At 61.0% G+C, this 55,456-nt stretch carries 56 protein-coding genes and 2 pseudogenes (2 of these 58 cut by a window edge); 32 read left to right on the forward strand and 26 right to left on the reverse strand.

Going from position 1 to position 55,456, the window contains the following annotated elements; all coding sequences use genetic code 11:
* Positions 1 to 570, forward strand: partial view of a DUF1349 domain-containing protein gene (locus QA644_RS12130; protein ID WP_283068663.1) — the 3' portion only. 12 nt of this gene lie to the left of the window's left edge; 570 of the gene's 582 nt are visible here — the last part of the coding sequence; its start codon lies off the left edge, out of view; it ends in the stop codon at positions 568 to 570.
* Between the two features lie 378 nt (positions 571 to 948).
* Here the strand turns inward: QA644_RS12130 and QA644_RS12135 are convergent, their stop codons facing one another.
* The 4 genes from QA644_RS12135 to QA644_RS12150 all read right to left on the reverse strand — a co-directional run bounded on the left by QA644_RS12135 (position 949) and on the right by QA644_RS12150 (position 3,276).
* The gene (locus tag QA644_RS12135) at positions 949 to 1,290 is read right to left on the reverse strand and encodes a tRNA-binding protein (protein ID WP_022714231.1); all 342 of its coding nucleotides are present in this window, start codon (positions 1,288 to 1,290) and stop codon (positions 949 to 951) included.
* 9 nt (positions 1,291 to 1,299) lie between these two features.
* Positions 1,300 to 2,118 carry a pyrroline-5-carboxylate reductase gene (gene proC, locus QA644_RS12140; RefSeq protein WP_283068666.1) on the reverse strand — a complete coding sequence of 273 codons (819 nt, stop codon included), beginning with the start codon at positions 2,116 to 2,118 and terminating at the stop codon, positions 1,300 to 1,302.
* 1 nt (position 2,119) lies between these two features.
* Positions 2,120 to 2,620 (reverse strand): YbjN domain-containing protein, encoded by a 501-nt coding sequence (locus tag QA644_RS12145; RefSeq protein WP_022714229.1) that lies wholly within the window; start codon positions 2,618 to 2,620, stop codon positions 2,120 to 2,122.
* Positions 2,621 to 3,015: 395 nt separating this feature from the next.
* Positions 3,016 to 3,276 carry an accessory factor UbiK family protein gene (locus tag QA644_RS12150; protein ID WP_022714228.1) on the reverse strand — a complete coding sequence of 87 codons (261 nt, stop codon included), beginning with the start codon at positions 3,274 to 3,276 and terminating at the stop codon, positions 3,016 to 3,018.
* Between the two features lie 193 nt (positions 3,277 to 3,469).
* On the opposite strand from QA644_RS12150, the gene lgt reads away from it, so the two are divergent.
* The 7 genes from lgt to QA644_RS12185 all read left to right on the forward strand — a co-directional run bounded on the left by lgt (position 3,470) and on the right by QA644_RS12185 (position 10,044).
* Positions 3,470 to 4,318 (forward strand): prolipoprotein diacylglyceryl transferase, encoded by an 849-nt coding sequence (lgt, locus tag QA644_RS12155; protein ID WP_283068670.1) that lies wholly within the window; start codon positions 3,470 to 3,472, stop codon positions 4,316 to 4,318.
* A gap of 21 nt (positions 4,319 to 4,339) precedes the next feature.
* On the forward strand, positions 4,340 to 5,440 hold the full coding sequence (locus tag QA644_RS12160) for a class I SAM-dependent methyltransferase (RefSeq protein WP_283068671.1): 1,101 nt from the start codon (positions 4,340 to 4,342) through the stop codon (positions 5,438 to 5,440).
* Positions 5,441 to 5,539: 99 nt separating this feature from the next.
* Entirely contained in the window at positions 5,540 to 6,334 is a 795-nt protein-coding gene (pgeF, locus tag QA644_RS12165; RefSeq protein WP_239598044.1) for a peptidoglycan editing factor PgeF, read from the forward strand.
* Between the two features lie 4 nt (positions 6,335 to 6,338).
* Positions 6,339 to 7,490, forward strand: coding sequence for a Xaa-Pro peptidase family protein (locus QA644_RS12170; RefSeq protein WP_074069034.1), 1,152 nt, complete (start codon positions 6,339 to 6,341; stop codon positions 7,488 to 7,490).
* A 98-nt stretch (positions 7,491 to 7,588) separates the two neighbouring features.
* On the forward strand, positions 7,589 to 8,410 hold the full coding sequence (locus QA644_RS12175; RefSeq protein ID WP_194727575.1) for a hypothetical protein: 822 nt from the start codon (positions 7,589 to 7,591) through the stop codon (positions 8,408 to 8,410).
* A gap of 105 nt (positions 8,411 to 8,515) precedes the next feature.
* Positions 8,516 to 9,448, forward strand: a complete 933-nt coding sequence (locus QA644_RS12180) for a ribose-phosphate pyrophosphokinase (protein WP_022714222.1) — start codon at positions 8,516 to 8,518, stop codon at positions 9,446 to 9,448.
* A 119-nt stretch (positions 9,449 to 9,567) separates the two neighbouring features.
* Positions 9,568 to 10,044, forward strand: coding sequence for a Kazal-type serine protease inhibitor (locus QA644_RS12185; RefSeq protein ID WP_239599490.1), 477 nt, complete (start codon positions 9,568 to 9,570; stop codon positions 10,042 to 10,044).
* Between the two features lie 93 nt (positions 10,045 to 10,137).
* Here QA644_RS12185 and QA644_RS12190 read toward each other — a convergent pair whose 3' ends face one another.
* Positions 10,138 to 10,614, reverse strand: a complete 477-nt coding sequence (locus tag QA644_RS12190) for a 2'-5' RNA ligase family protein (RefSeq protein ID WP_335727754.1) — start codon at positions 10,612 to 10,614, stop codon at positions 10,138 to 10,140.
* 127 nt (positions 10,615 to 10,741) lie between these two features.
* The gene (locus QA644_RS12195; RefSeq protein WP_283068677.1) at positions 10,742 to 12,211 is read right to left on the reverse strand and encodes a hypothetical protein; all 1,470 of its coding nucleotides are present in this window, start codon (positions 12,209 to 12,211) and stop codon (positions 10,742 to 10,744) included.
* A 374-nt stretch (positions 12,212 to 12,585) separates the two neighbouring features.
* Here QA644_RS12195 and QA644_RS12200 point away from each other — a divergent pair, with 374 nt between their 5' ends.
* The 5 genes and pseudogenes from QA644_RS12200 (at position 12,586) to QA644_RS12220 (ending at position 17,751) form a co-directional block, all read left to right on the forward strand.
* Positions 12,586 to 13,200 carry a 50S ribosomal protein L25/general stress protein Ctc gene (locus tag QA644_RS12200; RefSeq protein WP_074069038.1) on the forward strand — a complete coding sequence of 205 codons (615 nt, stop codon included), beginning with the start codon at positions 12,586 to 12,588 and terminating at the stop codon, positions 13,198 to 13,200.
* 185 nt (positions 13,201 to 13,385) lie between these two features.
* Positions 13,386 to 15,743, forward strand: coding sequence for an EAL domain-containing protein (locus QA644_RS12205; protein ID WP_194727579.1), 2,358 nt, complete (start codon positions 13,386 to 13,388; stop codon positions 15,741 to 15,743).
* A gap of 24 nt (positions 15,744 to 15,767) precedes the next feature.
* Complete coding sequence (locus QA644_RS12210; protein ID WP_239598036.1) at positions 15,768 to 16,487, forward strand: ABC transporter substrate-binding protein; 720 nt, start codon at positions 15,768 to 15,770, stop codon at positions 16,485 to 16,487.
* 85 nt (positions 16,488 to 16,572) lie between these two features.
* The gene (pth, locus tag QA644_RS12215) at positions 16,573 to 17,289 is read left to right on the forward strand and encodes an aminoacyl-tRNA hydrolase (RefSeq protein ID WP_283068678.1); all 717 of its coding nucleotides are present in this window, start codon (positions 16,573 to 16,575) and stop codon (positions 17,287 to 17,289) included.
* Positions 17,290 to 17,294: 5 nt separating this feature from the next.
* Positions 17,295 to 17,751: pseudogene (locus tag QA644_RS12220) on the forward strand (GNAT family N-acetyltransferase).
* On the opposite strand, the gene QA644_RS12225 reads toward QA644_RS12220, so the two are convergent.
* Together QA644_RS12225 and clpS are read right to left on the reverse strand one after the other, a co-directional pair.
* The gene (locus QA644_RS12225; protein ID WP_283068679.1) at positions 17,752 to 18,135 is read right to left on the reverse strand and encodes a hypothetical protein; all 384 of its coding nucleotides are present in this window, start codon (positions 18,133 to 18,135) and stop codon (positions 17,752 to 17,754) included.
* Positions 18,136 to 18,208: 73 nt separating this feature from the next.
* Positions 18,209 to 18,520: an ATP-dependent Clp protease adapter ClpS gene (gene clpS / locus QA644_RS12230; protein ID WP_283068680.1), complete on the reverse strand. Its 312-nt coding sequence runs from the start codon at positions 18,518 to 18,520 to the stop codon at positions 18,209 to 18,211.
* Positions 18,521 to 18,887: 367 nt separating this feature from the next.
* Between clpS and ychF the strand changes: the two genes are divergently transcribed.
* From ychF to QA644_RS12245, 3 genes are read left to right on the forward strand one after another with little or no spacing between them, the layout of a single operon-like run.
* A complete protein-coding gene (ychF, locus tag QA644_RS12235; protein WP_194730163.1) occupies positions 18,888 to 19,991 on the forward strand; it encodes a redox-regulated ATPase YchF in 1,104 nt (367 codons plus the stop codon).
* 32 nt (positions 19,992 to 20,023) lie between these two features.
* Complete coding sequence (locus tag QA644_RS12240; RefSeq protein ID WP_074069045.1) at positions 20,024 to 20,485, forward strand: MaoC family dehydratase; 462 nt, start codon at positions 20,024 to 20,026, stop codon at positions 20,483 to 20,485.
* Positions 20,482 to 20,949, forward strand: a complete 468-nt coding sequence (locus QA644_RS12245; protein ID WP_283068681.1) for a MaoC family dehydratase — start codon at positions 20,482 to 20,484, stop codon at positions 20,947 to 20,949. The genes QA644_RS12240 and QA644_RS12245 overlap by 4 nt, the downstream gene beginning before the upstream one ends.
* Positions 20,950 to 20,958: 9 nt before the next feature.
* On the opposite strand, the gene QA644_RS12250 is transcribed toward QA644_RS12245, so the two are convergent.
* The 5 genes from QA644_RS12250 to QA644_RS12270 all read right to left on the reverse strand — a co-directional run bounded on the left by QA644_RS12250 (position 20,959) and on the right by QA644_RS12270 (position 26,520).
* Positions 20,959 to 21,501, reverse strand: a complete 543-nt coding sequence (locus tag QA644_RS12250; RefSeq protein WP_028739503.1) for an adenine phosphoribosyltransferase — start codon at positions 21,499 to 21,501, stop codon at positions 20,959 to 20,961.
* Positions 21,502 to 21,618: 117 nt separating this feature from the next.
* Positions 21,619 to 22,503 carry a cytochrome c1 gene (locus QA644_RS12255; protein WP_283068685.1) on the reverse strand — a complete coding sequence of 295 codons (885 nt, stop codon included), beginning with the start codon at positions 22,501 to 22,503 and terminating at the stop codon, positions 21,619 to 21,621.
* A 21-nt stretch (positions 22,504 to 22,524) separates the two neighbouring features.
* Positions 22,525 to 23,796, reverse strand: coding sequence for a cytochrome b N-terminal domain-containing protein (locus tag QA644_RS12260; RefSeq protein ID WP_239598032.1), 1,272 nt, complete (start codon positions 23,794 to 23,796; stop codon positions 22,525 to 22,527).
* Positions 23,797 to 23,810: 14 nt separating this feature from the next.
* Positions 23,811 to 24,389: a ubiquinol-cytochrome c reductase iron-sulfur subunit gene (gene petA, locus QA644_RS12265; RefSeq protein ID WP_194727587.1), complete on the reverse strand. Its 579-nt coding sequence runs from the start codon at positions 24,387 to 24,389 to the stop codon at positions 23,811 to 23,813.
* A gap of 241 nt (positions 24,390 to 24,630) precedes the next feature.
* Entirely contained in the window at positions 24,631 to 26,520 is a 1,890-nt protein-coding gene (locus QA644_RS12270; RefSeq protein WP_239599487.1) for an ABC transporter ATP-binding protein, read from the reverse strand.
* Between the two features lie 163 nt (positions 26,521 to 26,683).
* Here QA644_RS12270 and QA644_RS12275 point away from each other — a divergent pair, with 163 nt between their 5' ends.
* The gene (locus QA644_RS12275) at positions 26,684 to 26,908 is read left to right on the forward strand and encodes a CopG family transcriptional regulator (protein ID WP_283068688.1); all 225 of its coding nucleotides are present in this window, start codon (positions 26,684 to 26,686) and stop codon (positions 26,906 to 26,908) included.
* 165 nt (positions 26,909 to 27,073) lie between these two features.
* Here the strand turns inward: QA644_RS12275 and QA644_RS12280 are convergent, their stop codons facing one another.
* Positions 27,074 to 28,930: an ABC transporter ATP-binding protein gene (locus QA644_RS12280; RefSeq protein WP_283068689.1), complete on the reverse strand. Its 1,857-nt coding sequence runs from the start codon at positions 28,928 to 28,930 to the stop codon at positions 27,074 to 27,076.
* Positions 28,931 to 29,311: 381 nt separating this feature from the next.
* Between QA644_RS12280 and QA644_RS12285 the strand changes: the two genes are divergently transcribed.
* Complete coding sequence (locus QA644_RS12285) at positions 29,312 to 29,773, forward strand: tRNA (cytidine(34)-2'-O)-methyltransferase (RefSeq protein ID WP_283068691.1); 462 nt, start codon at positions 29,312 to 29,314, stop codon at positions 29,771 to 29,773.
* A 202-nt stretch (positions 29,774 to 29,975) separates the two neighbouring features.
* Positions 29,976 to 31,622, forward strand: coding sequence for a Na/Pi cotransporter family protein (locus QA644_RS12290; protein ID WP_283068692.1), 1,647 nt, complete (start codon positions 29,976 to 29,978; stop codon positions 31,620 to 31,622).
* Between the two features lie 3 nt (positions 31,623 to 31,625).
* Here the strand turns inward: QA644_RS12290 and QA644_RS12295 are convergent, their stop codons facing one another.
* Positions 31,626 to 31,886 carry a hypothetical protein gene (locus tag QA644_RS12295; RefSeq protein WP_022714201.1) on the reverse strand — a complete coding sequence of 87 codons (261 nt, stop codon included), beginning with the start codon at positions 31,884 to 31,886 and terminating at the stop codon, positions 31,626 to 31,628.
* 179 nt (positions 31,887 to 32,065) lie between these two features.
* Between QA644_RS12295 and hemF the strand changes: the two genes are divergently transcribed.
* The 3 genes from hemF (at position 32,066) to QA644_RS12310 (ending at position 33,689) form a co-directional block, all read left to right on the forward strand.
* Positions 32,066 to 32,980, forward strand: coding sequence for an oxygen-dependent coproporphyrinogen oxidase (gene hemF, locus QA644_RS12300; protein ID WP_074069053.1), 915 nt, complete (start codon positions 32,066 to 32,068; stop codon positions 32,978 to 32,980).
* A 116-nt stretch (positions 32,981 to 33,096) separates the two neighbouring features.
* Complete coding sequence (locus tag QA644_RS12305; protein WP_194727592.1) at positions 33,097 to 33,378, forward strand: hypothetical protein; 282 nt, start codon at positions 33,097 to 33,099, stop codon at positions 33,376 to 33,378.
* A 125-nt stretch (positions 33,379 to 33,503) separates the two neighbouring features.
* Positions 33,504 to 33,689 (forward strand): DUF1059 domain-containing protein, encoded by a 186-nt coding sequence (locus QA644_RS12310; protein WP_074069055.1) that lies wholly within the window; start codon positions 33,504 to 33,506, stop codon positions 33,687 to 33,689.
* On the opposite strand, the gene QA644_RS12315 is transcribed toward QA644_RS12310, so the two are convergent.
* From QA644_RS12315 to QA644_RS12325, 3 genes are read right to left on the reverse strand one after another with little or no spacing between them, the layout of a single operon-like run.
* Entirely contained in the window at positions 33,690 to 34,943 is a 1,254-nt protein-coding gene (locus tag QA644_RS12315) for a CCA tRNA nucleotidyltransferase (RefSeq protein WP_283068694.1), read from the reverse strand.
* Positions 34,940 to 35,590 (reverse strand): CoA pyrophosphatase, encoded by a 651-nt coding sequence (locus QA644_RS12320; protein ID WP_239598025.1) that lies wholly within the window; start codon positions 35,588 to 35,590, stop codon positions 34,940 to 34,942. The genes QA644_RS12315 and QA644_RS12320 overlap by 4 nt, the downstream gene beginning before the upstream one ends.
* Complete coding sequence (locus tag QA644_RS12325; protein WP_283068695.1) at positions 35,587 to 36,210, reverse strand: DUF1285 domain-containing protein; 624 nt, start codon at positions 36,208 to 36,210, stop codon at positions 35,587 to 35,589. The genes QA644_RS12320 and QA644_RS12325 overlap by 4 nt, the downstream gene beginning before the upstream one ends.
* 158 nt (positions 36,211 to 36,368) lie before the next feature.
* Between QA644_RS12325 and QA644_RS12330 the strand changes: the two genes are divergently transcribed.
* The 4 genes from QA644_RS12330 to QA644_RS12345 are packed head-to-tail and all read left to right on the forward strand — an operon-like array spanning position 36,369 to position 43,194.
* Positions 36,369 to 37,379 (forward strand): MoxR family ATPase, encoded by a 1,011-nt coding sequence (locus QA644_RS12330; protein WP_283068696.1) that lies wholly within the window; start codon positions 36,369 to 36,371, stop codon positions 37,377 to 37,379.
* A gap of 13 nt (positions 37,380 to 37,392) precedes the next feature.
* A complete protein-coding gene (locus tag QA644_RS12335; RefSeq protein ID WP_194727595.1) occupies positions 37,393 to 38,313 on the forward strand; it encodes a DUF58 domain-containing protein in 921 nt (306 codons plus the stop codon).
* Positions 38,310 to 41,123, forward strand: coding sequence for a DUF4159 domain-containing protein (locus tag QA644_RS12340; protein WP_283068698.1), 2,814 nt, complete (start codon positions 38,310 to 38,312; stop codon positions 41,121 to 41,123). Before QA644_RS12335 ends, QA644_RS12340 begins: the two co-directional genes overlap by 4 nt.
* A 1-nt stretch (position 41,124) precedes the next feature.
* Positions 41,125 to 43,194, forward strand: a complete 2,070-nt coding sequence (locus QA644_RS12345) for a hypothetical protein (RefSeq protein WP_283068699.1) — start codon at positions 41,125 to 41,127, stop codon at positions 43,192 to 43,194.
* Between the two features lie 7 nt (positions 43,195 to 43,201).
* Here the strand turns inward: QA644_RS12345 and QA644_RS12350 are convergent, their stop codons facing one another.
* Positions 43,202 to 44,515, reverse strand: coding sequence for an MFS transporter (locus QA644_RS12350; RefSeq protein WP_283068700.1), 1,314 nt, complete (start codon positions 44,513 to 44,515; stop codon positions 43,202 to 43,204).
* Between the two features lie 72 nt (positions 44,516 to 44,587).
* Entirely contained in the window at positions 44,588 to 45,088 is a 501-nt protein-coding gene (locus QA644_RS12355; RefSeq protein ID WP_194727597.1) for an N-acetyltransferase, read from the reverse strand.
* A gap of 277 nt (positions 45,089 to 45,365) precedes the next feature.
* On the opposite strand from QA644_RS12355, the gene QA644_RS12360 reads away from it, so the two are divergent.
* Positions 45,366 to 46,355 carry a glutathione S-transferase family protein gene (locus QA644_RS12360; RefSeq protein ID WP_283068702.1) on the forward strand — a complete coding sequence of 330 codons (990 nt, stop codon included), beginning with the start codon at positions 45,366 to 45,368 and terminating at the stop codon, positions 46,353 to 46,355.
* A 3-nt stretch (positions 46,356 to 46,358) separates the two neighbouring features.
* Here the strand turns inward: QA644_RS12360 and QA644_RS12365 are convergent, their stop codons facing one another.
* Positions 46,359 to 46,838 carry an NUDIX domain-containing protein gene (locus tag QA644_RS12365; protein ID WP_246763188.1) on the reverse strand — a complete coding sequence of 160 codons (480 nt, stop codon included), beginning with the start codon at positions 46,836 to 46,838 and terminating at the stop codon, positions 46,359 to 46,361.
* 59 nt (positions 46,839 to 46,897) lie between these two features.
* On the opposite strand from QA644_RS12365, the gene QA644_RS12370 reads away from it, so the two are divergent.
* The 4 genes from QA644_RS12370 to QA644_RS12385 all read left to right on the forward strand — a co-directional run bounded on the left by QA644_RS12370 (position 46,898) and on the right by QA644_RS12385 (position 50,048).
* The gene (locus tag QA644_RS12370) at positions 46,898 to 47,818 is read left to right on the forward strand and encodes a metallophosphoesterase (RefSeq protein ID WP_335727755.1); all 921 of its coding nucleotides are present in this window, start codon (positions 46,898 to 46,900) and stop codon (positions 47,816 to 47,818) included.
* A 145-nt stretch (positions 47,819 to 47,963) separates the two neighbouring features.
* Positions 47,964 to 48,524, forward strand: coding sequence for a hypothetical protein (locus QA644_RS12375; RefSeq protein ID WP_074069067.1), 561 nt, complete (start codon positions 47,964 to 47,966; stop codon positions 48,522 to 48,524).
* A 168-nt stretch (positions 48,525 to 48,692) separates the two neighbouring features.
* Positions 48,693 to 49,199, forward strand: a complete 507-nt coding sequence (locus tag QA644_RS12380; protein ID WP_283068704.1) for an RNA polymerase sigma factor — start codon at positions 48,693 to 48,695, stop codon at positions 49,197 to 49,199.
* Positions 49,200 to 49,202: 3 nt separating this feature from the next.
* Positions 49,203 to 50,048, forward strand: coding sequence for an anti-sigma factor (locus QA644_RS12385; RefSeq protein WP_239598018.1), 846 nt, complete (start codon positions 49,203 to 49,205; stop codon positions 50,046 to 50,048).
* A gap of 3 nt (positions 50,049 to 50,051) precedes the next feature.
* On the opposite strand, the gene QA644_RS12390 is transcribed toward QA644_RS12385, so the two are convergent.
* Positions 50,052 to 51,017, reverse strand: a complete 966-nt coding sequence (locus QA644_RS12390) for a zinc-binding dehydrogenase (protein ID WP_283068706.1) — start codon at positions 51,015 to 51,017, stop codon at positions 50,052 to 50,054.
* Positions 51,018 to 51,022: 5 nt separating this feature from the next.
* Here QA644_RS12390 and QA644_RS12395 point away from each other — a divergent pair.
* Positions 51,023 to 51,503: pseudogene (locus QA644_RS12395) on the forward strand (helix-turn-helix domain-containing protein); the annotation flags it as partial.
* 43 nt (positions 51,504 to 51,546) lie between these two features.
* Here QA644_RS12395 and leuA read toward each other — a convergent pair.
* The 4 genes from leuA to QA644_RS12415 form a co-directional block, all read right to left on the reverse strand.
* Positions 51,547 to 53,262, reverse strand: a complete 1,716-nt coding sequence (gene leuA / locus QA644_RS12400; RefSeq protein WP_283068710.1) for a 2-isopropylmalate synthase — start codon at positions 53,260 to 53,262, stop codon at positions 51,547 to 51,549.
* Positions 53,263 to 53,417: 155 nt separating this feature from the next.
* The gene (locus tag QA644_RS12405) at positions 53,418 to 53,543 is read right to left on the reverse strand and encodes a hypothetical protein (protein ID WP_283068712.1); all 126 of its coding nucleotides are present in this window, start codon (positions 53,541 to 53,543) and stop codon (positions 53,418 to 53,420) included.
* A 42-nt stretch (positions 53,544 to 53,585) separates the two neighbouring features.
* Positions 53,586 to 54,770: a benzoate/H(+) symporter BenE family transporter gene (locus QA644_RS12410; protein WP_074069073.1), complete on the reverse strand. Its 1,185-nt coding sequence runs from the start codon at positions 54,768 to 54,770 to the stop codon at positions 53,586 to 53,588.
* A 266-nt stretch (positions 54,771 to 55,036) separates the two neighbouring features.
* Positions 55,037 to 55,456: the 3' portion of an ATP-dependent Clp protease proteolytic subunit gene (locus QA644_RS12415; protein ID WP_039845507.1), read on the reverse strand. It continues 168 nt past the right edge of the window; only the last 420 of its 588 coding nucleotides appear in the window; its start codon lies beyond the right edge, outside the window — the gene reads right to left on this strand; it ends in the stop codon at positions 55,037 to 55,039.

Genomic DNA, 55,456 nt, shown 5'->3' on the forward strand with positions numbered 1-55,456 from the left:
CGGAAAGAAATGACCTGGCTCAATCCTCCGCCCTTGGCGGAGCTTCACGAGGGTGCATTGCACGTCCGATCGGGCGACAAGACGGACTTCTGGCAAGGTACCTATTACGGGTTCCACCGTGATGACGGCCATTTTCTCTATCACCGGCGCAAGGGCGACTTCACGGCAGAAGTGACATTTTCCGGACGCTATCAAGAGCTGTACGACCAGGCCGGCCTGATGGTCCGAGCAGATTCAGCGCACTGGATGAAATGCGGAATCGAATATACCGACGGCGCAAAACACTTCAGCACCGTCGTGACCAATAGCAATTCCGACTGGTCGGCCTTTCGCATCGAGCACGAATTCGAGCTGCTCTTCCTTCGCGTGACCCGCAACAAGGACGCTATTTTCATTCAGCACCGGACCGACCGGATCAGCGAATGGCGCATGGCGCGCCTTGCCTGGTTCGATCCGTCGATTGAGGAGGTTATGGTCGGCCCGGCATTCTGCTCGCCGCAGCGCTCTGGCTTCGAAGCCATCTTTCATGATTTCACACTGACCGATCCGGTCTCGCGCGACATTCACTGATCACATCAGCACGATACGTTTTTTTACATCTTCCCGCCCTAAAAAACGGGGATTTTCAGGAGCGGCTCAGGCCGCCCTTTCGCGTTCTCGGGAGACGGGTTTAACCGCCTTCGATGGCCGTGTTCCGGCTGCTAGGATGTTGACCACCGCGTTGACGTCGGCATGGTCTGCGTGTCCGCAGGAGAGGCAAAGGACCTTTGGGATGACCGACGCCATCCAAAAGCCCGCCGTTTTCGATTGCTGCAACGACATCTTCAAAGCATATTCGGCGACCGGGCGAGCCTTCAGCTGATTGTTTTTCTCAACGCTCCAAGTCGCTTTGATCATGCCCGTATTGTATCGATAACGTCTGGCATGCCAATTGAACCGAAACTCGGATTACATCAACTTCCTGCCGTTCGGCACCGGCTTGTCGGTTGCAGCAAGAACGATCGCACCCGCTTCGTCTTCGAAGCCGAGCGTCAGCACTTCCGAGCGGAACGGTCCGATCTGGCGCGGCGGGAAATTCACCACCCCGAGAACCTGGCGGCCGACGAGGTTTTCCAGCGTGTAGTGAACAGTGATCTGCGCCGAGGATTTCTTGACGCCGATTTCCGGACCGAAATCGATCAGCAGCTTGACGGCCGGCTTTCGGGCTTCCGGAAAGGGTTGGGCCTCAATGATCGTACCGGCACGAATGTCCACACGCTCGAAATCGGCGTAGGTGATTTCTTCAGCCATAGCGCATCCTCAACCGGCAAGCTCTTCGGCACGCGCGCGCGCAGCCGCAAGAGCCTCGTCGAACAACGGCTGCATGCCCTCTTCTGCCATAAGCACTGAAAGGGCCGCGGCCGTCGTGCCGCCCGGCGAGGTTACGTTCTGGCGAAGCTTCGAGGCGTCGTCGGGGGACTGGTGTAGGAGTTCACCAGCCCCCGCGACAGTTTCCCGTGCAAGGCGCATGGCAAGGTCCGCCGGCAGGCCAAGTTTACGGCCTGCTTCTGCCATACACTCGACGAGATAGAACACATAGGCCGGGCCGCTGCCTGACAATGCCGTCACGGCATCGATATCCGATTCGGCCGAAACCCACTCGACAGGACCCGAGACGCGAAGAAGCGAATGAACGCGATCGCGCTGCCGGGCGCTGACGCGCGGATTGGCGAAGGCGCCGGTGACACCGCGGCCGATCATGGCGGGCGTATTTGGCATGGCGCGGACCATGGCGGCTTCGCCGAGATGCTTTTCGAGGAACGCCAGCGTCTTGCCGGCAGCCACCGAAACGACCACCGTCTTGGATCCGACGGCGCTTTTCACCGGTGGCAGGACTGTTTCCATCACCTGCGGCTTCACTGCGAGGAAAATGACATCCGCTTTGAGGCCGGCGGGAACGGTTGAGGCATGCGTCGCGCCCGCATCGCCGATGATCTTCATCATCGCGGGCGACGGACCCGGATCGACCACGACAACGGAGGATCCCGGCACTCCGCTCTTCAACCAGCCGGAGAGCATCGCACCGCCCATATTGCCGGCGCCGACGAGAACGACTGTATCGGAAGACGATGGTGACATTTTACGCTTCGCCGACCGTTTCGAAGAGGACCGCTTCCATGGCCTTGGCAGCATCCAGGCCGGACCAGATGACGAACTGGAACGCCTGATAATAAGCTTCGCAGGTATCGAGCGCGCTGGAAAGCAAAACTTCCACCTGACGGTTGGTTGGCTCGGCACCGCCCGCCAGAAGCAGCGACTGCCGGAAGATGATCACGTCTTCCTGCCGCCACAGATCGAAATGACCCATCAGAACCTGCCCGTTGATCGCCGCCAAAAGCTTGGTGACCTCGTTGACGCGAGCTTCTGGAACCTTGATATCGAACGCGCAGCCGAGATGCAGCGCCTCGAATTCCTCCATCCAGGAGAAGGAAACGTGGTAATCGGCCCACTTCCCCTCGACCGTCATTGCGATCTCGTCCTCGCCCGACCGCTCAAACGACCAGTCGTTATTGGCGGCGACGTACTCGATCATGTCGACCGGGTTCGACTGACGCTCGAATTCCAATTCCATAAGGCTCATGCAGCACCTTCTTGACCGGAATGAATGCGACTGAACTTGGGTTTACGAACACAAGAAAAGACACACGCAAATACCGGAACCACCACTCGGATGTTCGTTGAACCGCTGCCAGACCTAACGCAGTGAACCTGCCCGGAGCTTACCAATGTCCGCTTCGAATCATCATTTAAAATCAGTGTATAACGCCCCCGGTGACAAGCCAGCCCCTCTCCGGTCATTTCCGGAAAGGCACTGTGGACAGCCGTTCGGAATTTGATTTCAGAAGGAGGTTGTAAACGACTCTGCGTATTGGCTTTTTTGGCAGTGTCCACAGGTGGAAAACGACACCTGATTTTTTTGTCGATGAGGCGGCGTGCCGCTTAAGCGCCACACCGTACCCTGTGCCTGAATGGGATTTACTTCGTTTTTGCAGCTAGCTTTGCTTCGAGCGCGGCGACTCGGGCAAGCAGCGCTTCGTTCTCGTCGCGCGCCTTGATCGCCATTTCGCGGACGGCCTCGAATTCCTCGCGCTTGACCACATCCATGGTGTTCAGCCAGCGTTCGGCCTGAGCGTTGAAGGCAGTCTCGATTTCCTTGCGCACACCCTGGGCAGCGCCCGCTGCATCCGTCATCAGCTTGGCGAATTCGTCCATGATGCGGTTTGTTCCACTGGTCATGGCGGTTTTTCTCCTTCCCACCACATGATTTTGATGGGCCTGAAGCCCTAAGGAATGAGGTAGGGCTTTGCTGTTAAGGATGCAAGCGCTTTGCTCTGGATAAGCCGCTTCGGGCATTGCTCTGCCTCACAATCGACTTGACCGCTTCGTATCGCAACGCCATGTTCCGCGCACATCAACGGGTGGAAAAACCTTGCCGACTGCAGCCAATCTTCTTTCGATCATGCCCTTTCCGGATATCGATCCGATCGCCTTTTCGATCGGCCCTCTGGCTGTTCACTGGTACGGTCTCGCCTATGTCGCAGGCATCATGCTCGGATGGCTCTATGCCCGGCAGATCGCCGGCAATGATGCGCTTTGGCCGGGCAATGCCTCGCCGATCACCAAGGCGCAGATCGACGACTTCATCGTCTGGGCAGCCCTCGGCATCGTTCTCGGCGGTCGCATCGGCTACATCTTTTTCTACGATCTGCCGGCCGTGATCGAGAGCCCGTTCCGTGCCATCGAGATCTGGAATGGCGGCATGTCCTTCCACGGCGGAACCATCGGCACGACGATCGCCATGATCCTCTTTGCGCGCAAGAACGGCATTCCGGTCTGGAGCCTTTTCGACATCGTCGCTACCGTGGTGCCGATCGGCCTATTCTTCGGCCGCATTGCAAACTTCGTCAACGGCGAGCTTTGGGGGCGACTTACGGATGTGCCCTGGGCAGTCGTTTTCCCGACCGGCGGGCCTTTTGCGCGGCATCCGAGCCAGCTCTATGAAGCAGGCCTCGAAGGCATCGTGCTGCTGCTTTCGCTTGCTCTTATCGTCTACGGTTTCCGGGCGCTGAAATCACCGGGGCTTGTTACCGGTCTCTTCGTCTGCGGCTACGCGCTGTCACGCATATTTGTCGAGTTGTTCCGCGAGCCGGATGCGCAGCTTGGTTACCTGCTCGGCACGAACTGGCTGACCATGGGCATGGTCCTTTCCTTCCCGATGGTCCTGCTCGGCATCTGGGCGATGGCGCGTGCCCGCCGCCAAGCCGCTTTGCAGCATTGAGCCCGTCAGGACGGTACGATCATGACGACCGCACTCGGTGAAAAGATAAAGTCGATCATTCAGGCGAACGGGCCGATCAGCGTCACGGATTATTTTTCGCTCTGCCTCGCTGATCCGGAATACGGCTACTATCGCACCCGCGAGCCCTTCGGCCGGTCCGGCGATTTTGTCACTGCGCCCGAAGTCAGCCAGCTCTTCGGCGAAATGATCGGGGTCTTCGTCGTGCATGCCTGGCAGCGCCATGGCGCGCCGGCAGGCGTGCGCTTCGTTGAAATCGGCCCCGGTCGCGGGACGATGATGGCCGACATGCTGCGCGTCATCGAGCGTCTCGCCGCGCCGCTTTTCGAGAATATGACGGTTCATCTCGTCGAAACGAGCGAGCGCCTGCGCGGTATCCAGCAGCAGACGCTTGACGCACATGAGGGCAAGATCAGCTGGCATGCCGATTTCGAGGAAGTGCCGCCGGGCTTCACGCTGATTGCGGCAAACGAGCTATTCGACGCCATACCAATCCGCCAATTCATCAAGACGCCGACCGGCTTTCGTGAGCGCATGGTTGGCCTCGATATCGATGGCGAGCTGACATTCGCCGCCGGGATCGCCGGCATCGATCCGGCACTGCTGCCTGAAAAACCGCAGGCCGCGCCGGCCGGCACGCTCTTCGAGATTTCGCCGGCCCGGCAGGCTGTGATGATGACGATCTGCGATCGCCTGAAGGCTTTCGGCGGCACGGCGCTGGCGATCGATTACGGCCATCTCGTCACCGGCTTCGGCGATACGCTACAGGCCGTGCGCATGCACGAGTTCGATCCGCCGCTTGCCCATCCCGGCGAAGCGGACCTGACGAGCCATGTGGATTTCGAAGACCTTGCGAAGACCGCTGTCGGCGCCGGGCTGCATCTCAACGGCGCGTTGCACCAGGGGGATTTCCTGATCGGCCTCGGCATTCTCGAGCGCGCCGCCGCTCTCGGCCGTGATCGTGAACCGCGCACCCAGCAGATCATCCAGAGCGCGGTGGACCGGCTGGCCGGCTCCGGCGAGGGCCGGATGGGCGAGCTTTTCAAGGCGATGGCCGTCTCCTATCCGGCCGTCGATCTCATGCCGTTCCGCCCGGTGGATTGACAGGATGCGCGGCCCTGGGCCAACATCCGGCGCAATCAAGAATGCTTCGCCGGGCGGGCCGGCGGACAATGTCGCCGTTCAAACACCCCGGAATCACTGATGCAAGACGCGGCCTCTCCCGCACCGATCGAAAGCGCGCTGTTGAACGAAGCGGCCGGCGAAGCGATCCGCCACGGCTATTTCACACGGGCGGGCGGCGTCTCGGAAGGGCTCTATCGCGGCCTGAATGTCGGGCTTGGCTCGAACGACGACCGCGCAAAGGTGATGGAGAACCGCCGTCGCGTTGCCGCCTGGTTCAGCCAGCCCTTGGAAAGGCTCGCGACAGTTCATCAGGTTCATTCGCCAGATGCGGTCACCGTCGACAGCAGCTATGACGGTACGCGCCCCGAAGCCGATGCGCTGGTCACGGCAACGCCTGGCATCGTCCTCGGCATTCTTGCTGCGGACTGCGGCCCGATCCTGTTCGCCGACCCGGAAAACCGGGTGATCGGCGCCGCACATGCCGGATGGAAAGGCGCACTGACCGGCGTCCTGGAAAACACCGTTGCAGCGATGGAAAGACTTGGAGCGAAGCGCCGGACCATCATCGCCTGCCTCGGCCCCTCGATCAGCCAGAAAAGCTATGAGGTCGGCCCGGAATTCGTCGAGCGCTTCGTCACACAGGATTCGTCTTACGAGCGCTATTTCATTCCTTCGAAGAAGTCGGGCCATGCGATGTTCGACCTTCCGGCGCTGACCATCGACCGGCTGCTGAAGGCGGGTGTGCGTGCCGAAAGCCTTGGCATTTGCACCTATCCGGACAGCGAGCGCTTTTTCTCGTACCGGCGCACCACACATAATAAGGAGCCGGACTACGGCCGCCAGATTTCAGCGATCAGCATCAGGGAGATTTGACCGAATGGCACTGCATTTCGAAAGAGCCGAATTCGCAAGCCGCCTCACGCGCCTTACCGACCAGATGCGCGCGGAAAAGCTCGATGCCGTCCTGCTCTTCGCGCAGGAAAGCATGTACTGGCTGACGGGCTACGACACGTTCGGCTACTGCTTCTTCCAGACGCTGGTGGTCAAGGCCGATGGCACGATGTCGCTGATTACCCGCTCTGCGGACCTTCGTCAGGCCAAGCACACGTCGATCCTCGAAGACATCCACATCTGGGTCGACCGCGTCAATGCCGATCCGACGCTCGACCTTAGGAACCTGCTGGTCGATATGGACCTGCTGGGCGCGCGCATCGGCGTCGAATACGACACCCACGGCATGACCGGGCGAATCGCCCGCCTGCTCGACGCCCAGCTTTCCACCTTCGGCCAGATCGTCGATGCCTCCTATCTCGTCAGCCGCTTGCGCCTCGTGAAAAGCCCAGCGGAGGTGGTCTATGTCGAGCGTGCCGCAGCCCTTGCAGACGATGCTCTGGATGCCGCAATCGGGCTGACCAAGTCCGGCGCCGACGAGGCGGACATCCTTGCCGCCATGCAGGGTGCGGTCTTTTCCGGTGGTGGAGACTACCCCGCCAACGAATACATCATCGGTTCCGGCACGGACGCTTTGCTCTGCCGCTACAAGGCCGGCCGCCGCAAGCTCGATGCAAACGACCAGCTTACGCTCGAATGGGCGGGCACCTATGCCCACTATCACGCAGCCATGATGCGCACGATCGTCATCGGCGAGCCGACGCACCGCCACCGCGAACTCTATAACGCCTGCCTGGAAAACCTGCAGGCGATCGAAACCGTGCTGAAACCGGGGCACACCTTCGGCGACGTCTTCGACATGCATGCGAAGATCATGGACGAGCGCGGGCTTGCCCGGCATCGGCTGAACGCCTGCGGCTATTCCCTGGGCGCCCGCTTCTCGCCGTCCTGGATGGAACATCAGATGTTCCATGTCGGCAATCCGCAGCCGATCGAGCCGAACATGTCGCTCTTCGTGCACATGATCATCGCCGATTCCGACACCGGAACGGCCATGACGCTTGGCCAGACCTACCTGACGACGACGGATGCGCCGCGGACGCTTTCCCGCCACTCGCTCGATTTCATCGGCGCATGACGGGCAATCACCGGCAAGAATCCGGAATTGACAGCGGACAGCCCCCGCCCCCATAAATCAGGCGGGCTGATGCGAATGAGGGAAGGACGACGACAGCGATGACGCGAGCTCAGACTGCGCCGATGCTCCTTGCCTGCCTGGCCGCGCTTTCCGCTTGCAACACCACCGATGCGCTGACGCCGCAAGTCGATATTGGCGACTCATCGTTTGGCCGCTCCTCACCCGTCACCCAGCGCGAAGTCGAGCGCATGGCAGGCTCAGAGCCTCCGCGGGCCTTTGCTGGCGAATCCAGGCAGGCCGGCTATCACCCGGCATACAACAATCAGACTTACAGATCCGGCCCCGGCGCGCCGCCGACGACAATGCAGGAGCAGGCCGACGCGCTTGCCCGGCGCGGACCCTCGCCCGCAGCTTCGCAGCCTGTCGAAGGCCGGACGCTTGACGAACCGGTTTCCAATGCGCAGGCGGAAGAAGAAGACATGGGCAATCTGGCCCCTGCCCGCCAGCAGAAACGGGTCGCAGCCATCGATCCTGCCGCCTCCTCCGCAATCGGTGGCAACACCGTTCGCTTCCTGCCGATTATCGGTGCTCCCGTCCAAGCGGTGACGCCGCTTTCCCGCCAGCTTGGAGCCGAGGCGCGCTCGCACGGTCTCTCGATCAAGAGTTCGAACGACACCAGCAGCGACTATATCCTGAAGGGTTACCTCTCGGCCTTTACCGACGAAGGCAACGTGACCGTCGTTTACGTCTGGGATATCCTCGACGGCAGCGGCGCCCGCCTGCACCGCATCCAGGGACAGGAAAAGGTGCCGTCCGCGGCACAGGATCCCTGGGTCGGCGTTCCTGCCTCCGTCATGCAGCAGATCGCCACGAAAACGATCACCGAGTTCAATTCCTGGCGGCAGACGCGCGACGGTTAGCAACAGGCTTTTTACAAATATCAAAGCCTGTGGCGCCTTTGCGCTTGCATTCGGAAGCAAGCTGGCTAAAAAGCGCGGCTATCAGCAGACAACAGGCGGGCCAAAATGAAGGTTTTCGCAGGCAATTCGAACCGGCATCTTGCCGAAGCGATCTGCACCTATCTCAATGTGCCCCTGGGCAAGGCCAGCGTCAGAAGATTTGCCGATCAGGAAATCTTCGTCGAAATCCAGGAAAACGTCCGCGGCGAAGACGTCTTCGTTGTCCAGTCGACCTCCTTTCCGACCAACGATCATCTGATGGAACTGCTGATCATGATCGATGCGATGCGCCGTTCGTCCGCGCGCCGCATCACGGCAGTTCTTCCCTATTTCGGCTATGCCCGCCAGGATCGCCGCGCCTCAGGGCGCACGCCGATCTCCGCGAAGCTGGTCGCCAACCTTATCACCGAGGCCGGTGCCGACCGCGTTCTGACGCTCGACCTGCATGCCGGCCAGATTCAGGGATTCTTCGACATCCCGACGGACAACCTCTACGCCGTTCCGGTTCTGACGCGCGATATCAAGGCCAATTACGACATCAGCAACGTCATGGTCGTTTCGCCGGACGTCGGCGGCGTCGTCCGCGCCCGTTCGCTTGCCAAACGCCTCGACTGTCTTCTGGCGATCGTGGACAAGCGCCGTGACCGCCCAGGTGAATCCGAAGTCATGAACATCATCGGCGACGTCGAAGGCAAGGATTGCCTGCTGATTGACGACATCGTCGATTCGGGCGGCACGCTTTGCAACGCCGCCGATGCGTTGCTGGCCCAAGGTGCGGCAAGCGTCACCGCCTACATCACGCACGGCGTTCTTTCCGGGGGCGCGGTCACCCGTATCACCTCGTCGAAGCTGCGCGAACTGGTGATCACCGACTCGATCCAGCCGACCACCGCCGTCCAGTCGGCCCACAATATCCGCGTCATCACGACCGCAACCCTTATCGGCGAAGCGATCAACCGCACCAGCCAGGAAGAATCTGTTTCCAGTCTCTTCGACTGAGAGTTTTCCTCGTCGGCAAAAGATAGGCAAGGTTGTATTTTTCGTCTTCTTCGGCGGCCCGCTTTCGGCTAGTCTCACGCAAAGTGATTTGCATGGGAAGCCATATGACGGCAATCAATATGAAATGTTCAGTCGGCTCGAAGCGCTTTGCGGTTCTCGCGCTTATTCCCCTGCTTTCCGCCTGCACGGTAGAGGTCGATCCCGGTCCATCGCGCCCGCCGCCCCGCCCGTGGCCGCCGCAGCAGCAAATGTGCACCATGGAATATGCGCCGGTCTGCGGCGAACGCGGCGGCCGGCTTCAAACCTTCGGAAATGCCTGCCAGGCCCGCAACAGCGGCTTCATGATCGTCGGCCGCGGCGAATGCCGCCGCGCACCGCCGCCCTTTGCGCGCCCCGAGCCGGATCGTCCCGGGCGGCCCGACTGGCCGGATCGCCAGGACAGACCTGACCGTCCAGAACGCCCGGGCGGCATCTGCACGCGCGAATATGCGCCGGTCTGCGGTCAGCGCGGCCGTCAGACACAGACCTTCCCGAACCCCTGCGAGGCAGGCAATGCAGGCTTCCGGATCATCAGCGGCGGCGAGTGCCGCTTCTGATCATCGGCCCGATACCGGCGATGATGTTGGCCCAAAGGACCGGCCGCCTAGCCCGACTGTGCCAAAGCGGTTTGGAAAGGCGACTGCATGCGGTCATGGTGTCAACTTGACTTCGCTCAAGACCTCGACTGGCACAAACTGCACAATATCCAACGCATCGAATGTCACGGAGAATTGTGCCTCTATTTCGGATGCCCACTTGATGGCGGGCTCGAACATGGACCCGGGGATCTTCATTGCGATCGTGCAATGAGGCACCCAGCGATCGGGGCGATAGTGCTCACGACAGAGCGCTGGGTCTATTTCACGATGGACGGCCGCGTGAAGTTGCAGCAGCCGATCATTCGATACAGGACGCGCCCACAACACTAAGAATTCGTTTTGAAAATAGCGAATACCCGAAAAAGTCACGGGTATTGCCGATTGAGCGCCTAAAATTCTGGACAGCACATCGGTGGGCGCAAAATCCTCATACACCGCTAAGGTCACATGCGGAGGATAGTCTAGGGCCTTCATCGATGGAGCAGGTTCGAACGCCGACGCTTCCTGCCAAAGCTCGACTATCGGCAATGCGGTCTCGTTTAAGCATTTCAGACTTATCGCATGAGGCACGCGCGAAACGCTCCAACGCCATTGTCGGCCACTTTTGGGCGCCCAGAGCGGCCGTGACAATCATTGTCGCCTGCGCTCAGTAAAATCATTCCTGCTTATCCGGCCCCTTGAGCTGTTGGCCATTGACGGTCACCGTGCCATCGGGGCTGACCGTCACGTCCCAGCGCTGCCGGCCGTCCGGATCTGTCTTGGCGAAACCCTTGACCATCAGCATTCCGAAGGACGCCTGATTGAGCTCGGGATTGGTCTTGGCAAGCTCCTGAACCGCCGCGATGGTCTTGTCGTAGTCGCGCGCCAGAATGGAGGCCTGCAGCGCATAGTCGTCCTTGCCCGCATCGATGCGGCTCTCGACCTTTGCGGATATATCGATGTCGTAGACGCCGGACTTGGCGCTGACCTTCGAAAAGTCGATCACAAACCTGCCATCGCGGAAAAGCCGCTCCACGGCCTTCTTGCCCGCGTCCTCCCCGCCCTCCGGCGGTTTGGTGAGATCAAGTTTCATGAATTCATCACCGAATGCCGCAAAATCCATATCCGGGATGGCGAACTGCACATCGACTGCCTGAGGCAGAAAAGCGGAATAGGCGGCCGGAACCATCGGGCTGTCAAATGTGACGTCGGCAGCATTCAATGCAACGCCAAGCTGCGTTGCATTGCTCGGCCCATTTACAGCCAGGCGGTAGCCGAAGCTCTTGGCGCCGCCTCCGCCCGCAGCACTCGTCACTCCAAGATTGTTGAGGGTGATGGTTTCCTCGAGCGAAGAGATCAGCGGAAAAGCGTCGCGCAGCATACCCTTCAGCTTTTCCTCGCTCTCCTTGCTCATCTGCTTTTCCTCGGCATGGTCGACTGCGAAGACGACAATGTCCCTCAATTGCTTTGCCGGCAGGCTGTTGACCTTGGCGTCGAAATCGATGGTATCGGCAGTGATCTGGAGCGGCGGCATTTCCTTCCCGCTCACCTGCTCGGCAAACGCTGTCAAAGTGCCGTTCGCCGCAAAGTCCGTCCTGTCGGCGGAAGCGCCATCAGCGGAGGTAAGCTTGTATTTCATGCCGCCGAAGCTGGCATTGACCTGTTCGGTATCGGTCGCGGTCGTGACTTTGATATCCTTGGCGCTGAAATCGCCGGAGCGGAAATAGCTGATCGCCGGATCGAAGACCGAGATATAGACCATTGAGGCGATGGAATAGGTGAAATCGGTGCGCTTCTGGTCCGGTCCCTTGAAATGTCCGGAAACGTTCAGGCTGTTGTCGCCTTCGACATTCCAGAGCCCGTTGTCCTGCGGCGTGGCGAACATCGAAATCGGTTTTAGGCCGTTGATCGCAAGATCGGCCGGGTTGACCTTGGAAAGCAGCTTGGCCAGGTCGTAGATGATCTCGTAGCGCGCACCGGCCGGATTGACGGCGACGACGCCGCTCTTGGCAATGTCTTCGGGCAGCAGGCTGTTGAGATGGTCGCGAATGGCGTTTGCACCATCGCGGTCGATTTCAGCCGCATGGCCCGCCGTCATCAATCCGAGAACAACGGCGCTCGTCGCCGTCATCAGCCTGTACCGCATGTATGTGCTCCTCCGCCTCGTCGATCGGCGGTCATGTGAGAATGTGCGCGGCCGGATGTCAACTCGGGCTTGCCGAAAAGGCAAGCCCTGGAGCTGCTGAATCGCAACATTTAGAAACCGAATTTGATACCGGTCCTGTCTCTACTGTATTGCCGCGTAGGATTCCTTTATTTCGCAGTATGCTGGCACTGACCGGCAACCCGAGATATAGGGGCCGCGTCGCCTTGCGTTTCCGCTTCACTTATACTATAGCGCACGCGTCCGCGCAGACACCCTTGGAGGCAACGCGGATGAGGAAGGCCCAAACGCCCCTCCAGTCACCGGAAGGATGATACCGCACGGAGACTCTCCAAATAACCTCGAAAGGAATAGCCATGAGCCAGGAAACTTACGAGCTCAAGGCCGAGGCGCGCGAACGGGTTGGTAAGGGGTCCGCCCGTGAACTTCGCCGCAACGGTTTGATTCCAGCTGTCATCTATGGTGACAAGCAGGCCCCCATTTCTATCGCTCTCAGCACCAATGAGGTGACGAAGCGCATTCATGCCGGTAGTTTCATGACCACTGTTGCGACGATCGACGTCGGCGGCGAGAAGTACAAGGTTCTGCCGAAGGACTATCAGCTCGATCCGGTTCGCGACTTCACGATGCACGTGGATTTCCTCCGCGTCTCCGGCAACACGCAGGTCACCGTCGAAATCCCGGTTCACTTCATCAACGAAGAGAAGTCGCAGGTGAAGATCGGCGGCGTTTTGAACATCGTTCGCCACACAATCGAAGTTCATTGCCCGGCTGATGCGATCCCGGAATTCTTCGATATCGACCTCTCCGGCAGGAAGATCGGCGACAGCATCCATATCTCCGAAGTCACACTGCCGAAGGGCGTGACAACGGTCATCGACCGCGACTTCACGATCGCAACGATCGTTGCTCCGGCCGCTGGCGTTGAAGAAGAAGCTCCGGCTGAAGGCGAAGGCGAAGCGGAAGCATAATCCGCATACACCAATTCGTAATTATAAGGCCCGCTTTCCCCTGGAAGGCGGGCCTTATCAATTTTAACGCGAGCCCACTTCAGCAACATTTAACACATTCGTGAAAGCATTCCCCAAGCATTTCTACACTTGCCGCTCTTTGCCGTTATGGCCGCGAAGCGAGAGCCCGGGGAGAAAACGGAACCATGAACAATTCCGTTGAGAACAGATTTTTTGCGATTGTTTGCGGGGCGCTTCTGATATTTGTCGCTCCGCTTTTTGTATTGTTTCTCTTCCTTTCCTCCGAGCGCGCCGACAAGGAAATACGCGACCACATCTCCGTTCTTCTGGTTGCCAATTCCCAGGCGCTTGCAAAGCCGCTCTGGGATCTGGACGAAGACAGCGTAACGCAGATCAGCGCCACGATGGTTTCGCAGGGCGCGATCGTGAAGGTCGAGGTTCGCGATCAATCCAGTCAGCTCAACGTGACGCAATCGACCATCCCGAAATCCTTTGATGGCGAGCTCGTTCAGGTTTCCCGCGCAATCATCTACAACACGGTCGACGGTCCGAAGAACCTTGGCAGCATCGCGGTCTATTATCCGAAGCTTGGCCTCTTCTCCGGCCTGAAGCATGAAGAAGTCGTTTTCATATCGATCTTCATCTTCGCCGTGCTCACCGTCTTCGGCACCGCACTGATCGGCAACCGCCTCTTCGTCATCCAGCCACTCATGCGGCTTATCGCGGCCATAGAGGCCACCCGTCAGCTTGGATCGCGCCATCACGTCGATTGGCAGTCAAGCGATGAGATCGGCCGCCTTGCCCGCAGCTTCAACGAGATGCAAACGAAGCTGGAGAGCGAGGAGAAGGAACTGAAGCTCGCCCACCGCCTCGCAACCGATATCTATAACCTCACGCCCGCCATGCTCTTCTCGCTGGACAACGAGGATCGCATCATAGCGGTCAGCGACTATTGGCTGGTCGCAACGGGCTACGGCAGGGCGGAGGTGATCGGACGCAGATTTTCCGAACTCGTGACGTCCGATACCCGCGACGCGTTCCAAAACCGCAAGGAAGGTTTCGAGAACGGCGCGGCACTGGACGTAACCGTGAAGTTCCTCTGCGCAGGCGGCCGCATCATGGACGTGCTGATCCTGGAATCCAAGACAGCCACCGGACCAAACCAGCTCTCGCTGTCGGTCATGACCGACGTGACCGCACTGAAGGCCTCGGAAGACCGCAACCACCGCCAGGCGATCACCGACCATCTCACCGGCCTGCTGAACCGCCAAGGCTTCGAGACCGCCCTCGACGGCAAGATCGCCGAAGCCGACGCCGCTGGCCAGGAGCTTGCCTGCCTCTTCATCGATCTCGACCGCTTCAAGTGGATCAACGACAATATGGGCCATGCCGAAGGCGATCGCGCACTGCGCGAGCTCGTCGAGCGGCTCAACAAGCATCTCGCGCCCTCCGATCAGGCAGCGCGCCTTGGCGGTGACGAATTCGCCATCCTGCTTCCGGCCAAGGACGGCGAGAAGCGCGCCAGGGCGATGTGCGAGCAGATTGCCACCGTCTTCGAGGCGCCTTTCGGCCCCGACCTGCATCTGAGCGCCAGCATCGGCATCGCCATCTATCCGCGCCATGCGTCGAATGCAGCCGAACTGCTGCAGAAGTCGGATATGGCGATGTATTCGAAGAAGCGTGACGGCAAGAATGGCGCGCAGATATTCGACAACAGCATGCTGGACAGTGCAAGGACGCGCGCCGAGATCGAAAGCCACATCGAAAATGGCCTTGCCGAGGATTGGTTCGACGCCTATCTGCAGCCGATCGTTGGCCTTGACGATCACCGCATCGCCGGCTTCGAAGCGCTCCTGCGCCTCAATCACCCCCAGAAGGGCCTGATGCCGCCGGCTGGCATCATCCACGTCGCCGAGGAGACCGCCAAGATCGTCCGCGTCGGCAACGTCATCATGGAAAAGGCGATCGGGCATCTGGCGAATATCTCCCGGATCCCGGGCATGCAGGATACCTATCTCGCGATCAATTTCTCGCCGCTGCAGTTCGAAGTCACCCTGCCCTCCCGCCTCGCCGGGCTCGTCGGGCGGCACGGCATCCGTCCGGATCGAATTGTCGTCGAAATCACCGAAGCCGTTCTGATGCACGACAATCCGCAAATACGCATGGTGCTGACCGAACTGCGCCGTTTCGGCTGCCGCATCGCCCTTGACGATTTCGGCACCGGCTACTCGTCGCTGAGCTATCTCAACCGCTTCCCGGTCGACATCATTAAGGTCGACCAATCTTTCACGCGGTCGATCAACGACACGAATGATGACGTCCGCCACAAGAGCCGGATGCTCATCGAAGGCATCACCACGCTCTCGCACAAGATGGACTGCACCGTCATCGCGGAAGGCATCGAAACCGAAGAAGAATGCCGCACCCTACACCAGATGGGGCTTGACTACGGTCAGGGCTACCTCTTCCATCGTCCGCAGAATGCCTCGAAATTGATCGAGGACCTCACAGCCGTGGTAAACGAGGTCGCCCAAGCCTCGTGATCGGCGCATTGAAGGTGGAAATAGATGAAAAAGCTCCTGCTTCTTGCTTTTCTGACGCTTCCTTGTGCAGCGCCGGCACAGTCGCAGACCGTCAATTTCACGACTGAAGAATACGCGCCTTTCAACTATCGCGACGGGAAGGTGATCAAGGGCGCGACCGTCGAACAAGTCGAAAAGGTCATGGCCGATATCGGCGTCGACTATACCATGGAGATGCTGCCCTGGGCGCGAGCCTACAGCCTCGCGCAATCACAGCCCATGACCTGCGTTTTTGCCACGGCACACAATGCCCTGCGCGATCCCCTCTTCAAATGGATCGAGCCGCTGCTCGTCGATCGCAATATCTTGATCACACGGAAGGGATCGGGCGTCGTTGCGAATGACCTCGAGGCGTCCAAGAAATATACCATCGGCACGCAGCGCGAAGACTATACTGAGATGGTGTTGAGGCAAAAGGGCTTTACCAAGCTCGATATCGCCACCGACTTCAATGCCACGCTTCGCAAGCTTCTCGGCGGCCGTATCGACATGATGCCCATTTCAGAGCTTTACTTCGAAAAGCTGAAGGCGGATCAGCCGGTGGAGGTGGTCACCATGCTCTCCTCACAGCCGATGGGTATCGCCTGTCACAAGGATTTTCCATCCGATCTTCAGGTGCGGATGCAGACCGCCCTCGACAAGCTGATCGCCGACGGCACCCAGAAAGAGATTTTCCTGAAGTATGGGCTGCATCTCGGCAATTAGCGCCGCGCCGTGCCTTTGCGCTTGACTTCCTGCCCGTTTCGCGGTGGGGAAGCGGGCAGTAGGCATTCAAGAAACGGACTGGCCAATGCTGATCATCGCGGGTCTCGGCAATCCCGGAAGCAAATATGCCGGAAACCGTCACAATATCGGCTTCATGGCAGCCGACGCCATCCACCGGCGCCACGGCTTTTCCCCCTGGTCCAAGAAGTTCAAGGCGGAAATTTCGGAAGGCGAGCTTGGTGGCGAAAAGGTGCTGCTGATCAAGCCGCAAACCTACATGAACCTCTCCGGCGAAGCCGTCGGCGAAGCCATGCGTTTCTACAAGCTGCAGCCTTCCGATCTCGTCGCCATCTATGACGAGCTCGACCTGCCGCCCGGCAAGGCCCGGCTGAAGATCGGCGGCGGCAATGGCGGCCATAACGGAATCAGGTCGCTCGACGCCCATTGCGGCAAGGATTACCGGCGCCTGCGCCTCGGCATCGGTCACCCTGGCGTCAAGGAACTTGTGCAGCACCACGTCCTCGGCGATTTCGCCAAGGCCGACCAGGTCTGGCTGCAGCCGCTTCTGGTCGGCCTTGCCGACAATGCCGACATGCTGGTGCGCAAGGAGGATTCGCAGCTGATGAACAAGCTGGCGCTCGCCGTCGGCGGCAAGGCGGAGGAGGACAAGCCGAAGCCCGAAAAGAAGCCGGCAGCGCAATCCCACATCCATCAGGCGCGAAATCACGCGCAGCCTAAGCTGCCTGCGACCGGCCCTATGGCCGAAATGCTGAAGAAGATGTTCGGCAACAAGGGCGAGTAAGCAAGATGCCGAAGCGAGATATCATGATCAAGCCCGCCGGGCCCGGCGACTTACAGGCGCTTCTCGAGCTCTATCGCCACCTCAATCCCGATGATCCAGCGATCGATCCCGCCTGGGCAAGCGACCGCTTCTCAACCATCCTCGCCCAACCGGGCATGACCATATTTGTCGCGCTGGCCGCCGATATGCCAGTTGCATCCGCTACGCTGATCATCACACCCAATCTCACGCGAAACGGTGCTTCATACGCTCTGGTCGAGAATGTTATCACGCACGCCGATCACCGCAGGGAAGGGTTATGCCGGCGCGTTGATCCGTCATGCCTGCGCAACGGCCTGGGCGGAGAATTGCTATAAAGTGATGCTCCTTACCGGTTCAAAGAACCCCGCGACGCTGCGTTTCTACGAAAACTGCGGCTTCATGCGGGATAAGACCGGCTATCAGATCAGGCGCCCCGGCTGATCAAAGCAATTGCAGCTCTTGAAGGCGGTCGAGGAGGATTTCCCAAAGTGCCTTGGCTCCGTCGTCGATCGCCGTTGCCATCAGGATCGAGGCATCCTCTACGAACAGCATCGTGCCAATGCCGGCAACGACGGCAATGGAGCAGGCAATGCGCAGGTTCTTGAGGCTGTCGGGCCGATAGTAGCCGGCATCGTCATATTCCGTTCCGAAGAGCATGTCGGAAAGATCATATCCGTCCGAAATGGTCAGATCGATGATCGGCTTGTCCGAAAGCCTGTCCGGATAGACGTTGAACAGCGCACGGACGACATGGCCTATCGCACCGAAGATCGCAAAGAGCGCCGCGGCGACGAAATAATGCCAAGTAGCTGCCTCAGCATGCATGCGCGCCTCCGTCGTGGGCGCAATCTAGCGGCAATTGACGGATGGCGGCTTAAGAAGATTGGTTAAGAAACGCCTATTCTTCGGGTTCTGCCGTAAACATCAGCGGGAAGCCTGCCTCCTTGGCATAGTCCATCGCCTCCTTGACCTTGGTCTCGGCAATGTCCTTGGCGCAGACGACGACCACGCTGGAGCCCATTTTATGCGCCGTCATCATCACCCGGTATCCCGTCTCCTCGCTCATACGGAAAACGGCTTTGAGGATCATGACGACGAACTCGCGTGGCGTATAGTCGTCGTTGAAAAGAAGAACCTTGTAGAGCTTGGGCCTATCCAGCTTCAGCTTGACCTTCGTTTTCGGCTTTATGGCAACGTCGTTGTCACTCATCGGAAAATCCACCCGTTGATGACATGAGAGGTAGTTTCTAACCTAGACAAGCATTGTCGGTTAGGGAATTTCGACACTCACCTGTCGATTGCGAGCCCGGACTACAGCCTTGCGATCAAGGAAGAGCTCAAGTTCAAGCTCGTCGCCCGTGTTTGACACCAAGATGGTCTAGGTCTCCTTGGGTGAAGGTCACCTGCCCTTTCGGTGAAATCCGCAATATTACGTCTCGAAATCTCCGCGTGCAGAAAATAGGCCAGCGTTTCCCGATCGGCAAGTGAGCAGCGGTAAAAGCGGCGGAAGACTTGACCGCATGGCTCCTTTATCCCATAGGCAAGGCAACGATTTCAGCGAATACGGACATCCAGTCATGGGCTTCAAATGCGGTATCGTCGGTCTGCCGAATGTCGGCAAGTCGACACTCTTCAACGCGCTCACCAAGACGGCAGCGGCGCAGGCGGCGAACTATCCCTTCTGTACCATCGAGCCGAACACCGGCGAAGTCGCCGTTCCAGATCCACGGATGCAGAAGCTCGCCTCGATCGCCAGCTCGAAGGAAATCATCCCAACCCGCATTTCCTTCGTCGATATCGCCGGTCTGGTGCGCGGCGCGTCCAAGGGCGAAGGCCTCGGCAACAAGTTCCTCGCCAACATCCGCGAAGTCGATGCCGTCGTGCATGTGCTGCGCTGCTTCGAGGATGACGACATCACCCATGTCGAAGGTCGCATCAATCCGGTCAGCGACGCCGAAACCATCGAAACCGAGCTGATGCTTGCCGACCTTGAAAGTCTCGAGCGCCGTGTCGAGCAAACCCGCAAACGCGCCGCCTCCAAGGACAAGGATTCGCTGACCCAGCTTCCCGTCATGGAAGCGGTGATCAAGCTCCTCAACGAAGGCAAGCCGGCTCGTCTATTGCTGAAGACGCTCGGCGCCGACGAAATCGAAGTCCTGAAGGGCCTGAACCTTCTGACTTCCCATCCGGTGCTCTACGTCTGCAACGTCGCGGAAGCCGAGGCAGCAACAGGCAACGAACATACCGAGGCTGTTGCCGAGATGGCGAAAGCCCAAGGCGCCGAATGCGTGATCATCTCGGCCGCGATCGAGTCCGAAGTGGCTCAACTGCCGGAAGAAGAAAGCAAGGAATTCCTCTCCGCACTTGGTCTCGAAGAAGCCGGCCTCGACCGCCTAATCCGTGCGGGCTATCACCTGCTCGACTTGATCACCTATTTCACCGTCGGCCCCAAAGAGACCCGCGCTTGGACGATCGTGCGCGGCACCAAGGCACCGGCCGCTGCCGGCGTCATCCACACGGATTTCGAACGCGGCTTCATCCGTGCCTTCACTATCGGCTATAACGACTACATCGCGCTGGGCGGCGAAACCGGTGCCAAGGACGCGGGCAAAGCCCGGGACGAAGGCAAGGAATACGTGGTTCAGGACGGCGACGTAATCCACTTCCGCTTCAATACCTGATCGGCCGCACGGCCGAGGGAGGACGAGGCCAGATGAAGCTAGTTTTTGAAGACTTCGAGCCGGGCCGCAGCTTTGCGCTAGGCCCGATCGCCGTGACGGCGCAAGAAATCATTGAGTTCGCAACCGAATTCGACCCGCAGCCGATGCATATGGACGAGATGGCCGGACGCGCCAGCATCCTTGGCGGGCTCGCGGCTTCCGGCTGGCATACGTCCGCGCTCTTCATGCGCATGATGGCCTATGGTTTTCTGCTGAATTCACATTCCCAGGGCGCACCCGGCATCGACGTGATGGAATGGAGGAAGCCCGTGCTTGCCGGCGACACGCTGTCCGGGCGTTCGACGGTGCTGGAGTCGCGCGCCATGCGCTCGCGGCCCGGGATCGGCATCGCCCGCTTCAAGCATGAGGTCCAAAATCAGCACGGCGATCTGGTCTGCTATTGCGAAAACTGGATCATGTTCAGCATGCGCGACACAGCGGAGACAAACCCATGAGGATGGCGGAGCTTTATACGATCGGCGAAAAGGCCGCGATCGGCGGCTATACCTTTACCGAGGCGCGGATCATCCATTTCGCCACGCGCTTCGATCCGCAGCGCTTCCATGTTGACAAGGAAGCAGCCAGGAAGACGCTCTTCGGCAATCTCTGCGCCTCGGGCTGGCATACATGCGCCGCCTGGATGCGAACTTTCCTGGATTACTGGGAAAAGGAAACCGCGCGACTTGCCAGGGAGGGCGTCGCCCCGCCGAAGCTCGGCCCTTCGCCCGGCTTCCAGAAGTTGCAATGGCTGCGTCCGGTCTTCGTCGACGAGACGGTCAGCTATTCGGTGACCTTGCTTGCCAGCCGGCCTCTCACATCGCGGCCGGGCTGGTTCCTCAATTCGATCCTCAACGAAGGCGTCAACCAAGACGGCACGCCTGTCATCCGCTTCGAGGGCAGCGTGCTCGAATTGGAGTAAAGCCGGGCTTCAGTGCCCGGCGAATTCGACCAGCGTGTGGACATTCACCCCGAGCTCATCGAGCTTCCTGCGGCCGCCGAGATCCGGCAGATCGATGACGAAGCACGCACCGACGACTTCCGCACCCATCTGGCGAAGTAGCTTCGTCGCGCCGACGGCCGTCCCTCCGGTTGCAATCAGATCGTCCACGAGAATGACCTTCTCGCCCGGCTGAACCGCATCCCGGTGCATCTCCATCTCGTCGACGCCATATTCCAGGCTGTAGGCGATCCGCACGGTATCATGCGGCAGCTTGCCCTTCTTGCGGATTGGCACAAAGCCGGCCGAAAGCTGATGCGCCACGGCGCCGCCGAGAATGAAGCCGCGCGCTTCCATGCCGGCGATCTTGTCGATCTTCAGGCCCGCATAGGGCTGCACCAGTTCATCCACAGCGCGGCGAAACGCCCGCGGATTGCCGAGCAGCGTCGTGATGTCGCGAAAGATAATGCCGGGCTTTGGATAGTCCGGGATGGAGCGGATGCTAACCGCAAGCTCCGAGGCAATATTGTTCATGGAAAGTCCGTCTGTCTGCGAGGGCATTTAGTCGGTTGCACCCTATCAACTGACTGACATGGAACCAACAAAAAAGGCGGCCCGAAAGCCGCCTTTTGCTGGTTGAGCTAGAACCGCTCAGTGCTCCTTGTTGGCATAGACCGAGCGCTTCGTCAGGAAGATGAGACCCGAGAAGATCAGCAGGAACACGATGACCATGAAGCCGGTGCTCTTGCGCTCTTCGAGGTGCGGCTCTGCGGCCCACATCAGGAAGGCGGAGACATCCTTGGAGTACTGATCGACGGTCTGCGGCGTGCCGTCGTCATAGGTCACCTGATCGTCGGAGAGCGGCTTCGGCATCGCGAAGGCCGCGGCAGCGTTGAAGTAAGGGTTGTAATGCGCGCCCTCTGGAACCTGGAAACCCGCCGGCGGCTCTTCATAGCCGGTCAGCAGCGAGTAGATATAGTCCGGCCCGCCTTCCTGATACTGCGTGAAGATATCGACGACGAACTGCGGGAAGCCGCGGGTTATCCCGCGGGCCTTCGCGATCAGCGAAAAGTCCGGCGGCGCCGCGCCATTGTTCGCGGCGGCAGCGGCCTGGGCGTTGGCGTATGGCGACGGGAAATAATCCGAAGGGATAGCCTTGCGTGTGAACATCTCACCCGCAGAATCCGGGCCATCTTGAACTTCGTAGTTCGTGGCAAAAGCCTTGACCTGCGCCTCGGAGTAGCCGAGTTCGCCGAGCATGCGGAAGGGAACGAGGCTCATCGAGTGGCAGGCGGAACAGACTTCCGTATAGACCTTCAGGCCGCGCTGCAGCTGGCCCTTGTCATAATGGCCGAACGGGCCGGCGAAGCTCCAGTCCTGCTCCCGCGGGTGCTTCAGCGGATAGTGCGGCGTGGCGCCTTCCTCGTGCTCGGCCGGAGCAGCGCCCTCGCCGTGCGTCGCTTCCTGAGCGAATGCAGCAGTTCCGAGGATAGCTGCGACTGCGAGCGGCAGAATGCTTGCAACAAGCTTTTTCATCGTTCTATTCCTTCCGCTCGCTTATGCCTTGACCGTAGCTGTTTGTTGATTGCGCTTTTCCAGTACGGCTTCGGTGATCGAGTTTGGAATGCGGCGCGGCGTCTCGACGAGACCAAGCACTGGCATGGCGACCAGGAAGAAAGCAAAGTAAAGCAGCGTGCAGATCTGCGAGATCAGGACGAAGGCACCTTCCGCCGGCTGGGAACCGAGCCAGCCGAGGATGATCGCGTCGATCACGAACAGCCAGTAGAACATCTTGTACCAGGGGCGGTAGACCGCAGAGCGGACCTTCGACGTGTCGAGCCATGGCAGGAAGAACAGCACGATGATCGCGCCGAACATCACAAGGACGCCGCCGAGCTTGGAATCGATCGGACCGATGTTGAAGGTGATCGAGCGCAGCATCGCGTAGAACGGCAGGAAGTACCATTCCGGAACGATGTGCGCCGGCGTCTTCAGCGGGTCAGCCGGGATATAATTGTCCGGATGGCCGAGGAAATTCGGCATGTAGAAGACGAAGTAGGCGTAGACCAGCAGGAAGATCGAAACGCCGAGTGCGTCCTTGAGGGTTGCATAGGGCGTGAAGTGGACGGTGTCCGTCTTGGTCTTGACCTCGACGCCGGTCGGGTTCGTCTGGCCGGTCACGTGCAGCGCCCAGATATGCAAGACGACAACGCCTGCGATGATGAAGGGCAGCAGGTAGTGCAGCGAGAAAAAGCGGTTGAGCGTCGGGTTTTCAACGGCAAAACCGCCGAGCAGAAACTGCTGCACCCATTCGCCGACCAGCGGGAAGGCCGAGAAGAAGCCGGTGATGACGGTCGCGCCCCAGAAGGACATCTGGCCCCAGGGCAGAACGTAGCCCATGAAGCCGGTCGCCATCATCAGCAGATAGATGAGAACGCCGAGGATCCAGAGGATTTCGCGCGGCGCCTTGTAGGAGCCGTAGTAAAGGCCGCGGGCAATGTGCAGGTAGACCGCGACGAAGAAGAAGGAGGCGCCGTTGGCATGCATATAGCGCAGAAGCCAGCCGTGGTTGACGTCGCGCATGATCTTTTCGACGGCATTGAAGGCGACCGAGGTTTCGGCAGCATAATGCATGGCGAGCACAACGCCGGTCAGGATCTGCACGACCAGCATGACCGAAAGCATGGCGCCGAAGGTATAGGCATAGTTCAGGTTACGCGGAACCGGATATGCAACGAAGCTGTCGTAGACCATGCGCGGCAGCGGCAGGCGCGCATCGATCCACTTCTCGAGGCCGGTTGATGGCTCGTAGCTGGAATGGCCACTCATAAATCAGTCTCCCCTCAACCGATCTTGATCACTGTATCGGAAACGAACGAATAGGTCGGAATCGGCAGGTTCGTCGGCGCCGGACCTTTACGGATGCGGCCGGCCGTGTCGTAGACCGACCCATGGCAGGGACAGAACCAACCGTTGTATTCGCCGGCCTGTCCGAGCGGCACGCAACCGAGATGGGTGCACGAACCGATCATAACGATCCAGTTTTCCTTGTCCTTGCCGGCAGAGCGGTCGACACCGGTTGCCTGCGCTTCGGCCGGAAGGTTCTCGTTGCGTGCGATCGGATCCTTGAGATCCGAAAGCGGAACCTCGTCGGCGGCCTTCACTTCCTCGGGCGTACGGTTGCGGATGAACACCGGCTTGCCGCGCCACTTGGCGGTCAGCGACATGCCCGGCCCAAGGCTCGATACGTCGACTTCGATGGAAGCAAGAGCGAGCGTGGACGCATCCGGACGCATCTGATCGATGAACGGCCAAGCGACCGCCGCAGCGCCGACGGCGCCTGCCATACCAGTGGTGAGATAAAGGAAATCACGGCGCGTGGGCTCCCGTGAAGCCTCGCTTGTCGTTTCGTGTTCGCTCACGGCTAAACCATCCTCTGCGCAATTTTCGCGGAATTCCGCCCTGCCCCTCTACGCGGCGAATCTACACAGACACAATTCGGCCTTAGATTCCCCGCCAATCCGGCGCGTTCTATGCTTGATCGCAAATTATGTCCAGCCTTGAGAATAGTATGAGGGCACAATGTCGCGGGTATTTTCAGATGATCTTTCTACCGCAATCCCCTGGATTCAGCGGATCGGAGCCTGGCTGGCGGACGCATGCCTAAACGGCCCTCGCCTCGCGCCCAGGCATATCTTCGTCTGCACCGAGGAAGCCGCCGGACTGGCGCGCCCATAGCTCGGCATAAAGCCCGCCACTTTCGACCAGGGATTTATGCGTGCCTTCTTCGATGATTCGGCCGCGATCGACAACAATCAGCCGATCGAGCGCGGCAATCGTCGAAAGGCGGTGAGCGATAGCCAGCACAGTCTTCCCCTCCATGATCCGGCTGAGATTGGACTGGATCACCTCTTCCACCTCGGAATCGAGCGCCGAGGTCGCCTCGTCGAGCACCAGGATCGGTGCGTCCTTCAGCATGAGGCGCGCGATTGCGATGCGTTGCCGCTGCCCGCCGGAAAGCTTCACGCCGCGCTCGCCGACATGCGCGTCGAAACCCTTGCGCCCCTGCTGATCGTGCAAGCGCTCGATGAAGCCGAGCGCCTCTGCCCGCCGTGCGGCATCGAGCAGCCGTTCCTCGTCCGCATCGGGCCGGCCGAAGAGGATGTTGTCCCGGACCGAACGGTGCAGCAGCGACGTATCCTGGCTGACGACGCCGATCTGCATGCGCAGTGACTCCTGGCTGACCGCAGCAATATCCTGGCCATCGACAAGGATGCGCCCGCCTTCAAGGTCGTAGAGGCGCAGCAACAGATTGACCAGCGTCGACTTGCCGGCGCCGGAGCGCCCGACGATCCCGACCTTCTCGCCGGGTGCGACGGTGAGCGAGAAATTCTCGATGACACCCTTGCCCCGGCCGTAATGGAAGGAGATCTTTTCGAAGCGGATGCTAGGCTCCCTGACGACGAGATCGGGGGCATTGGGCCGATCGACGAGACCGAGCGGCTGCGAGATCAATTCGGCAGCATTCTGGATCGTGCCCAGATTGCGCATGATGCCGTTGAACTGCGTCATCAGGCGCCCAAGAAGGAAGTTGAGGCGCAGGACGAGGGCCAGCGAAAAAGCCACGGAACCGGAACTCACCAACCCGCGCAGCCACAGATCGACGCTTAACCCGCCCATCGTCACGATCATCAGGCCGGAAAGCAGCGCCATGGAGGCACGTACACCGGTAATGAACCGGGTAAAGCGTAGCACGGTATCCTGATAGATATCGAAACCCTGGCGCATGTAGCGGTCGCTCTCCTCGTCACGAGCGAAAAGCTTCAGCGTCTGGATGTTGCTGTAGGAATCGACCATGCGGCCGTTGAGCATCGAGGCGGCTTCCGCAGTCTCGCGCGAGTGATAGCGGATGCGCGGCACGAAATAGCGGGCGAGCACGCCGAAGGCAGCGAGCCAGAACAGCACGACGGCCGCAAGCGAAAAATCGAGCTGAGCCACCAGCACCAGTGTCGTCGCCGCGTAGATTCCGACGAACCAGACGCTCTCCATGAGCGAGGTCACGAGATCGCCCACCGCCTGGCCGGCCGACCAGACCTTCGTCACGATCCGCCCGGAAAAATCGCTCTGGAAAAAATGCAGCGATTGGCGCGAGACGTGGAGATAGGATTGCCAGCGCGCGAGATTGTAAAAACCCGGCGTGATGACCTGCTGATCGACCAGCGCGATGAGGAAGACCACAACGAAACGGACAAAGCCGATCAAAGCCAGCATTCCGAAGAGCTCGCTGCCGTGTGCAGCAAGCATCTCGCTCCAGCCAACGCCCGGCCTGACTGTGCTCAAAATATCGACCAGCCGTCCGACGAACCAGAAAAGCGCCGCCTCGATCGCCGCCGACATCCCGCCGAGGACGAGCATCGCGACGAAGGGCCATTTCGCCTGGCCGATGTAGAACCAGATGAAGCCGGCCGTCGAACGCGGCGGCTGTATATTGCCGCGCCGGCGGAACGGATCGATCCAGTTTTCAAACAGATTGAGTATCGGGCGCAGGAGCATCATTGCGTTATAGTCCGAGACAACCCTGCGGCAAAGGCAACGGACGGCGGACACAACCTTATATTTTGGTAATTTTCGGTAACATCGGCGGCATCCGTGTTGAATGTCGCTGACCTCGTGACGATCTCGGAGTACAATGGCCGCTTATCGGAGAAATACCGTCATGGAAACGAGGGTGCTCGCGTCGCATATTCCGCTTCTGCTTGCGGACAGACTCGATGAAACCGCAGCCCAACTCGGCATATCGCGCGACACGATCGTCAGCGAGGCGGTTGCCGCATGGCTCGACAACGAGGAAGAGCGCCGCGTGACGGCACTCCGCACGATGGCAGGCGCCATCGTCGTGGTCGAGCGTCACAGGGTAAGAGACTGGGCAGACAGCCTGTAAACCGGCAACGGATCTTTTGGGAATCATTCAGTGCCTGCGGCAGCTCGCGCCGACCGTGCTAAACGCGAAGAATGCCGCGATTTCTCTCCTGATCAGGATAACAGCGCTTCTTAACTGGTCTCAACAGTTAAGAAGCCCTCCCCGCTTTCGCCGGGAGGGCCTTTTTTACTCCGCCGCTTCCTCCGCTTCTTGCGAATGATCGGCGAGGAAGCCGCCGGACTGGCGGGTCCAGAGATCGGCATATATGCCGCCCTGACTGACGAGATCGGCGTGCGAACCGGCCTCGATGATCCGGCCCTTGTCGAGCACGATCAGGCGGTCCATCTCCGTCAGCGTCGACAGGCGATGGGCGATCGCGATCACCGTCTTGCCTTCCATCAGCGCGAAGAGGTTCTCCTGGATCGCCGCTTCCACTTCGGAATCGAGCGCCGAGGTCGCCTCGTCGAGCACCAGGATCGGCGCGTCCTTCAGGAACACCCGGGCGATCGCAACGCGCTGACGCTGGCCACCGGAGAGCTTCACGCCGCGCTCGCCGACCTGCGCGTCGAGCCCCTTGCGGCCCTGCATGTCGACAAGCCCTTCGATGAACTCCCAGGCATTTGCCCGCTTCGCCGCCTCGATCACATCCGCGTCCGTCGCATCTGGACGGCCGTAGGCGATGTTGTCGCGGATCGAGCGGTGCAGCAGCGACGTATCCTGCGTCACCACGCCGATCAGCGAGCGGAGGCTTTCCTGCGACACCAGCGAGATATCCTGGCCGTCGATGGTGATGCGGCCGGCTTCCAGATCGTAGAAGCGCAGCAGCAGGTTCATCAGAGTCGTCTTACCGGCGCCGGAGCGGCCGACAAGGCCAACCTTCTCACCCGCCTTGATGTCGAGCGACAGGTTGTCGATGACGCCTTTGCCCTTGCCGTAATGGAAGCGGATGCGCTCGTAATGGATCGCACCCTTCTTCGCCTGCATCGGCGGTGCATCGCGCTTGTCGGTGATGTCGTGATTCTTCGTCATCATCTCCATGCCGTCATAGACCGTGCCGATGTTTTCAAAGAGCGCCGATACCTCCCACATGATCCATTGCGACATGCCGTTGACGCGCATCGCAAGGCCGATCGCGATGGCGATCGCGCCGACCGAAATCTGGCCGTTCAGCCAGAACCAGATCGACAGGCCCGAGATGACGAAGAGCGCCACGCAGTTGTTGATGTAGACGCACACATGGAACAGCGTGACGCGACGCATCTGCTGGTGCACCGTCTGCAGGAATTCGTCCATGCCGGCCTTGGCATAGCCTTCCTCCCTGCCCGCATGCGAGAAGAGCTTGACGGTCGCAATGTTCGTGTAGCTGTCGACCACCCGGCCTGTCATCATAGAGCGCGCATCCGCCTGCTGCGCCGCGATCCTGCGCAGCCGGGGCACGAAATACGATACGATGCTGACATAGATGGAAAGCCAGACCAGGATTGGCACCATCAGCCGCCAGTCTGCCGCTGCGATCACGATGATCATCGTCAGGAAGTACGTGACGACATAGACGAAGACGTCGAGGATCTTCATCGTTGTTTCACGAACGGCAAGCGAGGTCTGCATCACCTTGGTCGCAACGCGTCCGGCAAACTCGTTGGCGAAGAAGGTCATGCTGTGGCGCAGCAGGAAGCGGTGCATCTGCCAGCGCGCGATCATCGGGTAGTTGCCGAGCAGGACCTGATGCATGATAAGTGAATCGAGCCCAGCCGCCAGCGGCAGGCCGACGAGGATCAAAACCGCCATCCAGGCAAGCTTGTGCCATTCGTTCTGCAGGAACGTCGCCTTGTCGGCATTCGTCAGCCAATCGACGATATCGCCGAGGAACTGGAAGAGTGCCACTTCGCCGATCGCAATCAGCGCCGTCAGCACGGCCATGGCTGCAAGCCAGGGCGCCGCAGGCTTCGTATAGTGCCAGCAGAAGGCAAAAAGACCCTTCGGGGGAACGACAGGCTCCTCACTCGGAAAGGGGTTCAGTCGCTGTTCGAACCAGCTAAACATGAAAGTGCTCCGGAACTTCACCGTTCCACCTCCCGGCCTGCGCAAAACGCACTAAGGCACATATGGGAACCGGACGTTCGAGGGGCGAGGCCACGACAGCCGCGCAATGGATCAAAAATGGGGAATTTTAGAAAGCTTGCGCTCAGGAGCGCGAGATCGCCACGCTTGGTATCGCGGCTGGAAGGCGCGTAAGCATCAGAATATTCATGTCGGCCCTCCCTAGCTGGCGATTGAAGATGCGCACCAATAACGCGAAAATTGCGAAATTTCCAGTCCGAAATCGGAAAAAATTGAACAATTCATGGGCAAAAGTCGCCCTGTTGCGCCGAAATCACAGTTGAACTAGGTCTCTTTGCCTCAAACAGCAAGACGGAACTTCGGATGACCGATCTCAGACTGGCGCTCTATCAGCCCGACATCCCCGGCAATACCGGCACGATCCTGCGTCTTGCCGCCTGCCTCGGAGTTGCCGTAGACATCATCGAGCCCGCCGGCTTCGACATTTCCGACCGCAACCTGAAACGCGCCGGCATGGACTATATCGCAGCCGTTACGCTCACCCGTCATGTCAGTTGGGATCGCTTCGAGCAATGGCGGGCTCCAACGGGCCGCCGCATCGTGCTCGCCTCCACCAAGGCATCGGTCCGATACACGGACTTCGCATTCCGGCCGGACGACATTTTGCTGTTTGGCCGCGAAAGCGCAGGCGTTCCGGATCATGTACATGAAAAAGCCGCCGGGCGTATCCTGATCCCGATGGTCGAGGGCCAGCGCTCGATCAATGTCGCGGTCTCCGCCGCGATGATCGCCGGCGAGGCCATGCGCCAGACCGTCTGGCGTTGATTTCGCTTCTGAGAGACCTCGTGAAGCCTCGCCATGATATGTCGCAAACGGCGTTGTGATATCCAGGAACAGGCGTATTATAATTAGCCGGACAATCAAAAAGTGAGAACCAGGCCACGATTTCAAAGAGATGGCAATGCGCTGAGACACCGATTGCGCAGCATTGCGCCGGCCGTGAACAAGAAGAAAAGACCCGCAGAGAATGGAATCCACGATCGTCATGATAAACCTGTTCGGCGCGGTAGCCTTGCTGCTGTTCGGCCTTGCGCAGGTGAAGGACGGTGTGTCGCGGGCTTTCGGTGCGCGGCTGCGAACAGGTCTTGCGACGGGCACGCGTGGCGGCTTGCGCTCCTTCGTTTCAGGCTTTTTCGCAACGCTGGCATTGCAAAGCTCCACGGCAACGGCGCTGATGGTCGCCTCCTTCGTCGAGCGCGAACTGGTGAAGCCACGCATGGCGCAGATCGTTCTGCTCGGTGCCAATGTCGGCACGGCCGTCACAGCCTGGATCGTCGCGACCGGTATCGAATGGCTGTCGCCGCTCGTCATCCTCGCGGGTATCATCCTCTATCGCAGCGGCTCGACCGCACGCCAAGGTGGTGGCACCGCACTGATCGGCATCGGCCTGATGCTCTTGTCTCTGCATCTTTTGAGCGGCGCGACAGAGCCTATGCGCCAATCGCCCGCGCTTGCCGCCTTTATCGGCTTGCTCGACAACGCCTGGCCGGTGGCGCTTGTGTTCTCCGCCGGCATTGCCTTCGTCTCCTCGTCGAGCCTTGCCGCCGTTGTCCTGATCCTTTCCCTGGCATTGACCGGTATTGTCTCGGCGGGATTGGTGATCGTTCTCGTCCTGGGTGCCAATCTCGGCGGCGCAATTCCGCCGGTCGTCGCTTCGCTTGGCGGACCTGCCTCGGCAAAGCGCGTTACGCTTGGCAACCTGATCGTGCGGGCCGCCGGCTGCGTGATCGCACTCCCGCTTGCCGGCTACGGCGCCGAGCTTCTGGAGATGCTGCCGCTCGATCCCGCCAAGCTGCCGGTCGATGCGCATCTCGGCTTCAACCTGATCCTCGCCGCTATCGCCTGGCCGTTCTCGCGCCTGTTGTCGCAGTTGATGCTGCGTCTCGTTCCGGAAGAAGCACAAACCGACAATGGGCCGAAATATCTCGACCAGCACGAGCTGTCGACGCCCGTCGTGGCGCTTGCAAGCGCCACTCGCGAAGTCCTCGGCGTCGGCGACCTCATAGAGCGCATGCTGATCCGAGCCTCCGACGCCTTCGAGCAGAACGACCTGACCAAGCTCAAGGAAATTCCCACGCTCGAAAAGCGGGTCGATAGCCTGCAGCAGGAAGTGAAGGTCTATCTTTCCAAGCTCGGCCGCGAGGGACTGAGTGAAGAGAACGGCCGCCACTCGATCATCATCATCGACTACGCGATCAACCTCGAGCATATCGGCGATATCATCGAAAAGGGCCTGCTGCCGCAGATCAGCAAAAAGGCTTCGCTCGGCCTGCGGTTTTCCGACGACGGTTACCAGGAGCTCAAGAAGCTCTTCCATTTGACGATCGACAACCTGCGGATCGCGCAAACGATCTTCGTGACGCGCGACTTCAATCTCGCCAAACAGATGATGGAAGTGAAGGTCGAAGTCCGCAGGATGGAGAAGCAATCCGCCGAACGCCACCTTGAACGCCTGCGCGAGGGCTACGTCGACAGCCTGCAGACGAGTTCACTGCATCTCGACATGCTGCGCGATCTGAAGCGCATCAACGCCCATATCGTCTCGGTCGCGCATCCGATCCTCGACGAGAGCGGATTGCTCATCGAAAGCCGCCTGCGCACGCCTGCGCAATGACGGTCAGTCGGCGGAAGGCAGCCGGCGCATGGTGAACTCGATCTGGTCGTTGTCGAGCTGCCGCCAGCTTTCCACTTCGGTCCAATAGGCCGCCTTCGGATATTCGGCGAACCATTCGCGTGCCTTTGCCCGCGCGTCAAGCAGGCCAAGCCGATAGGTCTGGCGCACGAAGTGATCACCCTTGCGGGCAGTGCCTTCCGCCCGATGCCGTTCGATCCTGCGCTTCAAGCCGTCAAACGACGGAGGTCCCGGGATTTTAGTCATGAAACCTACCTCTGAGCGGGAAAGGTAGTATTGAAAATATCAATTTGCGAGTCGAATCTTTGCCGCCTCGACTGCGGCTTTCCGCCGGCTGGCAAGGCACCGATGCACCTGATACCACGAAACCGTAATCAGCGATGATCGAGTCGCGTGTGATGCAATAACGACTGCTGGGGATAATGATGGAACGACCAGACCTGCCGATCGGCCTGCCGGACGATATCGAAGAAAAGAAGGTCGCCGCGCGCACTTGGTTCGAAGGGTTGCGCGATACGATCTGCGCCTCCTTCGAGGCCTTGGAAGACGAGCTGACCGGCACTCTTTCGGACCAGGAGCCTGGCCGTTTCGTCGGCAAGGAGTGGTCGCGTGAAAATGGCGCCGGCGGCGGGGGCCGGATGTCGATGATGCACGGCCGCGTTTTCGAAAAGGTCGGCGTGCATACCTCCACAGTGTACGGGGAATTCGCACCCGATCTGCGCACCCAGATGCCGGGCGCCAGCGAAGACCCTCGGTTCTGGGCCTCAGGTATTTCGCTGATCGCCCATCCGGTGAACCCCAATGTACCCACAGTGCATATGAACACCCGCATGGTCGTCACCTCCAGCCGCTGGTTCGGAGGCGGTGCGGACCTGACGCCGGTGCTCGACCGGCGCCGCACGCAGGAAGACGACGATAGTCGCCTCTTCCACAAGGCGATGGAAATTGCCTGCCGCAGCCATTCGGCCGTCGCCGACTATGGCGCTTACAAGAAATGGTGCGACGATTACTTTTTCCTGAAGCACCGCAACGAACCGCGCGGCATCGGCGGCATCTTTTATGACTGGCTGCATTCGAGCGAGGAAGCCGGCGGCTGGGATGCCGACTTCGCTTTCACCCGCGATGTCGGCAGGGCCTTCGCCATGGTTTATCCGAAAATCGTCCGCTCCAATTTCAACAAGGAATGGACCGAAGCCGACCGTGACGAACAATTGATCAGGCGCGGGCGCTATGTCGAGTTCAATTTGCTCTACGATCGCGGTACAATCTTCGGGTTGAAGACGGGAGGCAATATCGAGTCGATACTCTCGTCGATGCCGCCGGTCGTCCGGTGGCCATGACTGTACGACAGCGTACGGGTAAAAATACATTACATGGCCTTCAAGAACCGTGAGCACGCCCTAAACTAACGTGCTAAACTGAGCTTGTGTTGCGTAACAATCGGAGGAGGATTGTCATGATGATACAGAGCGGTTCGCCGGCGTCTGGGGATGTTCGGGAGGCATCCCGCGCAATCGAGACCCCGGATTTCCTGAACCGCATTGCCGAAGAAATGCGAGCCACGAGCGGCTCGGACCTGCCCCTTTCCTGCTTCATCGAACAGGTGAGGTTGCAGCTCGCTGCCGGAAAATCGCTCGAAGAACTGCGCGGACAGGCAAGAGAAAGCGCAAATTCGAATGCGTCCTACCAGTCGTCCGACTGCTTCCGCGCCTGGGCGATGCCGGAATATCGCATGTGATTTGCCGGCCGATGTCATCATCGGCCGGAACCTTCTCTCCGTTTCGCACATTGAAGTTTCGCACATCGAGGAGAACCGCGTGTCAGCGCGATCATCCCGTCATGTTCCGGACAAAGGAGTAGACAATGCGACTTTTCGAATGCGGTACGCTCGTTCCGGGCTGCACCTGGCACACCCGCGCCGATGAGGACGCCGAAATCGTCCGCCGCGCGGTCGAGCACATGAAGTCCGCCCATGGTGAAACGACCATTCGCGAAAACATGATCGACAACATCAAGGCCCGCATCCGCGACGAAGCGACAGCGGCCTGATCACTTCGAAAGTTCGTTCAGCCGGGCGAGCAGCGTCGCCCGGTCGGCGGCAAAATTCTCGTCGATCCATTGGTTCTCGAGTTTCGCAAGCGTCTCGCCGACACGCGGACCTGCGGGAATTCCGGTGGAAACGACATCGCCGCCGCCGATTGGAAACTGCGGTCTCTTCCACGCCAGAGCCCGGTCCAACAGCTTGCCGAGCCTGGCCGACCGGCTCATTTCCTTCATGTCGCCTTCCGCCTTGCCGCGAGCAACGGCGAGCGCGAGCTTCAGGCGCGTGACGATACCGTCCGCACCACTGCGATAGAGCAGCCGGTCGAAGGCCGCGGCAGACATTTCGTCATCGCCCGGGGGCGCCGCCGCCCAGGCCCTGAAATAGGCCGCTTCGGCATTCGAAAATCTCAGGCGGACCGCCATCTTCTCCAGCCGTTCGGCATCGGGTGGAACGATCGAAGCGAGCCGAAGAAGCGGATCGGACGTCCAGCCGAGCGCCTTTTCGGTAGCGACCAGTCCCGGGATGGCATCGATGCCCCATTTCTCCGTCTCCGGCAGGACTTCGCTGAGCACCGAAACCTGCCGCATCCAGAGCAGCGCCCGGCCCGGATCGTCGGCAGCAAGCAGCTTGCGAAGCTCGGACCAAACCCTTTCGGACGAAAGCGTAGTGAGCTTCGAACGCGCCGCCGAACAGGCCCGCAGTCCGTCTGCATCGGGCCGGCCGGAGCCGTAGTGAGCAAAAAAGCGGAAGAACCGCAGGATGCGCAGGTAATCCTCGGCAATCCGTGTCGCCGCATCCCCAATGAAACGGATGTTGCGCTTCTCAATATCGGCAAGCCCGCCGACGAGATCGACCACCTCACCCTTGGAATTCATGTAAAGGGCATTGATCGTCAGGTCGCGCCGTTCCGCATCCGCCTGCCAGTCGGTGCTGAAGGCGACCTTGGCGCGGCGCCCGTCAGTCTCGACGTCGGTGCGCAGCGTCGTCACTTCGAACGGCTTTCCTTCGATCACCAGCGTCACGGTGCCATGGTCGATGCCGGTGGGGATCGCCTTGCTGCCGGACGCCTTCGCCCGTTCCGTCACGGCGTCCGGCGTCAGCGTCGTCGCGATGTCGATATCGCTGACCGGAAGCCCCATCAGGCTGTTGCGCACGGCGCCGCCCACGACGCGCCCCTCCCCGCCGTCCGCGTTCAGGAGCGCGAAGACGCGCTGAAGGCGGGGATCCTTGAACCATGCTTCATCAGCAAGGCTGGTCATGCATAAAGCCTCTCGTAAAGGGTGCGGACGATGCCCGCCGTGATGCCCCAGATCATCCAGCTTTCATAGGGCATGCGGTAAAAATGCCGGTCGACACCCTCGACCAAGCGCCTGTCGCGGGTGTGGTTTTGCGGGTTCATCAGGAAGGAAAGCGGCACCTCGAAGACGTCGTCGACTTCCCGCGGATTGGGCTTCAGCTCGAACCCCCGCCGGACGACGCCGAGCACCGGCGTGATGCGGAAGCCGGTCGCGGCGAGATAGTGCGGTAGGCGTCCGACCGTCTCTACAAAGGAGCCGGCAATGCCGATCTCTTCCTGTGTCTCGCGGATCGCCGCCATCTCCGGAGAAATGTCCGTAGAATCGATCGCTCCGCCAGGAAAGGATATCTGGCCGGAATGCTTGCGCAGGTTCGCCGTGCGCTTGGTGAAGATGACCCGCGCCTCGTCGCCGTCGTCGACCACTGGCACCAGCACAGCGGCGTCGCGTAGGTGGAAGCCCTCGACCATCGCGACGATATCCGGATTGAGGATGTGGTCGCCGTGATCCCGCCAGGAGTGATCGACCGGCCCGCCGTTTTGATTGAGCGCCCGGCGGCGGAATTCGGCCGCGGAATAGAGTGGGTAGCCTTGGGTCGGGGCATTGCTCATCGGGGCAGCATATCCAGTTCATCGGCGGCCATGACAGGGAAAACGCAGCCGGCCGAGCGGACGCAGAACATCTCCCTGCCCTCGATATCCGCAATCTCGCCGAGGTCTGCCAGTTCATACGTCACGGCCCGCGACACCAGCGCCTCGAGACGCCCGCGCACATGCAGATAGGGTTTCAACTCGCTGTTTTCTCCATGAATCACGAAGCGCAGCGGATACTCCTGGCCGGCCTCGACGACATCGCCGGTATTGGTGCGGAATGTCAGCACCTGCTGACCATTGCGGTCCGTCACGCTCATCTCGACGGCAACGAACGGCGCGTCAGCGACCCTGATTCCGACTTTTTCCACAGGGGTGACGAGATAGGTCTTTCCGTCCTCGTCCTTGCGCAGGACGGTGGAAAACAGGCGAACCAGGGGCGCACGGCCGATCGGCGTTCCCATGTAGAACCATGTGCCGTCGGCGCGGATTTCCATGTCGATATCGCCGCAGAAGGGCGGATTCCATTTTTCGACCGGTGGAAGTCCGCGCTTCTTGCCGCCGGTTTCGCCTGCAGCGCGCGAAATCAGCGCGGCAAGCCCTGCGGCATCTTCACTCGCCCTGATCTCTTGCGCTGCCATTCTTCTGTCCCGGTTTGCTCTTAACGATAGAATAGTCACGAGATAGTCATTTGGAACGAACTTGTCAGCCCGCAACATATCCATAACTCTATAGGGTACGAGCCAGAGGCGTAAGTCCGCCGATTCGCGACGAATGATTCAGCCGTTGGAGATACTTGATGGGTATGATGAAGACCGAAGATAGCCTCGGGGAGAAGGAAATCATCGCTGCCGCAGAAAAGGCGCTCGCCGATATTGCCCTTGTGCGCGAAGAAGTCTCGAAGGTGATCTTTGGCCAGGAAAACGTCGTCGAAAACACCCTGCTCGCTGTTCTTTCAGGCGGCCATGCACTTCTGGTCGGCGTGCCCGGCCTTGCAAAGACCAAGCTGGTGACCACGCTCGGCGAAGTGCTCGGCCTCGGCGCGAACCGCATCCAGTTCACGCCGGACCTCATGCCGTCGGACATCCTCGGCTCCGAAGTGATGGACCAGGACGAGAACGGCCGCCGCTCCTTCCGCTTCGTCAAGGGCCCGGTGTTCGCCCAACTGCTGATGGCGGATGAGATCAACCGCGCCTCACCGCGCACGCAGTCGGCGCTGCTGCAATCGATGCAGGAGTATCACGTCACGATCGCCGGCCAGCGCTACGACCTGCCGACGCCTTTCCACGTTCTCGCCACCCAGAACCCGCTGGAGCAGGAAGGCACCTACCCGCTGCCGGAAGCTCAGCTCGACCGCTTCCTGCTGCAGGTGGACGTGCACTATCCCGAGCTTGCCGCCGAACGCCAGATCCTGCTCGAAACGACCGGCATCAGCGAAACGAAGCCGCAAGCCGTCCTCGACGCCGGGCGGCTGATGGAAATCCAGAAGCTCATCCGCCAGATGCCGGTGAGCGACAAGGTCGTCGATGCGATCCTCGATCTAGTGCGCTCCGCCCGCCCCGGCCAGGGCAACGCTGCGACCGACAAGAATGTGGCCTGGGGCCCGGGTCCGCGCGCCGGCCAGGCGATGATGCTCTGCGCCCGCGCCCGCGCGCTCTATGAAGGCCGTCTGGCGCCGTCGCTCGACGATATCCATGCACTTGCCGAACCCGTTCTCGAACACCGCATGGCGCTTACCTTCGCTGCACGTGCCGAGGGCATGTCGGTCCGCGATGTCATCGCCGGCCTCGTCAAGCAGGCCAAAGGATAAGGAAGCCGGACGCGTGGCATCTATCGGACAGATCGTCAATCCGACCCCTGGCAGCGATGCCCTCGCCCGCGCAAGACAGCGGGCCTCTCTGGTGCCGGACTGCCTGGTCGAAGCCAAGCGCATCGCCAACACCGTGATTGCCGGCTGGCATGGCCGTCGCAAGCGCGGTATCGGCGAGAATTTCTGGCAGTTCCGCCCTTATACCGAGGGTGAAAGCCTATCGCGCATCGACTGGCGTCGCTCCGCCCGCGACGACCATACCTATGTTCGCGAGCGCGAATGGGAAGCCGCCCACACCATCTGGCTGTGGGCCGACATGTCGCCCTCGATGATGTACAAGTCGACCTTCGGCAGTGTCTCGAAGGAAAGCCGCGCGCTCGTCATCATGCTGGCGCTCGCTGAGATCCTTGCGCGCTCCGGCGAACGCATCGGTTGTCCGGGCGTCATGGAACCGGTTGCCGCCCGCAACGCCGCCGAGCGGCTTGCAACCGCGCTCATGCATGCGCCGCTACCGGGCGGGCTGCCGGACATCGCCATGATCCGCGGCTGGAGCGATCTCGTGCTCATCGGCGATTTCCTGGACGATGCGCCGGCGATCATGGCCCGCCTCACACCGCTTGCCCGTCGCGGCCTTCGCGGCCACGTGGTCGAGATCGCCGATCCCGCCGAAGAGCTTTTCCCCTATACCGGCCGTACCGAATTCACCGATCCGGAAACCGGCTCGAAACTGGTGTCCGGCCGCGCGGAAAACATCCGCGAAGCCTATAGCCGCGCCTATCTGGCCCGCCGCGACGGTCTCGGCCAATCGCTTCGACATCTCGGCTGGACGTTCGTCACCCATCGCACCGATCACCTAGCATCCGAAGCGCTGGTTGCGGTGCATATGTATCTGTCCGGGATGCCGGCCAAGGCGACACATGGGGGGCTGCTATGAGCGCCCTTCCCTTTGCTTTCGCCTATCCTGCAATCCTCGGCGCGCTCGTCGCCCTGCCGGTCATCTGGTGGCTGCTGCGGCTTACGCCGCCGCGCCCGAAATCCGAAGTCTTCCCGCCGCTGAAGATACTGGCCGCCGTACTGAAGCGCGAGGAAACGCCCGCTCAGAGCCCCTGGTGGCTGACGCTGCTTCGAATGCTGCTCGCCGCTGCCGTGATCCTTGCGATCGCCGATCCGGTTTTCAATCCGCGTACCAATTCGCTCGCCGCAGGCGGTCCGCTCGTTCTTTTCGTCGACAATGGCTGGGCGACGGCGCCGGATTGGCAACGCCGCGTGCAGACCGCCGAAGCGCTGATCGACGACGCCGAATCGGCCGGCACCCCCGTCGCGGTCGCCTTTACCGCCGATCCCACCAACAATGCTGTGCCGGGCACCACAACGGCGGCCCGCGACATGCTGCGCGCCGCAGAACCGCAGCCGCTCGTTCCGGATCGCGAACGCGCCTTCGAGGCATTGCGCGCCGCCCTCAACGGCACGAAACCAGGTACGCTCGCCTTCCTTTCCGACGGCGCTGCCGCCAAGGAAAACGATGCGACCGTCCGCCAGCTCGCCGATCTGAAGCCTGCCGAGCTCCGTCTCATCGAAGGCGATACCACACGGACGATCGCCATCACCGGTGCCACGAATGCCGCCGACGCCATGAGCGTGACCGCGACGCGCCTCGACAGCGCGGGCGCCGCCTCGCTGCCGCTGACGGCGCAGGATGCCCAGGGCCGTGCGATTGCCGCAGGCACGGTGGATTTCCAGCCCGGGCAGTCGGTCGCCTCCGGCTCGATCCCCGCCCCCTTCGAGATGCGCAACGATTTCGCCCGCGTCAGCATCGACAATCTTGCGACGGCAGGTTCGGTCCATCTGCTCGACGATGGCTTCAAGCGCCGCCGCGTGGTGCTGCTTTCCGGCGAAGCGGGCGATGAATTCCAGCCGCTGCTATCGCCTCTCTATTACATCCAGCGCGCACTGCAGCCTTATGCCGATCTGATCCAGCCGAACACGCCGGATCTCGCTGCCTCCATCCCCGATCTGCTGTCGCAGAATCCGTCCGTTATCATCATGGCCGATATCGGCCGGCTGCCGCAGGAAACCTATGGTCCGATGCAGCGCTGGATCGCCAATGGCGGCACGCTGATCCGCTTCGCCGGGCCGCGCCTTGCCGCCGCCCCCGCGGACGATCCGCTGGTGCCGGTGACGTTGCGCCAGGGCGAGCGTGCGCTTGGCGGCGCGCTCTCCTGGGCCGAGCCGCAGCCGCTGGCGGATTTTCCGAACTTCGGTCCTTTCGCCGGCATGGCCAAGCCGACTGACGTGACCGTCAAGCGCCAGGTTCTGGCCGAGCCGACGCCCGATCTTGCCGAGCGCACCTGGGCAAGCCTTGCCGACGGCACGCCGCTGGTTACGACCAAGCCGATCAACGCGGGCCGTATCGTGCTTTTCCATGTCAGCGCCGAGGCAACGTGGTCCAACCTGCCGATCTCCGGCAATTTCGTCGAGATGCTGCGTCGCATCGTTCAGCTCTCCCGCTCGGGCGGCGTCACCTCTGAAGCCGGTGCTGCAACGACCGCTGAAGCCCTGCCGCCCTTCCGCCTGCTGACGGCGAAGGGCGTGCTCACGACGGAGACCGGCACGGCACGGCCGTTGATCCCGAACGCAAAGACCGAGCCCGTTTCCAATTTCGACAATCCGCCTGGACTCTATGGTTCGGAAGACGGCTTTACCGCATTGAATGTATTGCCGAATAACGCCGAGCTGAGGCCGCTCGACACAGCCGGCATCAATGTCCTGCGCGAGGGCCTGATCGGCGGCGAAACCTGGTCCGCCAAGCCCGCTCTCTTCCTCATCGCCTTCCTGCTGCTCCTGGCAGACAGCCTCGTCGTGATGTTCATGGGCGGCGCCTTCTCCCGGCTGCGTTCGGCGGCCCGGCCTGCGGCGATCATCGCAGTCGCCGTCAGCACGACCTTCTTCCTGCAACCCTCGCAACTGCGCGCCGACGATTCCAAGCCCGGCGACGACCAGATATTCCAGCGATTGGACAATACCCACCTCGCCTATGTCGTCACCGGCGAGCAGGATGTCGACAATATTTCCGAGCACGGCCTTGAAGGCCTGACCGAGTTCCTGACCTTCCGCACGACACTGGAGCCGGCGCCGCCCGTCGGCCTTGATCTCACGAAGGACGAGCTGTCCTTCTATCCTATCATTTACTGGCCGGTTTCCGCCTCCGCGCCGATGCCGTCGACGGCTGCGATCAACCGCATCGACGCCTATATGCGCGCCGGCGGCACCGTGCTTTTCGATACGCGCGACCAGTTCTCCTCACTGGATAACAATGGAGGTGCCTCGAGTGCCAACGGCGAGCGCCTGCAGCAGATCCTCGCCAATCTCGACATCCCCCCGCTGGAGCCGGTTCCGTCGGACCACGTTCTGACGAAGTCCTTCTACCTGCTCTCCAGCTTCCCGGGCCGCTATTCCGGAAGCCCGCTCTGGATCGAGTCGAGGCAGGACAATCGCGCATCGGACACCAAATCGACGGCCTCGGCCGACGGTGTTTCGCCGATCCTGATCACCGGCAACGATTTAGCCGGGGCCTGGGCGGTCGATCAGAATGGCGCACCGATGCTGCCGACCGTTCCGCCGGATGAGATGCAGCGCGAATACTCCTATCGCGCCGGCGTCAACATCATGATGTATATGCTGACGGGCAACTACAAGACCGATCAGGTCCATATCCCCGCGCTCCTCGAACGGCTGGGGCAATGACATGACGGTTGATTTTTCGCCCTTTATTCCCTGGCCGGTTCTTGCGGCGCTCGCGGCCGTCGTCGCGGTTGTCGCGGTCTTCGCCATCTGGCGCGGCATCCGCGGCGCCTGGATCCGCGCGCTCGCCGCCCTCGCATTGCTGGCAGCGCTCGCAAATCCGCTACTCATGCAGGAAGATCGCGAGCAGCTTTCGACGGTCGTTCCCGTCATCGTCGATCGGAGCCAGAGTCAGCAGACGCCGGAACGTATCAAGATGACCGACGAGGCGCTGGCGCAGTTGAAGGATCGCCTCTCTCGTTTCCCGAATATTGAGCCGCGCTATGTCGATGCGACCGAGCCTGAAAATTCCGATGCGCCCTCCACACGCCTCTTTTCCGCCCTTTCGGCCGCCGTTGCCGACGTACCTCCAGCGCGCATCGGCGGCGCGATCATGCTGACGGATGGTGAAGTGCATGATGCGCCGGGCGTCAATCAGGCGCTCGGCTTTGACGCGCCGGTCCACGGCCTGATCACCGGCAAGGCCAACGAATTTGACCGCCGCGTCGAGGTGATCAAGGCGCCGCGCTTCGGCATCGTCAATGAAGAGCAGCAACTGGTCCTGCGCGTCTTCGACGACGGCCCGAGCCCGGGCACCACGGCCGATGTGACTGTGAAGCTGAACGGCGACGTGATCGCCGCGCTCCAGGCGACACCGGGGCAGGATACGCCGTTTTCCTTTAAGGTTCCGCGCGGCGGCAGCAATGTGCTGGAATTCTCGGTGGCCGGGCTGCCTGGCGAAGTGACGGAGGCAAACAACCGCGCCGTTCATGTCATCGATGGCATCCGCGAAAACCTGCGCGTGCTTTTGGTCTCCGGCGAGCCGCATGCCGGCGAGCGCGCCTGGCGCAATCTCCTGAAGTCCGACGCCTCGGTCGATCTCGTCCATTTCACCATTCTGCGCCCCCCTGAAAAGCAGGACGGCACGCCGATCAACGAGCTTTCGCTGATCGCCTTCCCGACACGCGAGCTGTTCGTCGACAAGATCAAAGACTTCGACCTGATCATCTTCGACCGTTACCAGCACCGCGGCGTGCTGCCGATCCTCTACTATGACTACATTGCACAATATGTCGAAAACGGCGGTGCGCTGCTGATTGCCGCAGGTCCCGAGCATGCCGGCCAGGATTCGATCGCACTGACGCCGCTTTCGGCCGTTCTCCCTGCCGAGCCGACCGGCCAGATGATCGACAAGGCCTTCTATCCCCGCCTCTCCGAGGAGGGCCGCAAGCATCCCGTCACCCGCGGCCTCGACGGCTCCGCTGACGAGCCGCCGCATTGGGGCCGCTGGTTCCGCAGCGTCGATGTCGCGTCTCCGCATGGCCAGACGGTCATGGTTGGCGCAGACAATCATCCGCTGCTGCTTTTGAACCGTGCCGGCCAGGGGCGCGTCGCCATGCTGCTCTCCGACCAGGGCTGGCTCTGGGCCCGCGGCTTCGAGGGCGGCGGCCCGCACGTCTCGCTCTACCGCCGCATCGCCCATTGGCTGATGAAGGAACCGGCGCTGGAGGAAGAAGCGCTGACGGCGCGCGCCTCCGGCCGCACACTGGAGGTAACCCGCCAGACGATCGGCGACAATCCGGGCGAGGCCACAGTCCGATATCCATCAGGCAAGACGGAAAATCTGCCGCTGAACCAGTCCGAACCCGGTCTCTTCAAGGCCGAGAAGAAGATGGACGAGATCGGCCTCTTCGAAATCCGCAACGGCGACCTGACGACGCTCGTTCATGTCGGCGCCGTCGATGCGCCCGAATTCAAGGCGATGATTTCGACGACGGATGTGCTGAAGCCGATTTCCGGCAAGACACGCGGCCTTGTCACCCGCGTTTCAGATACCAATGGAGCGATCGAAGTTCCGCCGATCCTGCCGGTTCGCGGCCAGGTTCGCGTCGCCGACAATGCCCGCATGCAGATCAAGTTGACGAACGAGACCGTGCTGAAGGGGATCAATACCCTGCCGCTCTTTGCCGGTTTTGCCGGCGTCGGCGTGCTGCTGCTCGCCTTCGGCGCCATGTGGTGGCGTGAAGGACGATGAGTCTCGCTTAGGCGAGCGAGACCCGCCGCGTTTCCGCATCGATCGCAAGCGCGGCGATGGCAGCCACCACCAGCAGCGCTGCAAATAGCCCGATGGCGATGCCGAGGCCCAGCGACACGACGAATGCCATTAGCGATGGTGCGGCAAGCCCGCCGAGCCGAGCCATGGCGCCTGCGGTCCCCATCCCGGTGGCGCGCGATGCCGTCGGGTAGAGCTCGGGCGTATAGGCGTAAAGCGCGCCCCAAGTGCCGAGCAGCGCGAAGCTCATGATCAGCAGCGATGCCCCGATCAGCACGTCGTTCGGCGAAAGCACGAAGAGCAGGCATCCCGCCGCCGAAAGCAGGCAGAAGCCGATCAGCGTTGGCCGCCGTCCCCATTTCTCGACACCGTAGGCCGCGAGCGCGTAGCCCGGTATCTGGGCGAGCGCCACGAAGACGAGAAAGCCATAGCCGCGCACGAAACCGAAGCCCTCGCCGGCAAGCCTTGCAGGCATCCAGGTGAACACGCCGTAATAGGAGACCGAAACGAGAAACCATATCGCCAGGATCATCAGACTGCGGCGGCGAAGCGAGGCGGAGAAGATGCCCTCTGAAGGCGCATGCGGGGCCGGCACAATCTGATCGGCGGCGGCAAGCTCCGGCCTGCCGTTGCGTTTCAGCATGCGGTTGACGATCGCCTTGGCGTCTTCGGCACGGCCTGTCCGCAACAGATAGAGCGGCGATTCCGGCACGAAGAAGCGTAGCCCGATGCCGAAGATGGCGGGCAGCGCCGTCACGGCAAAGATGTAGCGCCACGCATCGGCAACGCCGGCGACGCTTGCGGCCCATGCGGCAAGCGCAACGATCAACGTGCCGACCGCCCAGAACCCCTCGAGCACGACGAGCCAACGGCCTCGGTTCTTTGCGGGCAAAAATTCCGCCATCATCGCATAGTCGACCGGCAAGGTGCCGCCAACAGCCATCCCCGTTAAGAAGCGCAGAACGAGCAGGCTGGTGAAATCCGGAGCGAAGATCGAAAGCGTACCGAACAAGGCGTCACAGGCGACCGTCAGGATCAGCACGGAGCGTCGGCCCACCCTGTCGGCGAGCCGGCCGAAGACGACGGCGCCGATCAGCATGCCGAGGAAGAAAAGCGTTCCGGTCTGCAGTGCTTGCGGCACCGTCATCTGGAACGTGGCGGCGATCGAAGCGGCCGTGAACCCGACGGCTAGCACCTGCATGGCGTCGGCCGCCCAGACAAGCCCGAAAATCGCCATCAGCCGCCGCTGAAATGCGCCCGTCCCGGCGCGATCCAGCGCCTCGTCCATTGAAATTCCGCTCATGCCGCCCTCCGCCAAGCTGCCGAAACCTCGCGCAAAGTGAGGTCAGGGAAAATCAGCGATAGAACATATGAACTATGCACGCCAGCCGATTATACCCTTGAGACGCTGATGCGCATCTTCGGCAAACGAAACGACCAGAACGCGGGCGGGATCGACTGGCCCTGGAAAGGCGAGCGCGTTGTAGGCGACCTTCTCGAAGCCGAGCGGGCAATAATACGGCGGATCGCCGACAAGGATGACAGCCTCGGAGCCCTTGCGCCTTGCCGCCTCCACCGCGATCCGCACGAGCTCGCGGCCGATGCCCATATTCTTGTGCGTTGGCCGGACGGCAAGTGGCCCGAGCAGGTGCCCTTTAACATCGCCCGCCATGACCGGCGTCATCCTGACCGAGGCGATCGTTTCGCCGTCATCGGTACAGATGAAGGAGAGCGACAGATCGTGCGGCCCCTGCTCGCGGATGCGCGCAGCCGCACGGGTGTGCCGGCCAGGGCCGAATGCTTCTTCGTTGATGTGTTCGATAGCCGCGTCGTGAGACGCATCCTCGGTGAGGTAGACCAGATCGTGCTTGTGCATGATGAGACAGAAACCGGATAGACGGAAGTGATGATTTTCGAGTACGCGCTTAGGCGTTCGGAAGCATCAGCGTCGTCGCAGATTTCTGGATGCGTAAAACAAATCGGGTTCCTGAGAAAATGTGAAACGGCCGATAGCAGGAAAAATTTCCCTCGTCCAACGCAAAGTGACGCGACCGAAAAAACATTTGTGACGCACTGTTCAGTCTTTGCACCCCTGCAAAGATCGGCCGCGTGCAATATGTTTCTGCCAACGGCGAATTTGAAGGAAGCGCACAATGGGCATGCTGGTTGACGGCGTCTGGCAGAACGTCGGGTACGATACGAAAAAAACGAAGGGCCACTTCAAGCGCGCGGCCTCTCAGTTCCGCAACTGGATCACGGCCACTGGAGAGGCAGGACCGACGGGCACCGGCGGCTTCAAGGCCGAGGCTGACCGCTATCATCTCTATGTCTCGCTCGCCTGCCCCTGGGCACACCGCACGCTCATTTTCCGCAAACTGAAGGAGCTCGATGACATCATCTCCGTGTCCGTCGTCGATCCGCTGATGGCCGAGAAAGGCTGGGAATTCAAAGTCGGCGACGGCGCGACCGGCGATCACCTTTACGGTGCAAGGACCCTCTTCGAGATCTACGTGAAGGCCGATTCGCACTATTCCGGCCGCGTCACCGTTCCCGTGCTCTGGGACAAGAAGACCGGTACGATCGTCAATAATGAATCGGCCGAGATCATCCGCATGTTCAACAGCGCCTTCGACGGGCTGACCGATTCGAAGACGGATTTCTATCCCGCCGCTCTCCGCGCCGATATCGATGCGCTAAATACGATCGTCTACGACACCGTCAACAACGGCGTCTACAAGGCAGGCTTTGCAACGACGCAGGAAGCCTACGAAGAGAATGTCGTGAAGATTTTCGAAACGCTGGACATGCTGGAGGAGCGTCTCGGCAAAAGTCGCTATCTCTTCGGCGACCGGCTGACGGAAGCCGACTGGCGGCTGTTCACGACGCTGGCGCGCTTCGATGCAGTCTATGTCGGCCACTTCAAGTGCAACATCCGCCGCATCGAAGACTACAAGAACCTCTCGGGCTACCTGCGCGATCTTTACCAGACGCCGGGCGTCAAGGAGACGGTGAATTTGCGCCACATCAAGGAGCACTATTACCGCAGCCACAGGACGATCAATCCGACGGGCGTGGTCCCGGTCGGCCCGGCTCTCGATCTCGACCGCCTGCACGGCCGCGCCAAGCTTGCCGCTGCCGCGTGAATCCTACCAGAAGTGAGCGGCTGGCTCTTCGCCGCTCAACTCCCTCAGCCTGCGCCTCGTCGCTTCAGTCGTGCCGTCCGGCAGACCGTCGAGCGCGAAGAAGCCGCATTCGACAATTTCGCGATCCGGCTTGCGCGGCGCGGTCTGCTCGACCTCGGCGCGGTAGAAGACCACATGATCGCGCCGGCTCGCCGATGCGTTGAAATAGACATGGAAGAGCTGCGGCCTGCCGATGATCTTGAGGTTGCCCTCCTCGCGCAGTTCCTTGATCAGCGCTTCCTCTGCCGTCTCGTTGCGCTCCAGCCCGCCGCCAGGCATATGCCAGCCGGGAAGGTAGCTGTGGCGGACCAGAAAAATCCGCCCCGACGAATCGAAACAGGCCGCCCGCACGCCCATGGTCATGCCGCGCGCGAGGGCGAAATAGCCATGCACGATCCGCATCAGCAGCTTGGATTGCCAGGGCCTGATTTCCTTGATCGTCATGGGTCTGTTTTCACTATTTCGTTCAATCGGATGTGTTTGATTTGTAAATATCCTGGTCTATGTGTCGTAGCATGTTCAAGCTCGCGCATATCTCGGATATCCACCTCGGCCCACTTCCCAATCTTTCATTCCGCGAGCTTTTCTCGAAGCGCATTACCGGCTTTGTGAACTGGCACCGCCACAGGCGCAAGCATCTTTTCGGCGGCACGCTAGATCTGCTCCTGGAGGATATCCGTGCGCGCCATGCGGACCACCTGGCCGTGACCGGCGACTTGGTGAATCTCGCAAGCGGCATTGAGATCCGCTCCGCCGCCGCCTGGCTTCGCGCGCTCGGGGAACCGGCGGAAACCTCCGTGGTTCCCGGCAATCACGACGCCTATGTGCCCGGCGCCTACGAGAAATCCATGCGCGCCTGGTATGACTATGTGCGCGGCGACCTCGCCCCAGCCGAATGGGAGGAAGACAAGCACATCTTTCCCTATCTCCGCGTCCGCGGCAAAGTCGCGCTCGTCGGCTGCTCGACGGCCGTCGCCACGCCACCATTTGCCGCCAGCGGCTTCTTCAGCCAGCGGCAGGCCCGCGAGACCGTCAACATGCTCCGCGCGGCCGGTGAAGCCGGCCTCTTTCGCGTCGTCATGATCCACCACCCGCCGATCCGCGGCGCGACCGCTTTCTACAAGCGGATGATCGGCATCCGCCGCTTTGCCGCCGTCGTCTCGACCGGCGGCGCAGAACTCGTGCTCCACGGCCATACGCATCTCAATACGCTCCACTGGCTGCGCGGCCAGACCGGTCCCGTGCCTGTGGTCGGCATTGCTTCCGCCTCGCAGGGACCAGGTGGCTTGAAGCCCCGTGCCGCCTATAATCTCTTCAGCATCGACGGTTCGCCCGGCGCCTGGGAACTGAGGGGCGAACGCTTCAGCTTGAACGACATGGGCGATGGCGTTTCGTCGGAAAGTGTCGACATTTTCAAGCTTTAGACGGAAAAGCGGAATCTTTTTCGCCGCTTTTTGAATCACTTTCTGAAGCCGCTACGATTTTCCCCAGGGCAATGCTTAAGCCCTTGGTATTTCCAAATCCCGCTGTACAATCCGGCCGCAATCGCCGCCGATCAGGGAACAAGCCATGCGCGCCGCAGCAAACCGCATCTGCCGGCTCATCCTCGCCTTCGGCCTTGCGGCCGGGCTCTCGGCACCGGCCTTCGCCGTCGGTGACGAAAGCGACGAGACAGGCCCGCCTCCGAAGACCGAAACCACGACCAAATGCGCCGACGGCAAGGTGTGGGACAAGAAGAGGAAGGAATGCGTCGCGCCGAAGAAGAGCAGCTTTAACGACGACGACCTCTACGAGGCAGCGCGCGAATTCGCCTATGCCGGCCAATATGAAAATGCCATCACCGTCTTGAACCTCGCCAGGAACAAGAACGATCCGCGCATCCTGAACTATCTCGGCTATGCAAACCGCAAGGCGGGCCGGATGGAACTTGGAATGTCCTATTACCGCAAGGCGCTGCAAGCCGACGAGAATTATATTCTCGCACGATCATACATGGGCCAGGCCCTGGCCGAAGAAGGTGACATCCAGGGTGCCCGCGTCCAGCTCGTCGAAATTCGCGACCGCGGCGGCGAAAACACCTGGGCTTATCGGGCGCTATTGCAGAGCCTGAACGGCTACCGGACCTATTGAAACGGGGGCCGCTCCGGCGACCAAGAGAGAAACCTTTGGGAATTCTTCGACCGCGCCGTCTTCTTCTTGCGCGGCAGTGCAAAATTGTTCCATAAAGGTCACTTCCACGATATAAAAAGCTTGGCCCACATCGGGTGCTTCGCCCGAACACATTCATGAAATGAGACTATGCGTCAGCCTGTAACGACCATCGATATCCGACGCGACCTGGTGGGCCTGCTCCCGCGGCTGCGGCGCTTCGCGATGACGCTTGCCGGCGATGCGGCGGCTGCCGACGATCTGGTGCAGGCGGTCTGTCAGCGTGCGGTGGCAAAGAGCCACCAGTGGAGCGGCGAAGGCCGGCTCGAAAGCTGGATTTACACACTCGCCCGCCAACAGTGGAGCGACGATGGCCGCAGACGCAAGGCGCGACCGGCTTCCAAGAGCAACGTCACGGATATCCGCGACGCGGCGCGCGACCGCGCAGCCGTCGCCGATACCGATGCCGTACACCGCATGCTCGCCGAAATGCCTGAAGGCATTTCGAGCGTCTTCCTGCTCGTCGCTGTCGAAGGACATACCTATCAGCAGACCGCCGACATCATGGGCATATCGGCCGGCAGCGTGCCCGCGCAGCTTGCCGCGGCGCGGCTGCACTTCGCAAGCCTCGCCGACGATCATCCTCACAGGTACTGAACTTTGCCCGATTTCAAAAAACTATCGCTTGACGCCCAGCTGACCGCCCTTCTCGACGGCGAAACGACGCCGGAACAGAAGCATGAGCTGGAGCAGCGCCTCGCCAACGACGAAGGTGCGCGCCGGCTTTACGACAAGCTGCGTCACGGCGCCGATTTCGGCCGCCGCCGTCTGGACGATATTCTTAAGGAGCCGGTTCCGCTGGCACTCGTGCGCTCGATCAAGAGCGTCCAGCCGCCCAAGGCGCCGATCGCGCCGCGAACCACCCGCCCGTCGATGAAGCTCGCGCCGAGCGGCACGCAGGCGCTGGCCGCAGCGATCATCCTTTTTATCGTCGGCTGCGGCATCGGCTATCTCGCCGGCACGAGCCCCGGCACTCCCACGGGCAATGGCACGACGCAGATCGTGGACGACAATGCCAGCAGCAAGAACTGGCTGAACGACATCACCGCCTACCAGCGCCTGATGATCCGCCAGCCGCGGCATATCGTCGAGGTGCCCTCTACCCAGGCCGAGGAGATTTCCAACTGGCTGACGTCCACGGTCGGCGTCGCCTTCCGCGTGCCTGACTTGTCTACCGACGGCTGGGCCTTCCAGGGCGCCCGCGTGCTACTTGGCGACGGAAAGCCGGTCGGCCAGCTGGTCTATACGAGCACGGACGGCGATCTCATCTCCATCTGCTTCCGCAAGGATGCCCAGCCGCCCGAGTCCGAGGATTTCAAGGAAACGATCAGGGACGAAATCGGCCTGATCACCTGGCACAATGCCGGCACCTCCTACGTTCTGGCCGGACCTTCCGCCGAAGCCTCGCTCAGCCAGATCGCCATGGAAGTCGCAACCGCGATCTGAGCCTTACGGGACCAGCACGACCTTGCCGCTGACGCCCCGGCTTTCGATGGCGCGATGCGCATCGGCAGCTTTGTCCAGCGGAAAACTCGCGCCCTTTGCGACGATCAGCGCGCCGGAGACGGCAAGCGAAAACAGCGCGGAGAGATCGTCCGCCAGCGTTTCAGATAACAGCGGCAGCAGCGCAAATCCCTTGAGCGTCTGGTTCTTCTCGAACATGGAATTCAGGTCGGCAACCTCAAGCCGAAAGCGGCCCAGTGCAGCAAAGACAAGCTCTCCGCCCGGCGCAAGCGCTACAAGGGAGGCACGTGTCACCTCGCCACCGATCGTATCGTAGATCAGATCGACGGGCGCCTTCTCACGGAGGGTCTCCTGCCAGCCCTCGGCTGTATAGTCGATCGCCGCATCCGCGCCCAGCGTGCGGGAGAGCGACCTCTTCTTCTCGCTGCTTGCCGTCGCGATGACCCGTCCGGCGCCCTCACGCTTCGCCAATTGCACCAGCAGCGAGCCAACGCCCCCGGCCGCCGCGTGGACAAGAACGGTTTTGTCCCGTGGCGGCGCCTGACGCACCATATGCAGCACCGTCAGCCCCTGCACCATCAGCGCAACCGCCGCCTCGAAGGACAACACGTCGGGGATCGAGATCACTGACGCACCCGGCACGGCGACGTACTCCGCATAACCCTCACCCCGCCCGAGCGCGAAAAGCGGAACGGCAACGCGCGCACCGATGACAGCGGAATCAACTCCCTCGCCTATCGCCTCGACAACACCCGCGACTTCAACACCCGGGATCATCGGCAATTGCGGCGTCACTGCATACCGGTTGGCGCGCATCAGCACTTCGAAGAAGTTGACGCCTGCAGTACGGACCCGAACGAGCACCTCCCCTTCGCGCGGCATTGCTTTCGGCACCTCGACGACCTTGAGAACCTCAGGGGGACCGAAATGGTCGAAGCGGACGGCTTTCATGGGCAGACCTCACGTTTGAATGGCGTAGGCAGCGCTTTATCAGTAAGCTCGGCGGCAGGAATAGACACCCTTTCGTGCCATACCCACCAGGAAGTGACCATGGCTGAACTCATCAAGAGACTGCCCAAATTGCCCGTCGAACGCGCCGTAAAGGTGATCGCCGGGCGCTGGAAACCGGTTATCCTCTACTACGTTTTCTGCGGCCCGAAGCGCCTTTCGGAGCTGAAACGCATGATGCCGGAGATCACGCAGAAGGTGCTGATCCAGCAGCTACGCGAAATGGAGGAACATGGTCTGGTAAGGCGCGAGGTGTTTGCCGAAGTTCCCGCGCGCGTCGAATATACCGCGACGGAGCTCGGGCTTGGGCTTGAACCGGTGCTGCTGGCGCTCTGCCAATGGGGCCAGCGCCACGCCGAGGCGCAGAATGAAATCGCCGACATTGCCGACTGCATCGTCCGCCCGCGCAAGCCATCTTTCGCCGCCTGAGGGGCGAAACGCGCAGCCGGCGGCGCCCGCTGCGCAATCTCGATCAGTTCTTCCCGGCTCTCACATCCAGCACGCGGTTGGCCGCCGAGACGATCGCTTCGAGCGAGGCGCCTACGATATTGGTGCTGATGCCGGCACCGAAGAGTTTGCCGCCGGGATAGGCGGTCTCGACGTAGGAGATGGCCGCCGCATTCGAGCCGTGCTGCAGGGAGTGCTCGGAGTAGTCTTCGACCGACATCTCGATGCCGAGATAGTGCGAGAGCGCGTTGATGAAGCCGTCGATGGGGCCGTTGCCGCGGCCTTCGATACGCTTCGTCTCGCCATTGTCGATGATCTCAGCGGCGACGACACGCACGCCCTTGCTCTCTGGATCGGCGAAGGTGTGATGATCGACGAACTTGATGCGGCCCTCGGGTTGCGTCACGTAGCGCTCGATGAAGCGGTCGTAGATGCGGCGCGACGGCAGTTCCTTGCCTTCTTCGTCGGTGATGCGCTGGATGTCCTCGCGGAACTCGACCTGGAGATTGCGCGGCAGATTGAGCCCGTAGTCCTGCTGCAGGATATAGGCGATGCCGCCCTTGCCGGACTGCGAGTTGATGCGGATGATCGCCTCGTAGGAGCGGCCGACATCCTGCGGGTCGATCGGCAGATAGGGCACTTCCCACACCGGATGGTTGGCGACCTTGATCGCCTTCATACCCTTGTTGATCGCATCCTGATGCGAGCCGGAAAAGGCCGTATAGACCAGTTCGCCGACATAAGGGTGGCGCTCGCCGATCGTCATCTGGTTCGAATATTCGAAGACGCTCTTGATGCGCTCGATATCGGAGCAGTCGATTTCCGGATCGACGCCCTGCGTGAACATATTGAGCGCCATCGTCACCACATCGACATTGCCCGTGCGCTCGCCGTTGCCGAAGAGCGTGCCCTCGACGCGGTCGGCGCCTGCCAGCAGACCGAGCTCGGCTGCCGCAATACCGGTGCCGCGGTCGTTATGCGGATGCAGCGAGACGATCAGGTTCTCGCGATTGTCGAGATTGCGGCACATCCATTCGATCTGGTCGGCATAGACGTTCGGCGTCGCCATCTCGACGGTGGACGGCAGGTTGATGATCAGCTTGTTGTCCGCCGTCGGCTTCATCACGTCGATGACGGCATTGCAGATTTCCAGCGCCACTTCGAGCTCGGTACCGGTGAAGCTTTCCGGCGAGTATTCGAAGCGGTAGCCGCCGCCGGCTTTCGCCGCCATGTCGGTGATCATCTTCGCCGCATCGACGGCGATCTGCTTGATACCCGGCACGTCCTTGGCAAAAACCACGCGGCGCTGCAGCTCGCTCGTCGAGTTGTAGAAATGCACGATCGGCTTGTTGGCACCCTGCAGCGCCTCGAAGGTACGGGTAATCAGCTCAGGGCGGCACTGAACCAAGACCTGCAGCGAAACGTCGTCCGCCACATTTCCTTCCTCGATGCACCAGCGCGCAAAGTCGAAGTCCGTTTGCGAGGCGGAGGGAAAGCCGATCTCGATTTCCTTGAAGCCCATGTCGAGCAGCAGCTGGAACATGCGAGCCTTGCGGTCATGGCCCATCGGGTCCACCAGCGCCTGATTGCCGTCGCGAAGGTCGACAGAGCACCAGACCGGCGCCTTGCTGATCGTCTTCGTGGGCCAGGTGCGGTCGGGAATGTTCACCTGCGGGTACGGGCGGTATTTCACGCCTGCGGATGGCATGCCTTTTGCGGGATTTTGCGTCTTCGCGTCCATTGTCTTCTTCCTCGTCCCGGCAATTTGCCCCGCGTCTTAGCCCATCATGGCGGGCTTGGCGACAGCAAATGCGGACCTTGTTGGTCTATGTTGAATTCAGGGAATTCGTCGCGAGGAGCGATAGGGCCAGCGGGCTTTCGGCCGCCGGGCGCTCCTCAAAGGACCCGGCAACCGCGTGTAAGGCCGAGGAGAAGAAGCGACGTCAGGGCGCGCGTGTTGTCACGCAGGGCAACGCGGCCGCGGACAATAGTGTCGGAAATCTTTGCGCCAGTGGTCTTCATGCCCGCGCTTATAGCTGCCGAACAAAAAAACGGCAACCCCCCCTATGTTCTTGCCGCCTGCACGAAACGCGACAGCGCCAGCATCAACCCGCCGGCCACGAGCCCCCAGAACGCTCCGGAAATGCCGGCGAAGGAAACGCCCGATGCCGTCACCAGAAAGGTGATCGCCGCAGCCTCGCGCGATTCCGGCGCCTGAAAGGCGGCCATCGCCGATCCGGAGAAGGCGCCGACGAGGGCCAGCCCTGCGACCGCCTGAATCAGGATCGGCGGCGCCAAAGCCACAAAGGCTGTCACGACGCCGGCAAGCAGTCCGAACACCACATAGCCGGCGCCGGAGATCAGCGCCGCCCAATAACGTCGCTTCGGATCTGCATGCGCGTCCTGCCCCGCACACATCGCCGCCGTGATCGCCGCCAGATTGACGGCATGGCCGCCGAAGGGCGCGGAAAGACCCGAAAAGAAGCCGGTGACGGCAAAGAGCGGCCCCGGCTTCGGATCATAAAGATTGACCTTCAGCACCGCGATGCCCGGAATGTTCTGCGATGCCATGGTGACGATGAAGAGCGGAAGCGCGACCGAAACGAGGCCCGCAAGATTGAACACCGGACGGACGATCTCGATTGTCGGCACAAGCGACCGCCCGATCGAGGCCAGCGCTTCGTCCGGAATGTCGATGCCGAATGTCAGTACCAGCACGAAGGCGCCGAGGGCGGCAGGCACTGCCCAGAGCCGCCTGAAGGCGCCGACGACGATCCAGGCGAGAATGATGGGCAGCCCGAGCAGCGGATTGAAGGCGATCGCCTTTACCGGCGCAAAGCAGAGGCCGAGCAGCACGCCGGCAAGCATGGCATTGGCAAGCGGCGCCGGGATCGCGGCGACCGCGCGGCCAAGCGGCTTGAAGAGGCCGGCGACGACGATCAGCACCGCGCAGATCAGAAAGGCACCGACGGCGGCATTGAACCCACCCTCGATCGCCCCGGTGCTCGCAAGAAGTGCTGCGCCCGGCGTCGACCAGGCAATGCTGACTGGAAGCCGTGTTACCGCGCTCAGCACGATGCCGCAGATGCCCATCGAGATCGAAAGCGCCATAAGACCGGAGGCCGCCTGCCCATCCGTTGCGCCCACTGCCTGCAATCCTTGCAGCACGACGGCGAAGGAACTGGCAAAGCCGACAAAGGCTGTGAGGACGCCCATGAACAGGGCCTGGAGGGAAAAGTCTTTGAGCATGGCGGGTCTCGGATGACTGGAAAAGTTGCATGGAGCCCCAACGAATGGAGTCGCGCAAGTCCAGATGCCCGCCTTATGGTTCCCTCGTCTCCCCTCAGGGAGAAAGTACTCGTGAGGGAAAGGTCGGGGCCGGCCTAGCCGGGCGATCGATCCTTGAGATCGATGCAAACACCAGCTGCTTACCAAGAAAAAAGGGGCAACGCTTGCCGCGCCGCCCCCTCATTCGAGCCTTCAGCCCGCCTTCTCCCCACCGGGGCGAAGTGAAATCAAATCTCGCTCTGCGACGTTACGATCCGCGAAACCAGGCCGTAAGCCTTGGCTTCTTCTGCCGAAAGCCAGTAGTCGCGGTCAGTGTCGGCGGCGATCTTCTCGATCGACTGGCCAGTGGCGGCCGCCATGATCTTGTTCAGACGCTCGTTCATCTTGATGATCTCGCGTGCCTGGATCTCGATGTCGGAGGCCATGCCACGCGTGCCGCCGGACGGCTGGTGCAGCAGGAAGCGCGTGTTCGGCAGGCAAAGACGCCGTTCCTTCGGTACCGCGACGTAAATCAGCGCGCCGGCCGAGGCGACCCAGCCGGTGCCGATCATCCAGACCTTTGGTTTGATGAATTTGACCATGTCATGGATCGAATCGCCGGATTCGACGTGACCACCGGGCGAACTGACATAGATACGGATGTCCTC

Source organism: Rhizobium sp. CC1099 (assembly GCF_029714385.1).
Lineage (GTDB): Bacteria > Pseudomonadota > Alphaproteobacteria > Rhizobiales > Rhizobiaceae > Rhizobium.

Coding starts and splice junctions, on each gene's coding strand:
- QA644_RS12135 (WP_022714231.1), bottom strand. CDS start 1,290: ATGGCTGAAGAAATCACCTACGCCGATTTCGAGCGTGTGGACATTCGT.
- proC (WP_283068666.1), bottom strand. CDS start 2,118: ATGTCACCATCGTCTTCCGATACAGTCGTTCTCGTCGGCGCCGGCAAT.
- QA644_RS12145 (WP_022714229.1), bottom strand. CDS start 2,620: ATGAGCCTTATGGAATTGGAATTCGAGCGTCAGTCGAACCCGGTCGAC.
- QA644_RS12150 (WP_022714228.1), bottom strand. CDS start 3,276: ATGACCAGTGGAACAAACCGCATCATGGACGAATTCGCCAAGCTGATG.
- QA644_RS12160 (WP_283068671.1), top strand. CDS start 4,340: ATGACGACCGCACTCGGTGAAAAGATAAAGTCGATCATTCAGGCGAAC.
- pgeF (WP_239598044.1), top strand. CDS start 5,540: ATGCAAGACGCGGCCTCTCCCGCACCGATCGAAAGCGCGCTGTTGAAC.
- QA644_RS12170 (WP_074069034.1), top strand. CDS start 6,339: ATGGCACTGCATTTCGAAAGAGCCGAATTCGCAAGCCGCCTCACGCGC.
- QA644_RS12175 (WP_194727575.1), top strand. CDS start 7,589: ATGACGCGAGCTCAGACTGCGCCGATGCTCCTTGCCTGCCTGGCCGCG.
- QA644_RS12180 (WP_022714222.1), top strand. CDS start 8,516: ATGAAGGTTTTCGCAGGCAATTCGAACCGGCATCTTGCCGAAGCGATC.
- QA644_RS12185 (WP_239599490.1), top strand. CDS start 9,568: ATGAAATGTTCAGTCGGCTCGAAGCGCTTTGCGGTTCTCGCGCTTATT.
- QA644_RS12195 (WP_283068677.1), bottom strand. CDS start 12,211: ATGCGGTACAGGCTGATGACGGCGACGAGCGCCGTTGTTCTCGGATTG.
- QA644_RS12200 (WP_074069038.1), top strand. CDS start 12,586: ATGAGCCAGGAAACTTACGAGCTCAAGGCCGAGGCGCGCGAACGGGTT.
- QA644_RS12205 (WP_194727579.1), top strand. CDS start 13,386: ATGAACAATTCCGTTGAGAACAGATTTTTTGCGATTGTTTGCGGGGCG.
- QA644_RS12210 (WP_239598036.1), top strand. CDS start 15,768: ATGAAAAAGCTCCTGCTTCTTGCTTTTCTGACGCTTCCTTGTGCAGCG.
- pth (WP_283068678.1), top strand. CDS start 16,573: ATGCTGATCATCGCGGGTCTCGGCAATCCCGGAAGCAAATATGCCGGA.
- QA644_RS12225 (WP_283068679.1), bottom strand. CDS start 18,135: ATGCATGCTGAGGCAGCTACTTGGCATTATTTCGTCGCCGCGGCGCTC.
- clpS (WP_283068680.1), bottom strand. CDS start 18,520: ATGAGTGACAACGACGTTGCCATAAAGCCGAAAACGAAGGTCAAGCTG.
- ychF (WP_194730163.1), top strand. CDS start 18,888: ATGGGCTTCAAATGCGGTATCGTCGGTCTGCCGAATGTCGGCAAGTCG.
- QA644_RS12240 (WP_074069045.1), top strand. CDS start 20,024: ATGAAGCTAGTTTTTGAAGACTTCGAGCCGGGCCGCAGCTTTGCGCTA.
- QA644_RS12245 (WP_283068681.1), top strand. CDS start 20,482: ATGAGGATGGCGGAGCTTTATACGATCGGCGAAAAGGCCGCGATCGGC.
- QA644_RS12250 (WP_028739503.1), bottom strand. CDS start 21,501: ATGAACAATATTGCCTCGGAGCTTGCGGTTAGCATCCGCTCCATCCCG.
- QA644_RS12255 (WP_283068685.1), bottom strand. CDS start 22,503: ATGAAAAAGCTTGTTGCAAGCATTCTGCCGCTCGCAGTCGCAGCTATC.
- QA644_RS12260 (WP_239598032.1), bottom strand. CDS start 23,796: ATGAGTGGCCATTCCAGCTACGAGCCATCAACCGGCCTCGAGAAGTGG.
- QA644_RS12270 (WP_239599487.1), bottom strand. CDS start 26,520: ATGCTCCTGCGCCCGATACTCAATCTGTTTGAAAACTGGATCGATCCG.
- QA644_RS12275 (WP_283068688.1), top strand. CDS start 26,684: ATGGAAACGAGGGTGCTCGCGTCGCATATTCCGCTTCTGCTTGCGGAC.
- QA644_RS12280 (WP_283068689.1), bottom strand. CDS start 28,930: ATGTTTAGCTGGTTCGAACAGCGACTGAACCCCTTTCCGAGTGAGGAG.
- QA644_RS12285 (WP_283068691.1), top strand. CDS start 29,312: ATGACCGATCTCAGACTGGCGCTCTATCAGCCCGACATCCCCGGCAAT.
- QA644_RS12290 (WP_283068692.1), top strand. CDS start 29,976: ATGGAATCCACGATCGTCATGATAAACCTGTTCGGCGCGGTAGCCTTG.
- QA644_RS12295 (WP_022714201.1), bottom strand. CDS start 31,886: ATGACTAAAATCCCGGGACCTCCGTCGTTTGACGGCTTGAAGCGCAGG.
- hemF (WP_074069053.1), top strand. CDS start 32,066: ATGGAACGACCAGACCTGCCGATCGGCCTGCCGGACGATATCGAAGAA.
- QA644_RS12305 (WP_194727592.1), top strand. CDS start 33,097: ATGATGATACAGAGCGGTTCGCCGGCGTCTGGGGATGTTCGGGAGGCA.
- QA644_RS12310 (WP_074069055.1), top strand. CDS start 33,504: ATGCGACTTTTCGAATGCGGTACGCTCGTTCCGGGCTGCACCTGGCAC.
- QA644_RS12315 (WP_283068694.1), bottom strand. CDS start 34,943: ATGACCAGCCTTGCTGATGAAGCATGGTTCAAGGATCCCCGCCTTCAG.
- QA644_RS12320 (WP_239598025.1), bottom strand. CDS start 35,590: ATGAGCAATGCCCCGACCCAAGGCTACCCACTCTATTCCGCGGCCGAA.
- QA644_RS12325 (WP_283068695.1), bottom strand. CDS start 36,210: ATGGCAGCGCAAGAGATCAGGGCGAGTGAAGATGCCGCAGGGCTTGCC.
- QA644_RS12330 (WP_283068696.1), top strand. CDS start 36,369: ATGGGTATGATGAAGACCGAAGATAGCCTCGGGGAGAAGGAAATCATC.
- QA644_RS12340 (WP_283068698.1), top strand. CDS start 38,310: ATGAGCGCCCTTCCCTTTGCTTTCGCCTATCCTGCAATCCTCGGCGCG.
- QA644_RS12345 (WP_283068699.1), top strand. CDS start 41,125: ATGACGGTTGATTTTTCGCCCTTTATTCCCTGGCCGGTTCTTGCGGCG.
- QA644_RS12350 (WP_283068700.1), bottom strand. CDS start 44,515: ATGAGCGGAATTTCAATGGACGAGGCGCTGGATCGCGCCGGGACGGGC.
- QA644_RS12355 (WP_194727597.1), bottom strand. CDS start 45,088: ATGCACAAGCACGATCTGGTCTACCTCACCGAGGATGCGTCTCACGAC.
- QA644_RS12360 (WP_283068702.1), top strand. CDS start 45,366: ATGGGCATGCTGGTTGACGGCGTCTGGCAGAACGTCGGGTACGATACG.
- QA644_RS12365 (WP_246763188.1), bottom strand. CDS start 46,838: ATGACGATCAAGGAAATCAGGCCCTGGCAATCCAAGCTGCTGATGCGG.
- QA644_RS12370 (WP_335727755.1), top strand. CDS start 46,898: ATGTGTCGTAGCATGTTCAAGCTCGCGCATATCTCGGATATCCACCTC.
- QA644_RS12375 (WP_074069067.1), top strand. CDS start 47,964: ATGCGCGCCGCAGCAAACCGCATCTGCCGGCTCATCCTCGCCTTCGGC.
- QA644_RS12380 (WP_283068704.1), top strand. CDS start 48,693: ATGCGTCAGCCTGTAACGACCATCGATATCCGACGCGACCTGGTGGGC.
- QA644_RS12390 (WP_283068706.1), bottom strand. CDS start 51,017: ATGAAAGCCGTCCGCTTCGACCATTTCGGTCCCCCTGAGGTTCTCAAG.
- leuA (WP_283068710.1), bottom strand. CDS start 53,262: ATGGACGCGAAGACGCAAAATCCCGCAAAAGGCATGCCATCCGCAGGC.
- QA644_RS12405 (WP_283068712.1), bottom strand. CDS start 53,543: ATGAAGACCACTGGCGCAAAGATTTCCGACACTATTGTCCGCGGCCGC.
- QA644_RS12410 (WP_074069073.1), bottom strand. CDS start 54,770: ATGCTCAAAGACTTTTCCCTCCAGGCCCTGTTCATGGGCGTCCTCACA.